The 57,435-nt window shown below is 68.0% G+C and carries 47 protein-coding genes and 5 pseudogenes; 22 read left to right on the top strand and 30 right to left on the bottom strand.

Translation table 11 applies throughout. The features are described 5' to 3' along the window. The first annotated feature begins 221 nt into the window (after positions 1–221). Complete coding sequence (locus ACH492_RS36620) at positions 222–1,952, top strand: DDE-type integrase/transposase/recombinase (RefSeq protein ID WP_398993224.1); 1,731 nt, start codon at positions 222–224, stop codon at positions 1,950–1,952. 377 nt (positions 1,953–2,329) lie between these two features. Here ACH492_RS36620 and ACH492_RS36615 read toward each other — a convergent pair whose 3' ends face one another. Next, the gene (locus tag ACH492_RS36615; protein ID WP_398993222.1) at positions 2,330–2,800 is read right to left on the bottom strand and encodes a MarR family winged helix-turn-helix transcriptional regulator; all 471 of its coding nucleotides are present in this window, start codon (positions 2,798–2,800) and stop codon (positions 2,330–2,332) included. Positions 2,801–2,954: 154 nt separating this feature from the next. Between ACH492_RS36615 and ACH492_RS36610 the strand changes: the two genes are divergently transcribed. The 5 genes from ACH492_RS36610 (at position 2,955) to ACH492_RS36590 (ending at position 8,768) form a co-directional block, all read left to right on the top strand. Further along, a complete protein-coding gene (locus ACH492_RS36610) occupies positions 2,955–4,454 on the top strand; it encodes an MFS transporter (protein WP_398993220.1) in 1,500 nt (499 codons plus the stop codon). 87 nt (positions 4,455–4,541) lie between these two features. Continuing rightward, positions 4,542–5,468: an NADP-dependent oxidoreductase gene (locus ACH492_RS36605; protein WP_398993218.1), complete on the top strand. Its 927-nt coding sequence runs from the start codon at positions 4,542–4,544 to the stop codon at positions 5,466–5,468. A 96-nt stretch (positions 5,469–5,564) separates the two neighbouring features. Then, positions 5,565–6,269 (top strand): type 1 glutamine amidotransferase domain-containing protein, encoded by a 705-nt coding sequence (locus ACH492_RS36600; RefSeq protein WP_398993216.1) that lies wholly within the window; start codon positions 5,565–5,567, stop codon positions 6,267–6,269. A gap of 80 nt (positions 6,270–6,349) precedes the next feature. Then, positions 6,350–7,669, top strand: a complete 1,320-nt coding sequence (locus ACH492_RS36595) for an aldehyde dehydrogenase family protein (protein ID WP_398993214.1) — start codon at positions 6,350–6,352, stop codon at positions 7,667–7,669. A gap of 49 nt (positions 7,670–7,718) precedes the next feature. Beyond that, complete coding sequence (locus ACH492_RS36590) at positions 7,719–8,768, top strand: NADP-dependent oxidoreductase (protein WP_398993212.1); 1,050 nt, start codon at positions 7,719–7,721, stop codon at positions 8,766–8,768. A gap of 255 nt (positions 8,769–9,023) precedes the next feature. On the opposite strand, the gene ACH492_RS36585 is transcribed toward ACH492_RS36590, so the two are convergent. The 4 genes from ACH492_RS36585 to ACH492_RS36570 form a co-directional block, all read right to left on the bottom strand. Further along, positions 9,024–9,488: a cyclic nucleotide-binding domain-containing protein gene (locus ACH492_RS36585; protein WP_398993210.1), complete on the bottom strand. Its 465-nt coding sequence runs from the start codon at positions 9,486–9,488 to the stop codon at positions 9,024–9,026. Between the two features lie 895 nt (positions 9,489–10,383). Then, the gene (locus ACH492_RS36580) at positions 10,384–10,899 is read right to left on the bottom strand and encodes a GNAT family N-acetyltransferase (RefSeq protein ID WP_398993208.1); all 516 of its coding nucleotides are present in this window, start codon (positions 10,897–10,899) and stop codon (positions 10,384–10,386) included. A 610-nt stretch (positions 10,900–11,509) separates the two neighbouring features. Beyond that, the gene (locus ACH492_RS36575) at positions 11,510–12,064 is read right to left on the bottom strand and encodes a hypothetical protein (RefSeq protein WP_398993206.1); all 555 of its coding nucleotides are present in this window, start codon (positions 12,062–12,064) and stop codon (positions 11,510–11,512) included. A gap of 365 nt (positions 12,065–12,429) precedes the next feature. Continuing rightward, positions 12,430–12,621 (bottom strand): hypothetical protein, encoded by a 192-nt coding sequence (locus ACH492_RS36570; RefSeq protein ID WP_398993205.1) that lies wholly within the window; start codon positions 12,619–12,621, stop codon positions 12,430–12,432. Positions 12,622–12,722: 101 nt separating this feature from the next. On the opposite strand from ACH492_RS36570, the gene ACH492_RS36565 reads away from it, so the two are divergent. Next, a complete protein-coding gene (locus tag ACH492_RS36565) occupies positions 12,723–13,340 on the top strand; it encodes a TOPRIM nucleotidyl transferase/hydrolase domain-containing protein (protein WP_398993203.1) in 618 nt (205 codons plus the stop codon). Positions 13,341–13,622: 282 nt separating this feature from the next. Here ACH492_RS36565 and ACH492_RS36560 read toward each other — a convergent pair. Next, positions 13,623–14,035, bottom strand: a pseudogene (locus ACH492_RS36560) (carbohydrate ABC transporter permease); the annotation flags it as partial. Here ACH492_RS36560 and ACH492_RS36555 point away from each other — a divergent pair. Both ACH492_RS36555 and ACH492_RS36550 read left to right on the top strand, forming a co-directional pair. Next, a pseudogene (locus ACH492_RS36555) lies at positions 13,995–14,087 on the top strand (hypothetical protein); the annotation flags it as partial. The pseudogenes ACH492_RS36560 and ACH492_RS36555 sit on opposite strands and share 41 nt — an antisense overlap. A 314-nt stretch (positions 14,088–14,401) precedes the next feature. After that, the gene (locus ACH492_RS36550; RefSeq protein WP_398993201.1) at positions 14,402–15,058 is read left to right on the top strand and encodes an ROK family protein; all 657 of its coding nucleotides are present in this window, start codon (positions 14,402–14,404) and stop codon (positions 15,056–15,058) included. Positions 15,059–15,140: 82 nt separating this feature from the next. Here ACH492_RS36550 and ACH492_RS36545 read toward each other — a convergent pair whose 3' ends face one another. Further along, complete coding sequence (locus ACH492_RS36545; RefSeq protein ID WP_398993199.1) at positions 15,141–16,586, bottom strand: hypothetical protein; 1,446 nt, start codon at positions 16,584–16,586, stop codon at positions 15,141–15,143. A 140-nt stretch (positions 16,587–16,726) separates the two neighbouring features. Between ACH492_RS36545 and ACH492_RS36540 the strand changes: the two genes are divergently transcribed. Beyond that, the gene (locus ACH492_RS36540) at positions 16,727–17,356 is read left to right on the top strand and encodes a hypothetical protein (protein WP_398993197.1); all 630 of its coding nucleotides are present in this window, start codon (positions 16,727–16,729) and stop codon (positions 17,354–17,356) included. Between the two features lie 152 nt (positions 17,357–17,508). Here ACH492_RS36540 and ACH492_RS36535 read toward each other — a convergent pair. The 6 genes and pseudogenes from ACH492_RS36535 to ACH492_RS36510 all read right to left on the bottom strand — a co-directional run. Then, positions 17,509–18,186 (bottom strand): annotated as a pseudogene (locus ACH492_RS36535) (sigma factor-like helix-turn-helix DNA-binding protein); the annotation flags it as partial. A gap of 29 nt (positions 18,187–18,215) precedes the next feature. After that, positions 18,216–19,145 carry an NAD-dependent epimerase/dehydratase family protein gene (locus tag ACH492_RS36530; protein ID WP_398993195.1) on the bottom strand — a complete coding sequence of 310 codons (930 nt, stop codon included), beginning with the start codon at positions 19,143–19,145 and terminating at the stop codon, positions 18,216–18,218. 256 nt (positions 19,146–19,401) lie between these two features. Continuing rightward, on the bottom strand, positions 19,402–20,196 hold the full coding sequence (locus ACH492_RS36525; protein WP_398993193.1) for a hypothetical protein: 795 nt from the start codon (positions 20,194–20,196) through the stop codon (positions 19,402–19,404). A 1,061-nt stretch (positions 20,197–21,257) separates the two neighbouring features. Continuing rightward, complete coding sequence (locus ACH492_RS36520; protein ID WP_398993191.1) at positions 21,258–21,962, bottom strand: peptidoglycan recognition family protein; 705 nt, start codon at positions 21,960–21,962, stop codon at positions 21,258–21,260. Positions 21,963–23,292: 1,330 nt separating this feature from the next. Next, positions 23,293–24,630 (bottom strand): cytochrome P450, encoded by a 1,338-nt coding sequence (locus ACH492_RS36515; RefSeq protein WP_398993189.1) that lies wholly within the window; start codon positions 24,628–24,630, stop codon positions 23,293–23,295. 273 nt (positions 24,631–24,903) lie between these two features. After that, positions 24,904–26,256 (bottom strand): cytochrome P450, encoded by a 1,353-nt coding sequence (locus tag ACH492_RS36510; protein WP_398993187.1) that lies wholly within the window; start codon positions 26,254–26,256, stop codon positions 24,904–24,906. Positions 26,257–27,297: 1,041 nt separating this feature from the next. Here ACH492_RS36510 and ACH492_RS36505 point away from each other — a divergent pair. Together ACH492_RS36505 and ACH492_RS36500 are read left to right on the top strand one after the other, a co-directional pair. After that, positions 27,298–27,912 (top strand): hypothetical protein, encoded by a 615-nt coding sequence (locus tag ACH492_RS36505; RefSeq protein WP_398993185.1) that lies wholly within the window; start codon positions 27,298–27,300, stop codon positions 27,910–27,912. Between the two features lie 260 nt (positions 27,913–28,172). Beyond that, positions 28,173–28,685, top strand: a complete 513-nt coding sequence (locus ACH492_RS36500) for a DUF4279 domain-containing protein (RefSeq protein WP_398993183.1) — start codon at positions 28,173–28,175, stop codon at positions 28,683–28,685. 289 nt (positions 28,686–28,974) lie between these two features. Here the strand turns inward: ACH492_RS36500 and ACH492_RS36495 are convergent, their stop codons facing one another. The 7 genes and pseudogenes from ACH492_RS36495 to ACH492_RS36465 form a co-directional block, all read right to left on the bottom strand. Then, a complete protein-coding gene (locus tag ACH492_RS36495) occupies positions 28,975–30,381 on the bottom strand; it encodes a cytochrome P450 (protein ID WP_398993181.1) in 1,407 nt (468 codons plus the stop codon). After that, a complete protein-coding gene (locus ACH492_RS36490) occupies positions 30,378–30,977 on the bottom strand; it encodes a GTP-binding protein (RefSeq protein ID WP_398993179.1) in 600 nt (199 codons plus the stop codon). The genes ACH492_RS36495 and ACH492_RS36490 overlap by 4 nt, the downstream gene beginning before the upstream one ends. Next, positions 30,955–31,317 (bottom strand): DUF742 domain-containing protein, encoded by a 363-nt coding sequence (locus ACH492_RS36485; RefSeq protein ID WP_398993178.1) that lies wholly within the window; start codon positions 31,315–31,317, stop codon positions 30,955–30,957. The genes ACH492_RS36490 and ACH492_RS36485 overlap by 23 nt, the downstream gene beginning before the upstream one ends. Further along, positions 31,314–31,748, bottom strand: a complete 435-nt coding sequence (locus tag ACH492_RS36480; RefSeq protein WP_398993176.1) for a roadblock/LC7 domain-containing protein — start codon at positions 31,746–31,748, stop codon at positions 31,314–31,316. Before ACH492_RS36480 ends, ACH492_RS36485 begins: the two co-directional genes overlap by 4 nt. Then, positions 31,745–33,133: an ATP-binding protein gene (locus ACH492_RS36475; RefSeq protein WP_398993174.1), complete on the bottom strand. Its 1,389-nt coding sequence runs from the start codon at positions 33,131–33,133 to the stop codon at positions 31,745–31,747. Before ACH492_RS36475 ends, ACH492_RS36480 begins: the two co-directional genes overlap by 4 nt. 490 nt (positions 33,134–33,623) lie before the next feature. Then, positions 33,624–33,937 (bottom strand): annotated as a pseudogene (locus tag ACH492_RS36470) (hypothetical protein); the annotation flags it as partial. Positions 33,938–34,169: 232 nt separating this feature from the next. Beyond that, on the bottom strand, positions 34,170–35,432 hold the full coding sequence (locus ACH492_RS36465; RefSeq protein WP_398993279.1) for an IS110 family transposase: 1,263 nt from the start codon (positions 35,430–35,432) through the stop codon (positions 34,170–34,172). Positions 35,433–35,925: 493 nt separating this feature from the next. On the opposite strand from ACH492_RS36465, the gene ACH492_RS36460 reads away from it, so the two are divergent. Next, positions 35,926–36,627, top strand: a complete 702-nt coding sequence (locus ACH492_RS36460; protein WP_398993173.1) for a type 1 glutamine amidotransferase domain-containing protein — start codon at positions 35,926–35,928, stop codon at positions 36,625–36,627. 34 nt (positions 36,628–36,661) lie between these two features. Here the strand turns inward: ACH492_RS36460 and ACH492_RS36455 are convergent, their stop codons facing one another. Then, positions 36,662–36,964, bottom strand: coding sequence for a hypothetical protein (locus ACH492_RS36455; RefSeq protein ID WP_398993171.1), 303 nt, complete (start codon positions 36,962–36,964; stop codon positions 36,662–36,664). A gap of 608 nt (positions 36,965–37,572) precedes the next feature. On the opposite strand from ACH492_RS36455, the gene ACH492_RS36450 reads away from it, so the two are divergent. The 5 genes from ACH492_RS36450 to ACH492_RS36430 are packed head-to-tail and all read left to right on the top strand — an operon-like array spanning position 37,573 to position 41,854. Further along, positions 37,573–39,042: an ATP-binding protein gene (locus tag ACH492_RS36450; RefSeq protein ID WP_398993169.1), complete on the top strand. Its 1,470-nt coding sequence runs from the start codon at positions 37,573–37,575 to the stop codon at positions 39,040–39,042. Between the two features lie 20 nt (positions 39,043–39,062). Further along, positions 39,063–39,452, top strand: coding sequence for a roadblock/LC7 domain-containing protein (locus ACH492_RS36445; RefSeq protein ID WP_398993277.1), 390 nt, complete (start codon positions 39,063–39,065; stop codon positions 39,450–39,452). Then, a complete protein-coding gene (locus tag ACH492_RS36440; RefSeq protein ID WP_398993167.1) occupies positions 39,449–39,805 on the top strand; it encodes a DUF742 domain-containing protein in 357 nt (118 codons plus the stop codon). Before ACH492_RS36445 ends, ACH492_RS36440 begins: the two co-directional genes overlap by 4 nt. Beyond that, on the top strand, positions 39,786–40,409 hold the full coding sequence (locus ACH492_RS36435) for a GTP-binding protein (RefSeq protein WP_398993165.1): 624 nt from the start codon (positions 39,786–39,788) through the stop codon (positions 40,407–40,409). The genes ACH492_RS36440 and ACH492_RS36435 overlap by 20 nt, the downstream gene beginning before the upstream one ends. Next, positions 40,406–41,854 (top strand): cytochrome P450, encoded by a 1,449-nt coding sequence (locus ACH492_RS36430; RefSeq protein ID WP_398993163.1) that lies wholly within the window; start codon positions 40,406–40,408, stop codon positions 41,852–41,854. The genes ACH492_RS36435 and ACH492_RS36430 overlap by 4 nt, the downstream gene beginning before the upstream one ends. A gap of 178 nt (positions 41,855–42,032) precedes the next feature. On the opposite strand, the gene ACH492_RS36425 is transcribed toward ACH492_RS36430, so the two are convergent. The 3 genes and pseudogenes from ACH492_RS36425 to fxsT form a co-directional block, all read right to left on the bottom strand. Next, positions 42,033–43,556 (bottom strand): hypothetical protein, encoded by a 1,524-nt coding sequence (locus tag ACH492_RS36425; protein ID WP_398993161.1) that lies wholly within the window; start codon positions 43,554–43,556, stop codon positions 42,033–42,035. A gap of 1,097 nt (positions 43,557–44,653) precedes the next feature. Then, positions 44,654–44,965: pseudogene (locus ACH492_RS36420) on the bottom strand (transposase family protein); the annotation flags it as partial. 76 nt (positions 44,966–45,041) lie between these two features. Next, positions 45,042–47,057: an FxSxx-COOH system tetratricopeptide repeat protein gene (gene fxsT, locus ACH492_RS36415; RefSeq protein ID WP_398993159.1), complete on the bottom strand. Its 2,016-nt coding sequence runs from the start codon at positions 47,055–47,057 to the stop codon at positions 45,042–45,044. A gap of 180 nt (positions 47,058–47,237) precedes the next feature. Here fxsT and ACH492_RS36410 point away from each other — a divergent pair, with 180 nt between their 5' ends. Next, a complete protein-coding gene (locus tag ACH492_RS36410; RefSeq protein ID WP_398993157.1) occupies positions 47,238–47,663 on the top strand; it encodes a GNAT family N-acetyltransferase in 426 nt (141 codons plus the stop codon). Positions 47,664–47,819: 156 nt separating this feature from the next. Here the strand turns inward: ACH492_RS36410 and ACH492_RS36405 are convergent, their stop codons facing one another. The 3 genes from ACH492_RS36405 to ACH492_RS36395 form a co-directional block, all read right to left on the bottom strand. Then, positions 47,820–50,627, bottom strand: coding sequence for a Pls/PosA family non-ribosomal peptide synthetase (locus tag ACH492_RS36405; RefSeq protein ID WP_398993155.1), 2,808 nt, complete (start codon positions 50,625–50,627; stop codon positions 47,820–47,822). Between the two features lie 772 nt (positions 50,628–51,399). Next, entirely contained in the window at positions 51,400–51,585 is a 186-nt protein-coding gene (locus ACH492_RS36400; protein ID WP_398993153.1) for a hypothetical protein, read from the bottom strand. After that, positions 51,582–52,244, bottom strand: a complete 663-nt coding sequence (locus tag ACH492_RS36395) for a class I SAM-dependent methyltransferase (protein WP_398993152.1) — start codon at positions 52,242–52,244, stop codon at positions 51,582–51,584. Before ACH492_RS36395 ends, ACH492_RS36400 begins: the two co-directional genes overlap by 4 nt. A gap of 92 nt (positions 52,245–52,336) precedes the next feature. Between ACH492_RS36395 and ACH492_RS36390 the strand changes: the two genes are divergently transcribed. Beyond that, positions 52,337–52,972, top strand: coding sequence for a TetR/AcrR family transcriptional regulator (locus ACH492_RS36390; RefSeq protein ID WP_398993150.1), 636 nt, complete (start codon positions 52,337–52,339; stop codon positions 52,970–52,972). 532 nt (positions 52,973–53,504) lie between these two features. Then, entirely contained in the window at positions 53,505–54,104 is a 600-nt protein-coding gene (locus ACH492_RS36385; protein WP_398993148.1) for a hypothetical protein, read from the top strand. A gap of 71 nt (positions 54,105–54,175) precedes the next feature. Here the strand turns inward: ACH492_RS36385 and ACH492_RS36380 are convergent, their stop codons facing one another. Continuing rightward, the gene (locus ACH492_RS36380) at positions 54,176–54,838 is read right to left on the bottom strand and encodes a hypothetical protein (protein ID WP_398993146.1); all 663 of its coding nucleotides are present in this window, start codon (positions 54,836–54,838) and stop codon (positions 54,176–54,178) included. Positions 54,839–55,292: 454 nt separating this feature from the next. Here ACH492_RS36380 and ACH492_RS36375 point away from each other — a divergent pair, with 454 nt between their 5' ends. Continuing rightward, positions 55,293–55,439, top strand: a complete 147-nt coding sequence (locus ACH492_RS36375; RefSeq protein WP_398993144.1) for a hypothetical protein — start codon at positions 55,293–55,295, stop codon at positions 55,437–55,439. Between the two features lie 5 nt (positions 55,440–55,444). On the opposite strand, the gene ACH492_RS36370 is transcribed toward ACH492_RS36375, so the two are convergent. Next, positions 55,445–55,990: a MarR family winged helix-turn-helix transcriptional regulator gene (locus ACH492_RS36370; RefSeq protein ID WP_398993142.1), complete on the bottom strand. Its 546-nt coding sequence runs from the start codon at positions 55,988–55,990 to the stop codon at positions 55,445–55,447. 860 nt (positions 55,991–56,850) lie between these two features. Continuing rightward, the coding region (locus ACH492_RS36365; RefSeq protein ID WP_398993140.1) for a lysophospholipid acyltransferase family protein at positions 56,851–57,435 on the bottom strand (585 nt) is incomplete at its 5' end.

Here is a 57,435-nt window from a genome sequence, read left to right as displayed (position 1 = left end):
GGGGCCCCCCGCGACGAAGTGGCCGCAGATGAACACGGTGTCGCGATGGGCCTTCGCCGGCCGGGCGATAGACGGCCGGGTGCTGACCTGCACTCCTTCACCTAGTTGATCAACACGGGCCGCCCCTGGGCGGGGATCGGAGGCGCCGGAAGTCTTGATCGTGTCCGCCCCAAGAGGAGGCGGACGCTGATCGAGATGCGAGGAGAGTCCGCGCATGGCATTTGAGCGAGGACGAGGACCGCCGCCGGGCGGAGAAGGCCCGGCAGGTCGGTCTGTTCCGCTATTCCCTGATCCAGGACCTGCTGGACAACAGCCTGACGATCCGCGAACGAGGCGGTCTCGCACGGGAGTTGGCGGAGAAGGAACACACCGATCCGTTCGGCCGGCAGGTGAAGGTGTCCAGGGGCACGATCGACCGGTGGACGCGGGACTACCGCGGCGGCGGGTTCGCCGCGCTGGTCCCCGAGCCGCGCAAGGTCGTTCCCCGGACGCCGCCAGAGGTGCTGGAGCTGGCGGCCGCGCTCAAGCGGGAGGACCCTGGCCGGACGGCCGCGCAGATCCAGCGGATCCTGCGGACCACGCAGGGCTGGTCGCCGACCGAGCGCACGCTCCAGCGGCACTTCGTGAACGCCGGCCTGACCGGCGCCAGCGGCGACAGGAGCGTCTTCGGCCGGTTCGAGGCCACCCGCGGCAACGAGTTGTGGACCGGGGACGCCCTGCACGGGCCGAAGATCGGCGGGCGCAAAACGTACTTGTTCGCGTTCATCGACGACCACTCCAGGGCGATCGTCGGGCACCGGTTCGGGTTCGCCGAGGACACCGTCCGCCTCGCCGCCGCACTGCGGCCGGCCCTGTCGGCCCGCGGGGTCCCCGAATCGATCTACGTCGACAACGGGAGTGCCTTCGTGGACACCTGGCTCTTGCGGGCCTGCGCGTCGCTGGCGATCCGGCTGACCCACTCCAAGCCGGGACGGCCGCAGGGACGCGGGAAAGTCGAACGCTTCTTCCGCACCGTCAGGGATCAGTTCCTGGTTGAACTCGACGAGGAACGCGTCGGCCAGATCGAGCACCTCACCGAGCTGAACAGGCTGTTCACCGCATGGGTGGAGACGGTCTATCACCGCACGGTGCACTCGGAGACTGGACAGCCGCCGATCGAACGGTGGCTGAGTTCGATTCCCAGGCCGCTGCCGCTTCCCTCCACGGCGGATCTGCGGGAGGCGTTCTTGTGGTCGGAGTTCCGCACCGTGACCAAGACCGCGACGGTCAGCTTGCACGGCAACTCCTACGGAGTCGACCCGTCGCTGGCCGGAGCCAGGATCGAGCTGGTCTTCGACCCGTTCGACCTGAGGGACATCGAGGTGAGGGCCTCCGGCAAGACAGTGGGCAAAGCCCTCCCGCACCACGTCGGCCGTCATGCCCACCCCAAGGCGAGCCCGGAGACTCCGGCCGAGTCGGCGCCGTCGACCGGGATCGACTACCTCAAAATCCTCGACGAGGCACACACCGCGAACACCGCCAAGGGCATCAACTACTCGTCCCTGATGAACGATTCACGGTCCGGCAGTGAAGCCGACCCGAGCCGCAGAGCTGTACTTCGACCCCGAACCCGACCTGTTCATGCTCACGCCCCGCGAGCTGGCCGACCGGGCCCTGACCCTGGCGGAGGTCTGCTGCCGCCGGGCCGAACAGGGCGCCGGCCCCCTCGACACTCCCGCCGTCCGCACCGCTTTGCGCGCGGTCCGTTTCGCCGTCCGGCTCGGCCGGCGGGCCGTGGCCGACGAATCAGCCGAACTGGCCGCTGCTCAGGCGGAGTTCTGCCCCTGCCCCAGGAGGATTCCTTGATCGACCGCGTCCAGGGCTACTACGGATTCACCCGCGTCACCACAACCCCGGCGTGCGACCGTCGTCGTCCCGCTGGATCTGGCCCCCACCGCGGCCGTCGTCCGTGACCACAGAATCCCGGCCCGGCTGCGCGAGGTGCTCAACGTCGCCTGCGAGCCTGCAGGGCTTGCTTGAGCCGTGTGCTCGGACAACGGGCCCGCACGGTTCTGAGAGGGGACCGCCGCAGCAATGCGGCGGTCCCACCCGACCAGGCCGCGAAGACGGTGCAGGACCGCCGCGTGCAGGCGAGAAGTCGATCTGGCCGTTGGCCATGAGTGGTTGAGGTGGGTCGTTGTCGGCGGTGGGCATGGCTGGTTCTCCGACCCGCCGATCCGCCGATGACTCCAGTGATGGGCTTCGGCGAGGCGTGGACGGCTCATCGTCGGCACTGTGGGTGGGCGACGGAATCGGGTGCCTGGCGTCCGGGGTCGGCGCCCGCCCGCGATCAGGCCGTCTCGTCGGGGTGCAGCCGCCCCAGCAGCTCGTAGAGGCTGCGGCGGCCCTCGTCGTCGAGGCGGGCGAAGGCTCCCGACGTGGCCCGCATATCGGCGCGGATCCGACGGACCGCCTCCCTGCCCTCCTCCGTGGCGACCACGTTCTTGACCCGCCGGTCGGCTGGGTCGAGCTGCCGGGAGACCAGTCCATGGGCCTCCAGCCGGTCAACGAGCCCCGTGATGTTGGAGGCGTCACAGGAGAGCAACCCGGCGAGGGCGCGCATGGGCACGGGTTGCCGCAGCTGGATGAGCATCTTGGCCTGCGTCATGGTGAGCCCCTGTACCGCGGCCGCCGCGGTGAGGTCCCGGTAGTAGCCGGCGGCGGCGCGCGCCAAGCGCTCCAGGAGCTCGACGTAGGTGGGGTCGCTGCCCTGCGGGGCTGGGGTCGCGGAGGCCGGATGCGCGGCGGGGGTGCGGGACATGCCTTCCAGTCTAGGTGAGAACTCAAAGTTTGACATCCTCAACCATTGACCCCTACCTTCGAATCTCGTTGCTTGAGTGCATCAAGCATCTACTCGTTGAGCTGAGCCCTCGTCGGGCTCCGGCCCCACGCCCCTTGCCCGGAGAGAGCAACCCGTGTCCCAAACTCTTGCCCCGCAGCCCGGCCGACACCGACGTGAGATCGCAGTCGTCCTCGTCCTGAGCCTCGCCGCGATGGTCGTGTCGATGATGCAGACGCTGGTGGTCCCGATCCTCGGCCTGATCGGGAGCAGCCTCGGCAGCAGTGCTGCCGAGGTCAGCTGGGTCACGACCGCGACCCTGCTCTCCGCAGCCGTCTTCACTCCCCTGCTCGGCCGTTTCGGGGACCAGCACGGGAAGAAGCCGACCCTGATCGGCGTGCTGGTGGTGATGATCGCCGGCTCGATCCTGGCCGCCACCACCGACTCGCTCCTCTGGCTGATCGTGGGCCGAGTGCTTCAGGGCGCCGCCACAGCGATCTTCCCCCTCGCGCTGTCGGTGCTCCGCGAGGAGGTCCCCGCCCACCGTCTGCCCGGAGCGATGTCACTGGTCAGCGGCACCCTCGCCTTCGGCAGCGGCTTCGCGCTGGTCAGCACCGGCCTACTGACCCGCGGTGAGGACGCCGATTACCACCGTGTCTTCTGGCTGGCCGCCGGGCTGGCTCTGGTCACGCTCCTCGCCGTCGTCCTCCTCGTACCGGCAAGCCGCGGCAAGACCGGAGGGCGCACCGACATCCTCGGCGCGCTCACCCTCGGACTCTTCCTGGTCCTGCTGCTGCTGCCGATCTCCCAGGGGCACGAGTGGAGCTGGACGTCCGCCCGCACCCTGGGCAGCTTCGCCGGAGCGGTCGTCATGGCCGGTGTCTGGGCCTTCACGGAGAGCCGCGTGCGCGAACCGATGGTCGACATGAAGATGTTCCTCCACCGCCCGGTGCTCTTCAGCAACCTCGCGGGCCTCTTCGTCGGATTCGGGATGTTCTCCCAGTTCCTCGGGATCTCCTACCTGGCGCAGGTCCCGCAGGACATCGCGGGCTACGGCTTCGGCGCCTCCGTTCTCCGCGCCTCCGTCGAGTACCTGCTGCCCAGTACTATCGCGTCCCTCGTCGCTTCCCAGTTCGGTGGCGTGCTGATCCGCAGGATCGGCCCCCGTCTCACCCTCGCCCTGAGCGCGGTGACCGGCATCGCCGGCTTCGCGTGGCTGGCCGCCGCACACTCCTCGACCCCCTCGGTCATCGGCGCCGGAATGGCTGTCGGAACAGCCATCAGCCTCGGCTACGCCGCGATGCCCGCACTGATCGTCGCGGGGGTGCCGCCCCACCAGACCGGCGTCGCCAACGGCATCAACTCCATCTCCCGATCCGTCGGAAGCTCGATCGGCAGCGCACTGATAACGACGCTGCTCGCCTCCAGGACCATCGAGCACCTTCCGGCCGGAGTGCCCCCGCTGCCCGCCGAGAGCCAGTTCACCCTGAGCTTCACCATCGCCGGTGTCGCCTTCGCCTTCGTCCTGGCCATTGCGCTGGTCGGCCTGAAGCGGCAGCGGCAGGCGCCCCGTGCGGAACACCGGCCCGCCGCCGAGACGGCCCCCGAGCCGGCTGCCGCCACCGCGGCTGTCTGACGACCCACCCGATCTGCACCACTGCGATCTGCACCACTGCGATCTGCACCACCGCACGACCGCACCACCGCACCAAGGAGCACCACCATGAAGGCCATCACCTACCGCACCTACGGCGGCCCGGACGTCCTGGAATACGGCGACGTCCCGAACCCGAAGCTCGGCGCGGACGCCGTACTGGTCCGCGTGAAGGCCGCCTCCGTCAACCCTGTCGACTGGAAGATCCAGGCCGGATACCTGGACGGCGTCATGGACACCGTCTTCCCCGTCATCCCCGGCTGGGACGTGGCCGGCGTGGTCGAGGAGGCCGGCGTCGGGGTGACCGAGTTCGCCCGGGGCGACGAAGTGATCGGCTACGTCCGTGAGGACTTCGTCTCCCGCGGCACCTTCGCCGAATACGTCGCCGCCCCGATCCGTACGCTCGCCCGCAAGCCCGCCAACCTCACCTTCGAGGAGGCCGCCGGCATCCCGCTGGCAGGTCTCACCGCCTACCAGTCGCTGACCCGCGACCTGAACGTGGCCAGGGGCGACACCGTGCTGGTGCATGCCGCGGCCGGTGGTGTCGGCTCCCTGGCCGTACAGATCGCCCGAGCGCTCGGCGCCCGCGTCATCGGCACCGCCCGCGAGCACAACCACAACTACCTGCGCGGGCTCGGCGCCGAGCCGGTCGCCTACGGCGAGGGCCTCACCGACCGCGTCAACGCCCTGGCGCCGCATGGTGTCGACGCCGTCCTCGACCTCATCGGCGGCGAGGCCCTGAAGATCTCCCCCGGGCTGCTCGCCGAGGGCGGCCGACTGGCCTCCGTAGCGGACGGAGCCGTGCTCGGCCTCGGAGGCCGGTATGTCTTCGTCCGCCCCGACACCCAGGACCTCGAGGCACTCACCGTCCTCGCGGAGCGTGGGCAGCTGAGCGTGGAAGTGGCCGCCACGTTCCCGCTCGAGCAGGCCGCCGACGCACAGCGGCGCAACAGGGAAGGCCACACCCGCGGAAAGGTGATCGTCACCGTCGCCTGAGCCACCCACCCGCGCGCCACCACCGGCACACCCCCTGCCAGACGAGAAGACACCCCCACCAGCACGCGCCCCGAGCGCACTTTGAAGGAGACAGTTGTGACCGCAGTTCTGTTCGTCGTCACCGGCGCCGACCACTGGACGCTCGCCGACGGCACCCTGCACCCCACCGGCTACTGGGCGGAGGAACTCGCCACACCACACCGACTGTTCCGCGAGGCCGGTTTCGACGTCACCATCGCCACGCCCGGCGGCGTGGCTCCGACCGTCGACGCCGTCAGCCTCGCCGCCGAGTCCACCGGCGGCAAAGAGCAGGCCGACGCCATCGCCGCGTACCTGGCTTCCATCCGCGCCGACCTGGAGAACCCGGTCAAGCTCGAGGAAGTCGACCTCGACGCGTACGCCGCCGTCCTCTACCCCGGTGGCCACGGCCCCATGGAGGACCTCGCCGTCGACGCCGGCTCCGGTCGCCTGCTCACCGCTGCGCTGGACTCCGGCAAGCCGCTCGCCGTGCTGTGCCACGCCCCCGCGGCCCTGCTCGCCGCCCGGCGCGAGGACGGCAGCTGGCCGTTCACGGGTTACCGCCTGACCGGCTTCACCAATGACGAGGAGACCGCGGCCGGATTCGCCGACAAGGCCACGTGGCTGCTCCAGGACCGCCTGGTGGAACTCGGTGCCGACTTCGACGCCGCCTCCCCGTTCACCGCGCACGTCGTGGCGGACCGCAATCTGCACACCGGCCAGAACCCCGCCTCCTCCGAGCGGCTCGCCCGGAACATCATCGACACCCTGAACCGCGGCTGATCCCCTTGCCCGACGCCGGCGCCCGGGCCTGCCCCGCGGCGCGGCGCCCCCCGTCCACCTACCGCACCTGTGAGGGAACCATGAACAACTCTGCGCCCGAGCAACCCGCCGAGCTCGTCGCCCGGCTGCGTGCCACCTTCCGCGCCGGTACCACCAAGGCCGTGGCCTGGCGTACTCGGCAGCTGCACCGGATGCGTACCCTGCTCACCGAGCAGGGGGAGACATTCGCCGCGGCGCTCCACGCCGACCTGGGGAAGAGCTCCACCGAGGCTTACCGCACGGAGATCGACTTCGTCATACGCGAGATCGACCACACCCTGGAGCATCTCGACGGGTGGCTGCGCATCGAACAGGCCCCGGTGCCCGCGTTCATTGGGGAGGCGAGTGCCTGGACGCAGTACGACCCGCTGGGCGTCGTGCTGGTCATCGCCCCCTGGAACTACCCGGCGCAGCTGCTGCTGGCCCCGGTGGCCGGTGCCCTGGCCGCGGGCAACGCGGTCGTCGCCAAGCCCAGCGAACTGGCCCCCGCCACGTCCGCCGCCCTGGCACGCCTCCTGCCGCAGTACCTCGACACCGACGCGGTCGCCGTGGTCGAAGGCGGGGTCCCGGAGACCACCGCCCTGCTCGAGCAGCGCTTCGACCACATCCTCTACACCGGCAACGGCACCGTCGGCCGCATCGTGATGGCCGCGGCCGCCCGGCACCTCACCCCCGTCACCCTCGAACTCGGCGGCAAGTCCCCGGCGTTCGTGGACCGGGGCACCGACCTGGACACCGTCGCCGCCCGCCTTGCGGCCGGGAAGTTCCTCAACGCCGGACAGACCTGCGTCGCACCCGACTACGTCCTCACCGACCGTGAGACCGCACGCGCTCTGGAGGGAGCACTGGCCAAGGCTGTGGAGGGCCTGTACGGACCGGATGCCTCCGCCTCCCCGGAGTACGGCCGTATCGTCAACGAACGCCACTTCGACCGGCTGACCGCCCTCCTCGCCTCCGGCCGCCAGGTCACCGGCGGCGCGCACGACCGCGAGACGAAGTACATCGCGCCGACCGTCCTGGCCGAGGTTTCTCCGGACGCTCCCGTCATGCAGGAGGAGATCTTCGGCCCGATCCTTCCGATCGTCGAGGTGGCCGGGCTCGACGAGGCCATCGGCTTCATCAACGATCGCGACAAGCCGCTGGCCCTCTACGCGTTCACCAACTCCGACACCACCCGGGAGCGGCTCGCGGCCGAAACCTCCTCGGGCGGCCTCGGGTTCGGCCTGCCGCTGGCCCATCTCACCATCTCCGACCTGCCGTTCGGGGGCGTCGGTGAGAGCGGCATGGGCAACTACCACGGCCGCTACTCCCTCGAGACCTTCAGCCACCGTAAAGCCGTCCTCGCCAAGCCCCTCAGCTGATCCAGCCCCCACCCGTGGCGCGAGCACGGAGGAAAGAGACATCCCCATCATGAACGCCCTTCCCACCACCAGCCGTGAATGGCACCTGGTCGCCCGCCCGAACGGTGTGCCCCGGCCGCAGGACTTCGCCCTGCGCGAGGCGCCTCTCGCAGCGCCCGTCTCCGGTCAGATCCTCGTACGCAACCTGCACCTGTCGGTCGACCCGTACATGCGCGGCCGGATGAACGACGTGAAGTCCTACGTCCCTCCTTTCCAGCTGGACCAGCCGATGGACGGGGGTGCGGTCGGCGTCGTCGTCGCCGTGGGAGATGACTCCCCCGCCAGGACCATCGCAGTGGGTGATCACGTCCTGCATGGGCTCGGCTGGCGGGAGTACGCGCTCCTCGACGCGGCGGACGCCGTGAAGGTCGACGCCGGGAACGCTCCGCTGAGCACGTACCTCGGTGTCCTCGGCATGCCCGGACTGACTGCCTATGCGGGCCTACTGCGCGTGGCGGAGTTCCACGAGGGCGACACCGTCTTCGTCTCCGGCGCGGCCGGCGCGGTCGGCAGCCAGGTCGGGCAGATCGCCCGGCTCAAGGGCGCCAAGCGGGTCATCGGCAGCGCGGGCTCGGACGAGAAAGTCCACCTGCTCCTCAAGGAGTACGGTTTCGACGCCGCCTTCAACTACAAGAAGGCGCCGGTGGCCGAGCAACTCGGAGCCGCGGCCCCGGACGGCATCGACGTCTACTTCGACAACGTCGGCGGCGACCACCTCGAGGCGGCGATCGGCGCCCTCAACGTGCACGGCCGCGCAGCGCTGTGCGGGGCCATCGCCCAGTACAACGCGACGGCGCCGGCCCCCGGCCCGCGCAACCTCGCGCTCGCCATCGGCAAGCGCCTCACCCTGCGCGGCCTGCTGGTCTCCGACCACAACGACCTGCAACAGCAGTTCGTGCAGGAGGTCGGCGGCTGGATCCGCGACGGGAAGCTCCACTACGAGGAGACCGTCGTGGAAGGCATCGAGAACAACGTCGAGGCATTCCTCGGCATACTCCGCGGCGACAACACCGGCAAGATGATCGTCACGCTTCCGGCACAGGCCGCAGTCGGCAACTGACGATCGTGGGCGGACCGCACGCCGCAGTCCGCCCTCCTCTCAGCCCCGTGGCCCCGGCATCCTGCTGCCGGGCCCACGGTGACCTCTGCCGGGGGCAACGAAACGGACGTCGAGCGCCTGTCCAACCCCGCTGCGGAAGGCGCACGCCAAGCCATGTGCTTCGTACTGCCCCTCCCACACGGAGGGCGCCTGCCCCACGCCGCGATCAACTCGCTCACCGCGATCGCTTCCCCGCCGCAAGATCTCCACCGCCTCCTATTGAGTCAGGCCACTGCCGTGAGGCGCGTACAGATCGAGCAGGCGGATCCGGGCGGCATGTAGCCGATGAGCGAGCACCCTGCCGACCCACTGTCCGATTGCGGAGCCGAGGGCCGGGTCGGCATCCATCATCATCCGCACCGTTGACGCGTTGAACTCCTGGGCACGTACGAGTGTCATGGCCTCGGCACCGAGCTGCCAGAGATATGGGGGGAACAGCCAGGACCAGCCCACGAGTTCACCGAATCCCAGGTTCTCGATGACCACCGGGCGCCGGCCCGGAACATCGATGTCGAGCGTGACAGTGCCGGACTGGATGATCCAGAAGCGGTCGGCGAGGCGGCCTTCCTCGAAGATGCGGGTCCCCTCAGGCAATTTGACCTCCCGGGCGATACCCAGCAGCCGGGCACGGTGCTCGGAGGACAGAACGGCGGTCATACGGGTGGGGGAGGGTGTGCTCATTGCTGGGTCTCCGTTTCGAGTGCGCGGCTTCCCCTGGTGATGACCGGTGAGCCGTCCGGCCCATGCTCGCCGGTTCTCCGTCGAAGCCGCCGTCTGTGCTCGGCGTCAATCACCCGATCGGCGCCGGGGAAAGGCCGGGCGGCCCTGACTGCGGCCCTCAGGCCCAGTTCCGCCGCGTCCCGTTTCCGAGAGGACCTCGGGTGAACAGCCGCAACGGCCGCCCAGCCGGAGCCTGGCGGTGGCACCGGGATAGCGCCCCGCGTCCTGGTGCCAGCGGCCCACGTGCAGCCCGCCTTCGTGTACGACGGCCTTGTACGGGAGCATGTCGCCCACCTCCGCCGCCACCCGCACCCTTCGTCACGCACGATGGAGGGATCTCGCATCGAGTCGTCCTTGGGGCCGTAGGCGACGAGTACGGTGCAATCCATCGTGTTCACTTCTTTATCCAGTGTGCCCCGCCGACTGCCGTCGCCATAGAGTTGGCCGCCCCGGACTGGGCGGCGCGCGAGGCCCGGTTCGCCGTTCCCCTGAGTCTGGTCCACGCCTGTGAGTGGCAACCACGGTCCCCGCGGCGGACCCGGCACAGGAGAGCCAGCACAACTGGGCGCGACGCATCCTGGGCGAGGCGGCGCACGCCGTCAGCGGCAGGTACCCCGCGCTGGCGCCGCTGAGCCCACGGGATCCGATCACCAGCAACCCGGCCTGCCCGGCATGGACATCCTCCCGGGGCAGAACCCTCTGATCTCAGGTGTCCGTCAAAGCGGATCAAGCCCACATGGAGGGTGACACGCTCTGTGCATACTGGCCGCCCAACAAGACGGCCGCGTAGTTGTTGCCCAGTTGGCCAGCGGGACTGCCCCGGATGGAGGCCGGTTCGAACCACCCCCGGTCTCTGCTACAGCGGGATGTGGATGTCGAGGACGGGCCCTGTCACGCGGGTGGGCGGCGCATCCAGACTCTCCAGGACGTGGAGCATTGGTGCGTTGACCGCGGCGACCGACGCGGTCAGGGTGTGGTGGCCGGCCCGGCGGGCCACATCGGCCGCGTGCGCGGCCAGCGCGGTGCCCAGTCCCTTGGACTGCCATGCGTCCTCGATCAGCACGCCGAGTTCGCCGACCCCTTGCTGATCGGTGCGCATGACGTTGGTCATGGCGATGATGCGGTCCGTGTGCTGGGTGGTGGTGGTGACCAAGGTGGTGCCGCGCTCCGGGTCGGACAGCATCTTCCATCCGGTCCGAGACAGCTCGGGTTTGCCCGCGTGATAGCGCAGGGCGCGGCTGCCCGGCGAGCAACGGTGGTGCAGCGCCTGGATGGGTCCGAGGTCGGCGTGGGTCAGCTCCCGGGTCCGGGTGGCAGTGCCGTCGGTCAGCGTGATCGCGTGTGTAGTGCTGCGAGGCCCGGAGTCGGGCATCGGCGGTCTCCTCAGATTGCGAGCCTGACTGACGTGCGCGGCCCCTGCGGGGCGCGTGTCCGTCACTGGCACAGGAGCAGTCTTTTGCCGCTCCCCCGCTGACTCAAGGAGGGTTCAGGCCATATCGATCACGTTATGCGCATCACTGGTCACGGAGTGGAGTTGAGTCAGCCGGTCCCGCTCCAGCCACGACTCGTAGCCACGTGTCGATCCACCGTCGCCGCCCAGTACCAGCCGGAAAAGTGACGATCCCCGTGTGACCGGCGGAACGGGCACACTGGCTGTACGTGCTCGAACTTCTCGGTCGCACACGATCGCAGTGAGCGACGCTGGCGTCTGCCCTAGCCATCGACGAAGGCCACCTCGAAGCACGGTTCACCAGCCCTTGAACCGAAGCGCATCGCCTCCGTTGCCACAGCCACCCCCAGAACCCAGCCCTCGGGCCAGATTCACTGACGCGGAGCGTCTTCGGGTGCCGGAATCCCTGTCAAGGGCTCGATTGGATGACAGGGGATAGGGGCACCCCGTACACGGTCGGAGGCGAGCAGCTCGATGTCGACGAGTTCGGGAATCAGTGGCTGGCTACCGCTGGCCCCACTCGGCGCACGGATCAGCGAGGGGGCGAGTCGATGTTCGTCTCCAAATCTGTGAGCAGCTTCTCCATGAGCTGATCCAGCTTCCCCTCGGCCCGCAATATCGCGCGGATCCGCCATGGGCGAGGCTGGAAGGCGGTCGCTGCCTCCTTGCTGAGCTCTTGAAGGCGTACGAGCTTCGCAGCCACCGGCCACGACGAGATCCAGAGCATTCGGGCAGCAGTTACGTACATCAGGGCGGCCTCCCACTCCCACCCGCGGCGGAAGCAGTTGATGTAGGAGTCGGCGTCGTCTATCAGCGACGCGCTTGTTTCCTCGATACGCGCAAGCCAGCGGTCCCGCTCCCCCCGCAGCGTGGCCTGAGCAGCCTCGGACGCCCCCGGCGAAAAGTGAAAGCCGCGCAGACGCGCGCAGCCGATCTCAAGGATGCAAACGGACTGGAAGAACTTTTCCCGTGCCTGATGGACCTCCTGGATCCGGCGATTGCGAGCCTCCAGCCGCGGTGATATGAACCAACCAACAAATAAGGATGTGCCCGCAGCGATGAGGATGGTGCTGATCCACTCCGGCATGCGGCAATTCTGTCGGTAGTCACCTCCCGCCGGAAGGAAGGCCGCCAGCGGCACCCGATCTCCATCGTTTCCCCCGGAGGGGGAACACCGCAGGGCAGCCCCAGACTGTTGGATGTCCCCCGTGTTGTGCGTCCGGTGGGTTTCTCGTCGGTTGGTTTGCCGACGTTGTGAATCCTGCCGCTGACGGCGCTCGTCGTCGCTGGCCCTGAGAACCGGATGTGGGGTGGTCCTACCGACACCCTCCGGGTGGGAACGGGTCTCTCTGCGGCGAGCACGGAACAGCAGCGTTGCTGCGCGCAGGACTGCCCCGGAGACCTGTAAGGGCCTCGAGCTCATCACTGAGGAGCCCCAGATCCGCCGATCGCCTACCGATCGGGCCTAGGAAAGGCACGGTCCCGCTCGTCCCGCTCGGCCTTCTCCAGGGCCGCGATGGCCGAGCCCTGCGCCGCCGACCTGCGGCGGCCTGTGACCGCTATGACGGCGACCACCACGAGCAGAGGCGTGACCAGGGAAACGACACAAACGACAGCAACGAACAACAACCCAAGCGCTTCCATGGAGCCCCCCACTCTCCGGGAAGCGTACGCGGCCTGGGCCCGATCGACGCGCTGGCAGAAATTCCCTACCGTGGCGGCCGCCAAGGGCGGAGACTCGTCTCATGGCTGACTTGGGGTCGTTCCGGGAGGCGGTCGCCGCGTGGGCGGCCGGTGGCCCCGGCGACCCCGCGCGCGAGCTGGCCGCGCGGCTGCCCGTCCGGGCAGCCGTCCTGCTCGAAGGGCCGAGCGACGTCGCAGCGGTCAGCGCGCTGGCCGCGCGTCGCGACCGGAACCTGGAGGCCGAAGGAGTCTGCGTCCTGCCGATGGGCGGTGCGATGAGCGTCGGGCGCTTTGCCCGCCTCGTCGGGCCACCCGGCCTGGGCCTGCGCCTCACGGGACTGTGCGACGAGGCGGAACGTCGCTACTACGCCCGCGGCTTGGAGCGGGCTAGTGCAGCACAGCAAGGCTTCTTCGTCTGCGCGGCGGATCTGGAAGACGAGCTCATCCGCGCGCTGGGCGTGACACGGGTGGAGGAGCTCGTCCGGGAGGAGGGCGACCTGCGCGCCCTGCAGACCTTTCTGCGCCAGCCCGCACAGAGAGGCCGCACACCACAGCAGCAGTTGCGGCGCTTCCTCGGCACGAAGAAAGGGCGCAAGATCCGCTACGGCCGCGTCCTCGTCGATGCCCTCGACCTCGACCGCATACCCGCTCCACTCGAAGGCCTGCTCACCAGCCTCTGACCGCTGGGCGACGTCAATCTCGGCAGATGAACTCGCGCGAGCGCGGGGATCTTCTTGAACACGTGTAGCAGCCGGGAGGCCTGTGAGGCTTGGTGACCCGGGTCAAGCTGCTCGACGGCCAGGGCGTCCCGAACAGCCCGCGGCGGTGGTCGGGCCGAACTCCACGGCGGGGACGGCAAGACGTTGGCCAGCACCAGGGAGAGCGGCAGGAAGAAGGCTGCCGTGACGGTCAGGGCGACCAACGGCCGGATCCAGGGGGCGCGTTCGCCGCGGATCACAGACTCACCTTCGGCGCTGCAGCACGCGCAGCGCTACGGCGGAGGCCGTGGCCACGGCGATCAGCATCGGGACGGCCATGGCTGAGGCCTCTCCGGTGCGGTTGGCGGTGAAGCCGGTCTGGATGATGGAGAACGCAACCGTGGCGGTGGTGCCCGTCCCGGGCCCGCCTTTGGTGATCACCTGGATGTGGTCGTACGTCTTGAATCCGGTGATCAGCAGCATCACGGTGTTGATGGTCAGGGCGGGGGCAGCATCGGCCAAGTGACCTTGCGGAAGCGCAGCCAGGGACCGGCGCCGTCGATGCCGGCGGCCTCGTGCAGCTCGTGCGGCACGACCTGGAGTCCGGCCAGGTAGACGACGGCGCAGAAGCCGAGCATCTGCCAGCTGATCACGAACCCCACGGAGTACAGGGCCAGATCGGCCGCCACCCTGACCGAGCTGGTCAAGGCGACCGGCCTGGCCCGTGCCACGGTGGAGAACGCTCTGGCCGGACTATTGAGTCAGGGCTGGGTCGCCGAGGTCGCGGCCCCGGCGGACGGCATCCGAAGCCCCGGCAGGCCGGCAAAGCGCTATCCCTTCCGCGCCGAGGCAGGCTGCGTCCTGGGCTTCGGCGTCGGCGTGCACAAGGTGCTGGCCGTGGTCACCGATCTGCGGGGCGAGGTGCTGGGCGTACGGCGCACCGCTGTGACCCCTGAGCTGCCGTCCGGGGAACGGCTCGCCGCAGCCCGGGCGTTGGGCCATCGCGCGCTGCGTCGGGTTGACCGCCGACGACGTACGGGGCCGTGGGCGTGGGAACCACCGGGATCGTCGACGCCTCCGGGCAGGTGGCCATCAGCGGACGGTTCCCCGACTGGGTCGGCGCGGATCTCGTGGCCGCGCTCATCGAGCCCTTCGACGCGCCCGTGCACGCGGGGAACGACGCCCGGCTCGCCGCCCTCGCCGAGCACTGGCGAGGGGTGGCCGCCGAGGCGCGCAACGTGGTCTACGTGCACGCCGGCCGGCGGATCGCGGCCGCGCTGCTCATCGACGGTCGGCCGTACGCGGGTGAGCACGGAGCCGCCGGCGAGATCGGCGTACTGGCCAGCTCTCGCTGGGACGCCGCCCCCGGTCGGCTGCTGGAGCGCTGGGGCGATGCGAAGGCGCTGTTCAGCGCCGTCCGCGGGAGGAGTTGGAGGCTCTTGCGGCACTGGAGAAGTTCGCCGACGAACTGGTGCAGGGTGTCGCCGCCCTGGTGCTGGTCACCCGTAACTGGTGGCCGTCGGCGGGGGCCTGTCGCAGGCCATAACCTCCTCACCGAGCCGCTTCGCCGGCGGCTGTCCGACCTGTGCCTGTTCCCGGTGCCGGTGCCGGCGTCGACGCTGGGCGACGAGGCGGTGGCCCTGGGCGGAGTGCGGCTGGCGCTGGACGCCGTGGAGAGGGCGCTGTTCGAGGTGGGGTGAGCCGGTGGCCCTGCGAACGGGGCCCAACCGCCTACCAGGCGGTCATGAGCAGCAGTGCCCAGCTGTCACTTGCCGCATGGCGTTAATCCTTCGGGCCCTCGCCTGGAGGGTGGAAGTGGATGCCTCCGGAAATGTCGCGCGCCTGGATAACGGGGCCCTGGATCTGCGCGTGGCCCGAGATGGTGTTGGTGGCGGTGGCGGCGTCGAGATGTGGCGCGGGCTGCCGGACCACACGGAGCTGGAAGTCGGCCAGGCCGTCCCGGCCCGGCAGGGTCTCGACCGCTGACGTACCGAGGAGCCGGTGCGCGGCTCGCTCAACGGCCGCGGCCAGTCCGCCTTCCTCACGGGCGCGGGAGCAGATGTCTTCCAGTTCCTGCCGAACGGCGGCGAGCCGTTCCTGCGTGCCGCGCAGCAGGACCAGTGCCTGATCCTGCTTGCGGTGTCTCTCCTCGGCTCGGGCGCGATGCCGGTTCCGGCGCTCGTCGAGGAGGTTCAGCGCCGCTGCGATCGGATCGGGGGCCGACAAGTCCCAGGCCAACCGGACGCCGAGTGTCTCTTTCATCATGGAAAGGACCTTGTGTATCTCTCGGTGCAGGCCCATCCACTCGCGCTTTTCCTCCGCGGCACGCACGTGGCCAAGTACGGCTAACAGGCACCGGAGCGCTTCCTCGACCGTTCCCGAGGAGGGCAGTTCGCTGATGTGCGTACGCCATCTCGCGACCACGGTGGGGTCCAGGTCGGCGACTCGTTGGAGGTGCTGGTCCAGCCCCGCGTACTGGGCCCGCAATCGGTCGTCCAGATAAGTGGAGAGCGGCTCGCCGAGGGCCGATCGGAATCGTTCGTGTTCATGCCCGTCGTAGTCGTCGCGTGGGGGCGGCAGGATGCCGGGGCGCATTCCGGCTTCGTACTCCAGGCTCCTTGCCGTACGGCCGAGTCCTTCGGACTCCGCGTACAACTCGGCCGTGCGCTTGGTGTAGCCCAGGTTCTCGGCGATCTGCTTGCACAGGCGGTACAGGGAGAGCGTCGAGTCCGGCCGCAGGCTCAGCAGGAGAGCGGTCCGCTCGGAGAAGCTGAGCATGAGGACGGCGGGCAGGTCCGATTCGGGGACGCCGAAGTAGGTGGCGCACCGGGAGGTCGCCTCGGTCCACGCGATGTGGTGCTCCTCCGGGGCAAAGGGAGCCTCGGCATAGGAGTGGCCGTCGATCCGCGTGCCGGGGGCGGAATGCAGGTCCACGGATTTGATGAGGGCCCAGGCCATGGCGTCGTGGCCCGGCCCGAGCGGAAACACGTTCAGGTCGTGCATCTGGGCGACGTCCCGCAGGAAGTGGCCGGACATAGTCGTGAAGGTGGAGATCGGTGACTTCGCCGTGGCCGGTTGCGGGCAGAGGACGGCGATCAGGTGCCCGGTGACGTCGTGAATGCTCGTCCATTGGTCGGTCAGTTCCCACTGCAGTTTTTCCGCGTCCGCGCTGCGGGCCAGGATCACCATCAGGCCGGTGAAGTCAGCTTCCTGCGCCGCCCTGACCACGTGAGGAAGAAGGGCGGATACCGAGGCTGGGGCCAACCACATGAATCCTCCGCGAGCTCGGGATCGGGGAACCCACCTCCAGAAGCTACCCGGTCGGCCTGCTGCACGACGGTTGCGAGGTTGTCGCCCTGAGCGGCGGCATGGGAGGGACGCCGTCGTCGCACGCCGTCGAGCTGTGGGCGTCGTTCGTCTCCGATCCGACGGCCCGCACGTGGTACCGGGCGCACAACGCGAGCATCGTCTCTGCCTACCTCGACCATCGCGACCTGGCGGGCAGCGAGAGCCGTCCGGAGCGCTTCTTCCTCAACGTGGTCCTCCTCCGCGTCCTCTACGCCCACGCCATGGTCACCGCGCCGCGTCTGGCGATCGGACGGCTCGCCCCTCTGGGGCCCCTACTCGGCGATCCCCGACTCGGGATGACGGGGATCTTCCTGTCCCTCTCGAGGGTCCTTCCCGCCCGGTATCCCCTCGGCGACGAGGTCGCGGCCTATGTCGCCGCCGAGCACAACCTCGGTCAGATGCTGGACTACGGCCTCATCGCGCCCCGGCTGCAACATCTCTACGAATGGTCAGCCAAGGAGCTTGACCAGCCGGCGCTCCTTCAGTGCATTCGCGACGGAAGCCCGACGTACGCATGGCCCTATGCCGATCGCGACGTATGGCATCCCGCGCACCCGGCTCGCACCATTCGAGCGATCAGGCGCGCCTTGCCTGCGCCGGACAACGCAACTTCCGTGGCTGCCCGTTCGTCTGACGTCCCGGACCGGTGACATCGCAGACACCGGAGTCGAGCATCAGGCGGTCGGGGTCTCGGGGGCGCAAATGGGCGGCGGAGGCCGCCTGACCACGACGCTCCCCTCCCGTCCCTGCCGCTTGTCGTTGAGCTGCTTGTAGAGGTCTGGAGCGCAGTCGGCTCTTTCGGTCAATCCGTGGGCCGGCGAGCCTGGTTCAGCTCCCGCATGACCGCCCAGGCGTCCGCCACCGGACCGACGTGTCCGAGCTTGTCGGGGTTGATCACCGAGCGGATCGTCTGGATCCGCCCGTCGAGTACGTCAAGCGTCAAGGTGTTGAGCATCTTGCCGTCCCGATCGCGGAGGATCGCGCCCGGCTGGCCGTTCACCTCGTGTGGCTCCAACGTCACCTCGATCCGGACGAGCCGGGGGAAGATCGAGGCAAGCACCCGGGCCACCTTGTCGGGGCCGATGATGACCCTGGCCCACTGCGGGGCCTTGCCGCCGCCGTCCCCGACCATCTGAACGTCAGCGGCGAGCAGCTCCCGCAGGCCGTCGACGTCGCCTTCCCGGAGCGCGTCGAAGAACCACGCCGCCAGCTCCTCCCGCTCCCGGCGGTCCGCCTCGAACCGAGGGTGCCCTGCGTCCATGTGGCGCCGGGCCCGCACCGCGAGCTGGCGGCACGCCGCCTCCGAGCGCCCCACCGCCGACGCGACCTCGGGAAAGCCGAACCCGAAAACCTCCCGCAGCACGAAGACCGCCCGCTCGAGCGGGCTGAGACGCTCCAGCAGCAACAGGGCCGCCATCGACAACGAGTCCGCCAATTCCGCCGACCGCGCCGGATCCTCATAGGGGTCGGTCAGCAGCGGCCGCAGCTCCTCGAACTGCTCGGTCCGGGTCACGCCAGCTCTTCCTTGAAGCCCTGGCGCCACGAGGGGTAGCGCAGCTCCCAGCCGAGCTCCCGCTTGGCCTTGGCGTTGGAGAAGCCGCGCCCCTCGGTCATCATCGTCACCACCAACTCCCCGGCCAGCAGCCGGGCCAGCCACTTGGGGACCCGCATCGGTGGCTTGGCGCCCGCACACGCAGCCAGATGAGGCAGCCACTCGCCGGCCGGGGCAGGCTCGTCGTCGACGATGTTGAACACGCCCTTCGCCTGCTGCTCCACGGCCAGGACGGTGGCGCTCGCCGCGTCGTCGAGATGCACCCATGACATGTAGCCGGTGCCGCCCCCGACGAGCGGGAACATCCGCTTGCGCACGAGCTCGACCTGGTCGTCGGTGGCACCCGGCCCGTAGAAGCCGCCGTAGCGCAGGGCCGCGCCGCCCGCCTTGACGACCGCGTCCTCGAGGTGGGCGATCGCCTCCGCCGCCGTGCGGAACTTCCCCGTCTCCTGGGGCAGCGGGTCCTCCTCGGTCTTCACCCATCCACCCTCGCGGATGCCGTTCCAGATGCCGGCGCTCTGCGCGACGACGTGGGAGACGCCGGTCGCCTCGGCGGCGGCCAGCAGGTGGTCCGTCCCCTCGGAGCGCAGCTGATTGGTGGTGGCGAAGAAGCGGTCGAAGTGCCGCATGTCGGGCTTGCCGGCGTGCGCCGCGGAAATTGCGGTCATCTGGTTCACGATCGCGTCCGGCCGGGCCGCCGCCACCGCTTCACCGACCGACGCCGCATCCAGCCCGTCCATCACGACCCCATTTGCGCCCAGCTGCGCCAGCAAGCCCAGCTTGGCCGCACTCGTCGTCGTAGCCGTCACCTGGTGGCCACGGGCCACGAGCTGCGGCACAAGCCGCCGCCCCATGACCCCTGTCCCGCCTGCCACGAACACCCGCATGACCATCACCTTCCTGATTCCAGAGTCTCTCTCTGAGATCTGAGACGAGACAGCCCGGCCGTCTGTGACATGCGGAAGATGGCATTCACCGGTCCCAAGCGGGGAAGCCGACCGGGAGCGCACGCCATTTGCAGCCGCTATCCGCCCATGGCGAATCGCGTCGATCACCTGCACCGATGACTCCGGTCGCGCGGCATCGCCCATCGCATCGCCCGCAAGGGCGGCTACCGACGGACTCACCAAGCGAAACAACTTCTCAGTTTTCCAACAGATCGTTCGACCTGCCGTTGCAGTAGTCCCACGTGCACACCCCGGGCCAGTACTCGGTGCGCGAGGTGTTGTAGAGGTCGGCGGCCAGGTCGGCGACCTGGGACTGAGTCATGCCCGGGGCCTTGCGGAGGACCTGAGGGGAGTCGACGACTGCGATGGCGGCCACCGTGCTGTAGTCGGCCCAGACACAGATCGGGATCCGCATCGTCGCGACGGAACCCCTTCGTGCCTTCACCTCCCATATGCTCGTGAGTTCGGTGTTCTGGCACTCCATCAGGGCACCCTCGAAGCCCGTGGGGTCGAACTCTTTGCGGGGGCCGATCAGCTTGCCCCTGAACGACTGGTCGCCGTCCTTGATGGACTGGAAGAGGTTGTCGAGCGCCTCGTCCGGGTCGTCGATCGTGCCCCAGTAACCGTCGACAGACAGTGTCTTCCGTTGGCTGCGGCCCTGGTCGTCCTTGTAGTGGTACCGGTATTGGGCCTTCACCATGGCCGGCTCTTTGACGCCGATCTGCTCCGGCTCGCTCGGAGGGCCTTCGGTGACCCCCTGCATGCAGTCCGCGTCGGACGGCGCCCCGTCGCACTGCCTGGTGGACATGTCCTGCAGCTGCTCCTTGTGCTTCCTGTAAGGGCCGACCGACCCGGCCGGGGTCAGCATGTGCCCCTTCGTATCCCGGCCTACGCCGGGGAGCGCCAGGACGTACACGGCGCCTCCGGTCAGGGCGAGCGCCACCACGACGCCCGCCACGGCCAGACCTATCTTCTTCGGGTTGCCACGCATGACCCTTCCCTCCCTGCTGGTTCATGCGTTCCGACCACCGGACGAGACGGAAGGTTGCGCTCCGGCACCCGCGGACCTGAGGACCTGGCGGGCGGGGGTGGCCCGCTGCGGCTTGGTCGCGGCAGTCGGAGAGCCTGCTCCGCCGAGCCCTCCAGAGCCGTGTCGGGCTGCCCGGAGGTGCCCGGCTCAGGTGCGGTCTTGTGGGGCTGGTAATAGCGGGCCACGCGGGCGCGATTGCCCACAGCGGGCGGGTGAGCACCAGTGGCGGCGGGCCGCCAGTGGTGAAGTCCGAGTCGCCGACATCCCCACCCCGCGGGACGGACACCGCGTCAGATCGCAGTTCTGACGCCGCGCGACACTGCTGCGCCGATCCCGGACGTCCGCTGGGGCAGGACGGGATGTTCTTGACGAAGCCGATTCCACAGAACGCCCTGGCGAACGATCTACCGCTTCGCCCGTCGTAGGTCGCCGGCGTCATCAACCTCATGCGCGACCGGCTCCGCCGGGCAGTACGTCTCAGCAGCGGCAAGACCCCGCAGGCCGCAGCCGTCATCATGGACTCACAGTGTGAAGACCGCCGAGACCGTCGGCAAGGACAGCTGCGGCTACGGCGCCGCGAAGAAAATCGACGGCCGCAAGCACCACATAGACCACATATTTTGACACCCGCGGCCTGGTTCTGCTCGTCATCGTCACGCCGGTCAATGTCACCGACCGGGGCGCCTGCGAAGTCCTCTTCCGGCTCCACCTCCTGCACCCCGAAATCGTCACCGTCCGGGCCGATTCCGCCTACGCGGGCACCCTCATGATCTGGGTGAAGACACAACTCGACTCACGATCAAGACGGTTCGACGACCACCGAACACCAGCGGCTTCGTCGACGTCCCCGCCGTTGGGTCGTAGAGAGGTCGCTGTCCTGGATCACGCGGGCCCGCCGTCACCGCCGCAACCACGAGATGGTGACTCACCGTCTCACCCGCAAGCCGGCCCGACAGCCGGTACGCCCGCCAGTCATCCCAGCCTCGATGCCCGTCGCCCCCTGACCACGAACAACGCCATCGCTAGTCGAAGTAGCCGTTCCCGATGTACGGGTACAGAGAGCCAGGGCACTGGGTGGGGGGATCCCGGTCGACGTCTTTGTGCCCCTTCACATGGCGGCCTTCCACGCGCGCGCCGGCCTGGTCGTAGCGCCGCACCCACTCCATGACCGCCTTGGTCTCCCGCAGCATCACGTCGGTCGGCTTCGGATCGCCGCTGCCGATCAGACCGCAGATCGCATAGTAGCGCTCGTTTGCGTACCGACTGCCGTTCGCTCCCGGCTGGGAGGCGAGCCCACGCCCCACGAAGGTGTACCCGTGGTGGCAGATCAGGTAGTTGTAGGCGATGTCCCAGTACCGCTCGCCCCCGGTGATCGGGGACGGGTGCATGTGCCGATGCTGGATCAGGCGCACCTGGTAGTAGCAGTCGTCGAGCGGGGCCGGGGTGCGACCGGGACTGTGCTCCTCGCGCATCTCCTTCCCGCCCCCGGCGTAGTGCAGGACGATGCCGCCCCACTCCGGCCAGAAGTTGACGGTGTCGGTCTGCGTGGGCGCCGCAGCACGCCACTCTCTGCGGGAGATGAATCTCGGAGCCGGTGCCGCCTTCGGAGCGGCTTCCCTGTCCTTCCCGTCTGGCCCGACGAGGCGCTGCTGTCCCACCTGCTCGATGCGCTGTGCCCACTCCCGCTCGGTTGACGGCCACTCCCGGTGCTCCGGGTACGTCAGCATCCTGCCCCCTCATAGTTGCAACCTGTGGTGTTTCAGCCTGGGTGAACGCGAGACAGCCTGCTGAGGCTGACCAAACGACACAAGGGCTTTGGGCTGTCCCGGACACGACGCCACTGTCCGAGCTGGTCAACGCGTTGTCCGGGACACCACGCGGTCCGCGCCACCTGCGTGACGGAGCATCTCTCTGGGGAACAGCGCGCCTTCGGACTAGCGGAGTGCGGCTGCTGCCCGCACCATCTGTTCTCTCGCGGCTACGAGCTTGAAGTCGATGATTGGGACGAGCGGTTCGATGACGCTGCTGAGCCTTCCGGCAGACCTCGTCCAGAGTCTCGGTGCCCCCGCCGGCCGCTCGGCACATCCCGAGGGTTCGTAAGCACATACATCTGCGGGGCCAGGCTGCCGATCAGCGGACTGAGCTTCAGGATCGCCTCGACGTGCGTCAGGGTCGCGGGTTGGAGTTGACGTGCATGTCGCCGGTCTTCGCGAGCCATCGCGGGGCGCCGGTAGGCGTTGCGGACGTCCCTGCGTGCGTTGATCTGCTTCTCGATGCTCCGCAGTCGTGGGTCGTTCGGACGCTGCCCCAGGACGGACGTCATGTCCACGCCGTCCGGCGACATCCCCGACCAGCAACGACACATCCGTCCCTCCTCGATAGGGGCGCCGAGTGTACCGGCCGGTGCTGTCGACGGGGGCATGGCTCCCAGCGCCGCGCTCGACCGGGCGCTCGGAGAGCTGGGTCCGAGGACGGCCGAGTACATCCAGCATGTTGCGGACGAAGTGATCGATGTCTTCTCCCCTGACGGCGAGACGGACGTCATTTTGCGGTTCGCGCGGGATTTTCCGCAGCTGGTCATGAGAGGGCTGCTCGGCATGGACGAGCGGTACGCCGCCGGCGTCGGCCAGAGCGTCCCCAGCCTGATCGGCGCAACACGCTACTCCCCTTATGTCAGCGAGAACGATGTCAACGAGGACGATCGAGCGTTCCGCCAGCTCAACGCATCTTTCAGACTGGAGGCCCTCCTGATCCAGCTCGTGGAAGAGAAGCAGAAGACCCCCGGCCGGGATCTCGTCTCCTGGATGCGTCACCACGGCCGGGACCTCACCCTCGAGGTGACGAGCCCATCTTCACCACGGCTCCCCCGCCGCGACGTCCCACCAGCCAGGCCGCCCGCGTCGTCGGCAGCTGGCGCTCCGTTCTGCGACCGCCCCGTACGAAGTAGCAGACGCCCGCGAGCGGATGTTCACGAGGGCCGCGGCCCCGACGGCATGACGCTGGGCCCCCCACGTCTGCCGTCGACGAGGCAGAGATGGTGGAGGACCGCCTCCGGCGTCAGGCGTCGCGCGCCTGGACGATCATCGGGACGCGGTCGGGGTGAGCCATCGATGCGAACGCCTCGCGTGGCGTGCGGCCGGGTACGGGGCGCAGCTTCCAGCGTCCCAGGATGGTGGCCAGCGCGATGGTGGCCTCTGTCCAGGCGAAGGAGTCCCCGATGCACCTTCGGTTGCCCGCGCCGAAGGGCATGACAGCCTCCCTCGGGAGGTTGGCCCGCCGCTCCGGCAGCCACCGGTCAGGGTCGAAGCCGTCCGGCTCGGCGTAGAGCGTCGGGTCGCGGTGCATGGCGTAGAGACTGAAGGCGACCTCGACGCCAGCGGGGATGTGGAATCCGCCGAGCTCGACCGGCTCGATGGTGCGGCGCATCAGCAGCACCACCCCGTGCAGCCGGATGACCTCATCCAGCACGCGCTGGATACTGGCCAGTCGGGGCACATCTTCGAAGGCAACGGGGCGGTCGCCCACAACCTCGTCGACCTCGGCCACCAGTTGCTTCTCGACCTCAGGATGTTCGGCGAGATGGTGCAAGGCCCAGCTGAGCGTGGAGGCCGTGGTCTCCGTGCCGGCAAACAGGATCGTGACCAGCTCGTCCCGGATCTCTTCGTCGGTGAGGGCCTCACCCGTGTCCGCGTCCCGCGCGGCGAGCAGTACGGACAGCAGGTCCGCCCGGTCGGTCTGCCCCGACTCGCGTGTGGTGGCGACCACCTGGTCGATGACCTGGCGCATGCTCGCGACGGCCCGGTCGAAGGATCGCCAGATCGGCAGCTTGTCGAGAACCTTCGGCGATGCCGCCCGCACCAGCATGTTCTTCAGAATGATCGGCAGATCCCGGCGAACCGCCTCCACGGCCGGCCGCCCGATGTCCGCAGAGAACAGCGTCGCCGCCAGCGTCTCGATGGCGAACTCGCCCATGACCTGGTCCACGGCGATGCGCTGCCCGGCCGTCCAGGAGTCGGCCAGCGCGCGGGCCCGCTCGCTCATCACCTCGGCGTATCCGGCGATGCGCGCCTTGTGGAACATGGGCTGTATCAGGCGGCGGTGCCGGCGGTGGACTTCGCCGCCGGCCGTCGCGAGCCCGTTGCCGACCAGCGGGCGGACGCGGTCGAAGAGCCGCCCCTTCTCGAAGTGTCGGCCTTGCGTCACCATGACGTCGCTGATCAGGGAGGCGCTGGTGGCCACGTAGATCGGCATCGTGCCGATGTCGACCTGGACCAGCTCGCCCGTCTTCCGAAGGGAGCGGACGAAGGAGAGCGGGTCGCTCTGAAGCCTCAAGACGTGCCCGAGGAGCGGTATGGCGCCCGGGGCGCGGGGAATCGCCGCCAACTCAGCTGACACGGGAATCCTTTCGCGAGGCGGTGCTCTGCGCCAGGCCCCGCGTGGAGGGGGGATCCGGCCTGCACGGTGTGGTCTGCGAAGTGCTGCTGCTGTGGTCGGGGAGGACTGCCCGACTGATCAACTACGGCGCATCGTACCCACGGTTCACCCTCGTTCCAATGGGGCAACTGCACAGCACGGCAGCGCGAAGGGGCGCCCGCACCTGGGACAACAGGGTTCTCGTCGGAGCGGACGGCCCTCCCTCGGCCTCACCAGAAACGACCCGGCGACCTGCTACCGCCAGAACATCAACGAACTCCACCAGCGGCGGTCTGAGGCGGGTAGCGGGTCAGGCTCCGCGATCGGGGTGGAAACGGGAGCTGTGTCAGGTAGCGGCTGCGACTTCGGCGGTGCGGCCGCTGCGACAGGCTGCTCGGTGCCGCTCGACGACTGCGGCTTGAAGCGTACGGGCAGGGAGTAGACGCGCTCGGACAGCCAAGCGGCGCTCGTCTGCAACTCGGAGGCTGGCACTGAGAGTTCGAGGCCGGGGAGCAGCGACAGCAGAGTGTCGATGCCCGTGTCCGCAATGGCACGGCCGATGTCCTGGCCGGGGCACTCGTGCGGGCCAGAGCTGAAAGAGAGGTGGGACCGGTTGCCGTGCACGGGGGCGGACAGGTCGGCCCGGATGTCGGGGTCGACGTTGCCAGCGGCCAGGCCGAGCAGCAGCATGTCGCCGACCCTGATCTGTTTACCAGCCAGCTTGGTGTCGCCCGTGGCCCACCGGCCCGGGATCACCGAGAGGGGCGGGGCGTCCCACAGCACCTGCTCCAGTGCGTCGGGCAGTGTCATCTGGCCGCCGGACAGGCTCGCTCGGAAGCGACGGTCGGTCAGCAAGAGGCGAAGGGTGTTCGCGATCAGGTTGACCGTGGTCTCATTCGCGGCGACAAGGATCAGCCGCAGATGTTCGACGACCTCGTCCTCGTTGAGGTCGGACTTATGACCTATCAGCTGGGATGTCAGGTCGCGCCCGGGCTTCTCCGATTTGCGCTTCACCAGCTGGCGCAGCGTCTCGGTGACGTATTCGTTGCTGGCCAGGGCCGTTTCGGAGCCCTTCATAAGGTCCAGGGTGGCCTCGACCAGACGTGGGCCGCCCTCCTCGGGCATTCCCATGAGCTGGGTCATCACCAGCATCGGCAGGCGCTCGGCGTAGTCCCGGATCAGGTCGGCCTGCCCGGTCGCCTCGAAGGTCGCGACCAACTGCTTGGTGTAGCGGGTGACATAGCGTCGCACGCCTTGGCGATTGAACTGCCCCAGGCTCTCGGTGACCGCCGCGCGGAGACGGGCGTGCTCGTCACCGTCGGCGAAGACGCACAGCGGCTGCCATCCCACCATCGGGATCAACGGGGAGTCGGCCGCCACCTTCCCCTGCACAAACGGCGTCCAGAGGCGCGAGTCGCGGGAGAACCGCGACGGCGTCCGCATGACCTCGAGGTTCTCCCGGTGCCCGAGGACCAGCCACGCGGGATGGTCACCGTGCAGCAGCACAGGCGCGACGGCACCGTGTTGCTGGCGCAGCTGCTCGTACAGACCCCGTGGGTTGGCCTCCGCCTCGGGCCCGTACAGCCGGTGTATCCCCTCGGGACTCATGCCGTGCGCGGGACAGCCAGGGGGCGGTGCCACTGCGGAGCTGTCGGGAGATGCTGCTGGGCGCGGGGTGGTCACAAAGCCTCCGAAGCCATGGTCAAGGAGGAGCGGCCACCGTCGTGGAGGAGACTCCCGGTAGGGCGCTCACAAATGTCTCTACTCGCGCCGGACCACGGGCCGCAGACCCTGCAGCGGTCACACAAGATCCGGAGCCGAACGCAGCATATCCCCGCCTCGCCTCCACCCGACAAGCCGTCAGGCCAGCAGCGGCAAGATGTGAACTCAGCTGACTGCAAACCAAGTTGCGTCAGCAAACTCGCCACCGGGACTGCCCGTGGCCCTCGCCAAGGGCGTGCGCCGCTGGCGGGCGGGTCTCCTACTCGGGATGGCTCACGCCACGGCCATGCCCGTTTTCGAATGACTGACGAGCTGCCCGAGTTGCGGCGAAACGAGGATGGCGTCCTGCTGATGGCGATATCTGAATCTGAATCTGAATCTCCCCACCCGGTGCTCGGCCTGGCCCCAGAGCTGCTCGGCTTGATTCCCCAGGCAGACCCGCGCTGGCCTGGGGAGGGAGCCAGCCGGAATACGCAGGAAGTCTGTCGTCACGTCATGAACCTGCCGATCAGCGGTGGTATGACGCTCTGTCGACCTCGGTAAACCGCACGCTTACCGCTACAGCGGTTTTGGCGATCTGAGGAAGCACCGCCAGAACAAGATCAGGTGCCCGCATCTGTGGTTGCCTGTTCCGGCGTATTCCGGCTGACCCCCTCCGTAGGGGGTGTTGTCCTGTCGTGGTCTGGCGTGGCGGCATCACGCACGTGCTGTGGCTCGGTAAACACGTGGCGTGGCTGCTCCTGTCCTTGTCGTGCCGTGCTGGTTGTCTGGTTCTGGCCGTGTCGCGATGGGCGCTTTTGAGGCGGGTGGCGTCAGCGTCGCCCAGACCAGATGTCTCAGTGCTGTCGTGCAGTGGCGGGACGAGGGCCGGAGGTGAGTGGCGTGGGAGAGGGTGGGCCAGGTTCGCGTTCCAGGTGGTTCAGTGCTGTGCATTTGTGGATCGCGACACTCACAGGCCTGGTTGCCCTGGGTATCTCGCTGTACAACTTCGCGGTACTGCAGGGGGCGCCGAAAGTCGACATCGCACTTCCCCGCCGTGTGACGATCGAGCCGCGTGCGCCGGGTAATGCAGTCCACTTCTTTCTGCAGCCGACGCTGTCGATTCGCCGCAAGACTGAAAGTGTCGAGGTCATCACTGATGCGCAGCTCAGGCTGCTGCCGGCCGGTGCGACCGCTCCTCGGCCCGAGTTCTATTGGCTCGATTCCGGCAACTTTGTCTACGACTTCGAAGCCAACAACGACCATTGGGAAAAGAGCAGCGACCCCACCCCGATCCTGGTCAGTCAAGAAAGGCCCAGCCTTTCGACATTCAACTTCAATGCAGACAAATGGAATTTTCAGCCTGGTCGGTACGAAGGATTGCTGATCCTGCACCGGTCCGGCGGTGCTCCCATGACGGCGAGGTTCTGTCTTCTCGTTTCGGCTGACGACGTGAAGACATTCAAGGAGAGTGCGGAACGTGACGCCTTCGTGTTTCGCAATGATATCCTCGGCACCTCGGTCGCCACTCGGAACTCTGACTGCTACATCTCAGTCCATTGACGCCACTTGGTGGGGAGTGCTGCAGGGAGCGGAGCCTGGGGGCCCAGCCGGAGTACACCCGGAACAGGCAACCGCAGTAAATGCGGCACCTCATCTCATTTCCAGCGGAGCATCACACCTCGCCTGTCTCCGACGAAGAAGGCCGGTCGTGCCTCACTTCGCCCAGGCGGCCGAACATCCGGTGCAGCGTTAGCTGCTGCTCGCGTCAACTACTGAACTTGAACTTGTGATGTCGGTGGGTCGGGCCCCTCGGAGCCGCATTGGAGAACTCGCTGGTCCTGCGACGGGTGGTCTGCCATGGTGATCGCGTGCCAGATGAATTGACGACGCAGCCACCGATGCCGGATGCGAAGTGGTCGGCTGGGTCGTTGCGGATCACGAGTCGGACGATCAGCGCGGAGGAGATCTCAGAGGCGTTGGGGCTCGATCCACATGACAGGTTCGAGCAGGGCAGTCTGGCCATCCCATGCAATCCGGACAGCTTCCGGCGGGAGTCCAGCGTGTGGATCCTCACAAGCGGCCTGGGCAGTGACCGCTGGCCTGACGAGCACGCTGCGTCGCTGATCAAGCTGCTGGAGGGACGCCGCGAGGCACTGGGTCGGCTGGCCGCCGATTGCGAGGTGGAATTGTGCCTCGGCTTCGGCAGCGAGAACGGTCAGGGCGGATGTGTTCTGCCCGCTGACCTGTTGAAGGAGGTCGGCCTGCTCGGGATCGATGTGGTGTTGGACCTGTATCCGCCGACGCCCGACGACGTGTCCTCCACGGCGGAATGAACGCCTCTGGTGTCACCCGTCATCATTGCGGCGACGGTTGCGGGCGGCGCGAGCCTGTCGCGTCGGGCCCGGGTGTTGCCGCCGAAGACAAGCCCTTCATGGGGGCTGGGACCGAGCAGAGCCGCGAAGAGTGGAGACACAGTGGTCCGCCGCGGTCGCTGGTCTCCCCGCCATGCGTGACGGAGTCGCCCCCTGCTGGGCGTCTGATGCGCACTGCTGGTCGTCCGTCTTGTTCGCCACAGCCCAGGGTCGGCCATCACCTGATCGCGCACATGGGCGGGGTGGGTCGTCACCCATGCCACCACCTTGCCAAGAAGCCCCACCAGCGATGCCGGGCCACGTTCGCGGATCCTGGTTCCCTCGCCGCGGATGTCGGCGCTGGAGGGATCGACGACGAAAGGACCGGGTTCGCGTTTCCTTCGCTGCCCCCTCCCGAAGTCCGGTCGGCGGGGCTGATCGGCGGGAAGCGGACGGGCAGGGCGGTCAGAGCCCGGTGGAAGGGGCCCTGCCGCCACTCCAACTCCTCGACAGGAGCTGCCAGTTCAATGTCAGGGAGCCGGTCGAGGAGCTTCTCCAAGGCGACCTCGGCGATCAACCGGGCGGGGGTTTTCGCCGGACAGGTGTGCGGGCCCGCGCTCCATGCGAGGTGCGCGCGGTTGCCGGCCCGGCGGTCGCCGGCGAGGCCTGGGTCGGTGTTCGCGGCAGCCAGGCTGATCAGAATGGGTTCACCCTCGCACACGAGGGTTCCGTCGAGCTCCAGGTCGACGAGTGGATAGTGGATGGCGTAGTTCGCCAACGGCGGGTCCGTCCACAGCACCTCGTCGATGGCGTCCTCGACGGGCATGCTGCCGCCCGCGAGATCACCGGCAAACCGGTCGTCGGACAGCAACAGCCGTAGCCCATTGCAGATCAGGTTCTGCTGGGGCTCGGTGCCGGCGCCCATCAGGAGCACCAGCTGATGCATCATCTCCTCGTCGGTGAGCTGCGCAGGATGGGCCATCAGCCAGGACGTCACGTCCTGCCCCGGGTGTCTGCGCTTGAGTGCGACCAGTTCGGCGACCCCCTCGGTCAGCAACGTGTTCGCCTTCTCAGAGTCGGCGTTGGCGTCGAAGATCCCGGACATGCCCTCCATCAGCTTGTCCCCGGTGTCGGGCGGGCAGCCGAACAGTTGGTTGAAGACCAGCAGTGGCAGGACTGCACCGTACTCGTTGAGCAGATCCGCGCGCCCCCTGGGCCCGATTCGGTCGATGAGGGTGTCGGCGCTGTGCTCGACGTAGCCCCTGAGCGCGTTGGGGTCGAGGCGGCCGAGGCTGTTGGTGATGGCCCCGCGCAGTCGGCTGTGCTCCTCCCCGTCGGTCCACAGGGCGTTCGGACGGTACATCATCATCGGCACGACCGGGCTGTCCGCCGGTACCGTCCCGTCGGCGAGAGCCTGCCAGCGGCGCGGGTCCTTGGAGAAGCGCTCCGGACTGCGCAGCACCTCCAGAGCGGTCTCATAGCCGGTGACCAGCCAGGCGCGTACACCGGGTGATATCTCCACGGGCGCGACGGAACCGTAGGCGCGCAGCCGGGTGTACGAGGCCATGGGGTCGGCGGCGAACCCTGGGCCGTACAGCCGCTCGGCCGTACGCGCCCCGGAGTGCGCGGGGCAGCCGGGAGGAGGTACCGCGTCGCGCGTGGGCCGGGGCGTCGTCATCGTTGCTCCTGAGGGGTGCGGGTCTGGAGGTACTCGATGAGGGAGATCAATGCACTGGCGGAAGACGTGGCTTCCCGTGCGTCGCAGGTGACCAAGGGGGTTTCCGGGAGCAGGTCGAGAGCCTCGCGGATCTCCGCCTCGGGGAAGACCGGCGCGCCGTCGAACTGGTTGACGGCGACCGCGTACGGCATGCCGTGCTCTTCCAGCAGACCCATGATGTCGAAGGACTGGTCGAGCCTTCGCGTGTCCGTCAGCACCAGTGCGCCGAGCGCTCCGACAAGCATGTCCTTCCACAGCCGGGTGAAGCGCTTCTGGCCGGGGGCACCGAAGAGGTACAGCACCAGGGACTCACTGAGCGTGAGGCGGCCGAAGTCCATGGCCACGGTTGTCGTGGTCTTGTCGGGGATCCCCGCAAGGTCGTCGACGAGTTCACCGGCTTGCGTCATCGATTCTTCGGTGCGCAGCGGCCGGATCTCGGAGAGGGTGCCAACGAACGTGGTCTTGCCGACGGCGAAGTGGCCGACAACGAGGATCTTGACCGCAGTCGTGACCGTGTCCGCGACGTAGACCGGGTCAGAAACGGGAGCGGAGCCCATCCAGAACCTCCTGCAGGAGTTGGGCGTCGGGCAGTTGTGCCTTGGGGACGGGAGGCCGGACGGTGATATGGCCGCTGTCGATGAGGTCGCTGAGCAGAACCTTGGTGACGCTCATCGCGAGAGAGAGGTGTCCGGCCACTTCGGCGACCGACAGCGCTCCTCCCCGGCACAGTTCCGTGACGCGCCGCTTCTCGGGGCTCAGGCCGTTCACGGGACGGTTGTTCACAGCCGTCACCAGCGTCACCAGGTCCAGTGTGTTGCGCGTCGGATGGGCACGGCCTTCCGTGACGACGTACGGCCGTACGAGTCCTCTGTCACGCCGGGAGCGTGGCGGGGTCATGCCGTACCGGAGTCGTCTGACCCGCGGGGTACGGAGTTCCGCCGCGGCGGACTGGTCAGCTCCTTGCCCAGCCGGTCGACCAGCTTGTGCATGCTGTAGGTGACGGCTTCCATGTCGACGTCCTGGCCGGCGGAGACCGCAAGATAGGCTCCCGCGCCGGCGGCCACCAGGAAGACATACCCGTCGACGAACTCGACCAGCGTCTGCTGCCACGGCGAGGTCTCCTGTCCGCAGAACTCGGCGGTACTACGGCTGATCGACTGCAGTCCGGACAACGCCGCCGCTTGCCGTTCGGCCTCGTCGCGCTCGATGCCCTGGGAGTGGGCGCGGAGCATGCCGTCCGCGGAGAGCAGGATCGCGTGGCGGGCTTCCGGAACCTTCAGGCCCTCGTCGAGCATCCATCCGAGTTCGTTGGTCATATGGCCGGTCATTCCTGAGTGTTCCCTTCGCTGTCGGGGGAGGCGTCGCGGCCGGAGCGGGTGCCGCGGGCGAACGCGCTCATGCGGGAGGCGGACTCGGCGGCGGGGCGGACGAGCGCGGGATCGGAGAGCGCCGGGGCCGTCGGCTCGCCGGCCGCCGTGTGCTGCGGCGTGTGTCGTCGCCGCTTGGGCAGGCCTCCCTCGGTGGACGATGGTGCTGTCTCCACTTGGGGCAAGGGGGAGGATTCGGCGGAGGGTTGGGGGTGGCCAGGTGCCTCGGCGGAACCCGGTTGCGCTGCCGCGTCGCCGACGGCTTCGGCCTCGGGCGCCGCCGCGGAGGCCGACTCGGCGGCGGGCAGCGGCTGGGCTCCCTGCAAGGGGATCGGCGGGCCCATGAAACGCACCCGGTTGAGGAGCGCGTTGGGGAGAAAGAGCACGGCCCGCACGCCTCCGTACGGGGACTGGGAGTCGACAGAGACGCTGAATCCGTACCGGGCAGCGAGTACGCCGATGACGGCGAAGCCGAACTGCGGCGAGTCACCGAGCCGGTTGATGTCGATGTCCTCCCGGCCGGACAGGCGCCGCGCGGCTTCCTCGGTCTCGCGCGCCTCCATTCCGACGCCTGCGTCGTCGACGACGATGCTGACGCCGTTGTGGGCGGGCCGGATGCCGACTTCGACAGTGGTGTTGGGCCGGGAGTGCCGCGCCGCGTTGTCCAGCAGCTCGGCAACCGCGAGGACTACCGGCTCAACGGCTCGGCTCACCACGTCCATGTCGACCTGGGAGTGCAACTTGACGCGTCGGTAGTCCCGGATCCTCGACGTCGCACCGCGTACGACGTCGAGCAGCGGTGACGCGGCCCGCTGCCGTCCGGGCCACGAGCCGCAGAGCACGGCGATGGCCTGTGCCCTCCGGCCGAACTGCGAGTTGGCGTGGTCGATCTCCAGGAGGTTCTGGAGCACATCCGGGTCGTCGTGCCGGTCCTGCATGTCCGAGATCGACAGCTGCTGCTCGTTGGCCAGGGCTTGCAGGGCGCGCATAGCCGCCTTCAGTGTTGCCTTCGCCGACTTGTCCGCCCGGGACTGCGCGACCTCGGCGGCCCCGGTGAACTGCTCGACGATCTTCTGCAGGCTCTTTCCGTACGGTGTTCCGGCGAGCTCGGCGTCGAGCGGTCCGGGCACGGGTGCCGTACCGCGGGATGCCTCGACCAGAGCAGGGAGCCGAACCTCGGCGAGGTGCCGGGCCTCCTCCTCACGGGTGAGCAGGTCGGCCTCGAGGCTCGTCTGTCGACGGCGCAGGGTAGCGGTGATCCGGTGCTCGCGTACCAGCAGCAACAGTCCGGCGAGAGTGACCGCGGCAAGGCACCAGAACACCGCCTCCGGTATGTGTTGTGTCATCAGGTCCTCATAAAGGGGGATGGCGGCAGGCCCGGAGGAGGCGGGACGGGCAGAATCCGGCTCTGAGGACCCATCGGATTTCGATCGGCCGGGGCCGGACGCGGAACCGTGGCTTTGGTGATGCCAGGGATCACCCATGTCCATCAGGGGCGCTGGAGTGCCTGATCATCCTCGGTCCGAGGGGAGGCTTCAAGCGCGTCACGGGAACAAATGGAGTTCAACAAGGCGCTACCTCCTGGTAGCTATCCGTTACGTCCGGTATGACGGCAACTTGGGCGGCTCCGCAGCAAGTCCGAGCCCCCATTACGTTTTTCGCGGTCCTGCAATAGGGCCGCTGGCCTCCGGGCCCGGCATGACTGTGCCCCCCTGTCGAAGGCATTACCTGGGGGTGGTGTCACCGGGCCCGGGAGGTGCCGTCGGAGACGCTGATCCAAAACCGCCCCCCGCCGTCCTCGTCCAGCGCAAACTGCTGGCCACGAGGATCGAGGAACTGCTGGAGGGCCACATCGAAGTCGATCTCCTCCGCCGCATGGAAGCGGAAGATCGCCGCCACTCGGCGGCCGGCCAGACCCGCAGTTCCGGGCACTCGGCGTCAGCCGGGCGGGACAGCACTTCCTCCGCCCGGGGCGCCGGCAGCACGGCACCGCCTTCCGAGTACTGGCACCTCCAGCCACTCTCACCGACGAGATCGAGGACCGCCTGCCAGTCCTCCATCGTGGTATCCGGGACACGCGCCTCTGGCAGCGAACCCATCAGGTCAGGGTCGGAGAAGTACGCGACGTCATCCCACAACAGCTCAGACACTCCGCCATGCTGCCCGGCGTCCCCTCCCAACGCAGCCCGCTTTCCTTGACGAGCCCCATAGGGGCACCCCCGGGCCCAGGTCCGGGGCGACCGGCACCGTCTCAGGACGCCGACGTGCCTGCCGGTCCCCGCCAAGTGGCCATGGGCATGCCATCATGGCCGCATGCGTGTGCTGATTCCGGTCCCCGACCACGATTTCGACGTTACCGAGACATCCCACGCGCGTAACTCGTCAAGCGGCTGCAGCAAGGTCCGCCGCGGACTGGTTGGGGAATGCCTTCAGCTCGTCATAGGGCTGGTGGTGCTGGAGGCAGTGGAAGAGCATCCCCATGAAGCGGTTGAAGAGGTTGCGCTGGGCGGCGACATGGCGGTCGCCTGCCACTTTGCGACGGTCATAGTGGGCTCTGGCGCCGGGGGACGCGGTCAGGGAGGCGAAGGCCCAGACGTAGCCGACGGCAGCCAGTCGCTGGTTCTTGACCCGGCGGGCCATCACCGTGCAGCTTTTGCCGCTTGCCCTGGTAACTGGTGCACTGCCGGCGTAGGCCTTCATCGATCCGGCGGTGGTGAAACGGGATCGGTCGTCGCCGATCTCGGCCAGGACCCGGGCCCCGGTTAAGGAGCCCAGGCCCGGAAAGCTGGAGATGACCGGGGCGTCAGGGTGCTGTTCGAAGGCCTCCCTGGTGGCAGCTTCCAGCTCGTCGGCGTTGGTGCAGGCGGCCTCCAGCTGACGCAGCAGGGCCGCGGTCTGTCGACCGAAGGCCTCCTCAACCTGAGGTGGTTGGTGGAGGTACTCGCGGCGGAGGACCTCGTGGAGCCGGTCGGCCTCGGCTTCGATGCCGCGCAGGCGTCCAGCCTGCCTGAGCAGAGACTGGAGACGTCGGCGCGTGAGACGGGCCGCCGCTGTCGGCGTTGAGGCAGCGGCCAGGATGGTCCGGGCCTCGGGCGAGCAGATGCCCTCGCGTTTGTCGGCGAAGGCGGCCAGGATCGCCGGGTAGAACTCGCGCAGCTGAGATCGGAGCTTGTTGTGAGCCTGGCCCTGGTCCCAGACCGCGTCCTGCTGGGCCCGCGCCAGTACCGCGATCGCCTGTGCCAGCTCGGAATCCTGCGGGAGGGGACGGTGGGCGGCCATGTCGGTCCGCAGAATGTTCGCCAGGGCAGCGGCGTCGATGGCGTCCGACTTCTTCCTCGCGACCGAGTGCCGATCTCGGTAGCGGGCCACCGCCAGCGGATTGATCGCGAACACCGGGCGTCCCGTCGCGCGCAGACAGGCGACCAGCAAGCCCCGGGAGGTCTCAATGGCGACCGGGATCGGATGTTCCTTGCTGTCACCGTGCTCGGTCAGCAGGGCTGTGAGCTGTGTGAATCCGGCAGCATCGTCGCTGATTCGCAGCTTGGCGAGCCGTGTCCCGCCGGCGTCGACGAGCGCGACATCGTGGTGGTCTTCTGCCCAGTCCACCCCGCAGAACACTGGCACCGGTAATCCTGCGATCTCCATCATGTTCTCCCTCGTACTCTGGTGTTCCGGCAGGCCAGAGCCTGTGCAGGTTGCGCGTGCTCCCTAATGGAAGTGCTCAAGGCACAACATCCCACCAGCCGTTCGCAACCCCAGCGAACTGCACGGTCCTTCGTCTTCGCGAGAGCTCCCAGGCTCGCGATGCGATGAAAGGTGTTCCGTGCGGTTGGCTCAGGCCACGACCATCGAAGCCCCCGGTTCGTACCGCCTGGTGAGGTGTTCTGAACTGGGTCTTCTGAGACCCGTTGTGAGGCCTTTATGCCCTCGTGAGGTGCTGTTGTGCTCGCGAAGCTCAGAGGCTGGAACGGTTCCGGCCGGGGCCAGATCGCTCTCAGTAGAGGACTTCCTGCCCAGGTGGCGGATGAGATCTTCGTCTGGCCGGAACCGCTGCTGAAGCGAGCCCCGCGGTCTGTCGAAAGAGCTCTCACTCCGGATTCGGATAGCGATGACTCGCTTCGCTGCCCATTAGGTGGCGGTGCCCTGGCGCCTGCTCACCGATGCGGGGCACCAGGTCGTCTTCTCCACCGAACGCGCCGGCACACTGCCTGCTGCCGATCCGCGGCTGCTGACCGGCGTACTCTTCGGGCAACTCGGAGCCGAGCCCGACGCCAGGCGCTGCTACCAAGACCTGACGCAGAGCAAGGAGTTCGCCAGGACGGCGGCCTGGGCCGACCTCGAGATGTCGGACTTCGACGGTCTGATCCTGCCCGGCGGGCACGCACCCGGGATGCGGCAGTACCTCGGCTCGGAGGTTCTGCGGCAGCAGGTCGCCGCCTTCTGGGCGCTGGACCGGCCGGTCGCCGCGATCTGCCACGGCGTTCTGGTGCTGGCACGGACGATCGACACCGCGAGCGGTCGAAGCGTCCTTGCGGACCGACGTACGACATGCCTGCCCAAGTACATGGAACGCTCGGCGTATCTGATCTCGGCCTGGCGGCTGGGGCGTTACTACCGTACCTACCCCGCCTACGTCGAGGACGAGGTCAGGACGGCGCTCAGCGCGCCGGCCGCGTCGTTCCAGCGCGGCCCGAGAGTGCTGACCGCCCGCGGGACAGTTTCCGACGACACCCATGCGTTCGTCGTCCAGGACCGTAACTATCTGTCGGCGCGCTGGCCCGGAGATGCCTACCTGTTCGGTCGGCGGTTCATCGAGCTCCTCGATGCCGCGGCCGCATAGGCCGGACAGCGAGAGGGTTGCGCCGGCCGGGTGGTCAGTGGGCGGCGGAGGCCGCCTGCAGGGTCCGGATCACCTCGGTGTCATCGATCTGCTCGAAGTCGTGGTACTCCAGTGAGAATTCGTGTCCTGAGCTGGCTCTTCTGTCATCCACGATCAACACGCCGTCCGGGCCGAGACGTTCGGCAACGTACTCGGGCACGTCGTCCCGGACCGCATCCGCGTCCCAGCGGGCCCCGTTCAGCAGGTGCTGCAGCCCCGCCGGATCACGATGGCCGGCGTACTCCGCCAGCTGCCAGCCGTTCTTCCGCGATTTCCGGCGCCAGCAGCCCCCGGACATAGTCCCGCACCCGCCAGCGCAGATCCGCCCGCCCGAACCGGCCGGCCACCCGCGCGAACACCGACTCCAACTCCCCAGCCCAGTCTTCGATTTCAGCCATCCCCCTCCATGACCGGTCAACGAGAAAACCCAGCTCACGACACGAATTCTCACTGGAGTACCGGCCGGACCGGCCCCCAGAGCTGGCAGTCCCCGACGCGTACGTCCCGCGGAAGCAGGCGGACGCCTGAGCCGCGCGCCATGACGAGCGCACTGCTGGGCGTGGTCGATTCCATTCACCTGACAGTGTGTGTATTGACCGTAATCGATCAAATATGGGCATAGGTCGGCCAACGGAGGTTCTCGTTCCGGCACAGTCACATGGCGAACCCGAACTGACTATGCTCCCCCGCGTGTTGCGCTGCTCTCACAGCGAGTCACAGAGTGCTGTGTTACGCGCGGACGGAGCCTGGCCGCAGGGAGACGTGACCACACGTGCGATCTCGGGGACCCATCCGGGGGCACCCATCGGAACACTTGTGCTCGGCTGAGCCGGAGTCCCGACCGATCTTGCCGGCGCACCGCATCACCCTCAGTCCACTAACTTCAGATTGTTTAGGGACCCCTCGATGGTTCGTGCAGGTTCATCCCTCAGAGCCCTGCCACGTGCAGTGGCTCCAGCATGGCTAATCCCCGGTGTTCTGGCCGGGGCCTGCGGTATAGCGCTGTTCATTGTCCCGGCACAGATACGCCCACCGGTTGCCTGGTGCGGCCTCGTGGCAGTCGTCCTGACGGCCATCACTTCGGCTGAGACGGCGCGCCGGGCGCGCTCGGCAGAGGCGGCCCGCCATGCCCAGGCGACCGCTGGTGTGCAGCAGTACTACACGCAACGCGAAGCGGCGTTATTCGGGCGCTTGTCCGATCAGCGGGCCACCACCGTATGGCTCGCCGAAGAGCTCCTGCCCGCGGCAGTCGCCCGTCTCCAGAAGGGTGAGCCCGCGTCGGAGATCCTGCAGTCCGTTATGTTCGGGGAACATCTCGACAGCGAGTTCGCCGAAGCACTCCGGGCAGCTCTGCGGACGCTCCTGGAAGCCGTGGAGGCCGAGGAGCACACACGGGACTCCTCACAGAGGGCGTTGGTGGCGATCGCCCGTCGGGTCCAGGCCATCGTGCATCAACTCGCCAAGAACCTCCACGACATGCAGATCCTGCACGGCACGGATGTCGTAGTCTCCCACGGCCTGCAGAACGTCGACCATCGCAATGCCCTGATCGGGCGCCTTGCGGCCAGCATCGCTGTGCTGGGTAACGCCCGGCCCGGGCGTCAGTGGTCGAAGGCCATCCCTCTCTACGACATCGTGCGGGGGGCCATGTCACGCATCGTGGACTATCCACGGGTGAAGCTGCAGTCGGTGACTGAGGTGGCCGTGATCGGTCAAGGAGCCGAGCCGCTGATCCACCTGCTCGCCGAGCTGCTCGACAACGCCACGACCTTTTCACCGCCACACACCCCGGTCGAGGTGACCGCGAGCGAGGTGCCTTCCGGTATTGCGATCGAGATCGAGGATCGTGGGGTTGGCCTCACCGAAGAGGTCCGGCAGCGCATTGACCGCGTCATGGCTCAGGCATCATCCGGCATGGATCTGGCCAACCTGGGCGAGGCGACGCAGCTCGGCCTGCCCGTGGTCAGCAGGCTGGCCCGCGAGAACGGCCTCGACGTCGACTTGCGCACTTCGGCGTACGGAGGCGTCCGGGCCGTGGTGCTCGTCCCGCGGCGCCTGATCACCACAGTTCAACAGCCTGCCCCGAAGCACACGGGCGCACCGACCGTGCCAAGGCCGACAACGACGCGCGATGCTGCAGCGGATTCCGTCGAGGTCAAACAGGCCGCCAACGGACTGCCGCAGCGGCAACGGCAGTCGCCCGTCCCGACACCGGTCGTCCGTACGACTCCCCGTCCCACGGCTGCTCCGACTCCCTCCCCAGGAACAGCCGGCACAGCCCGGCGGCCGGGCCTTATCTGGGAAGCGTTCAGCGGCGAAAGACCGGGCACAGACCCTTCCAGCCAAACCAGCGAGCCATCAGATAAGGATGAGTAACCGTGCCGCAACTGCCCAACATGGACTGGATGCTCAACGAGCTCGCTGCCAGCGTCCCGTATGTACGACACGTGATCGTATTGTCCTCGGACGGCCTGTGCATCGGTCAAGCGAACACGGAGACCGACACCGCTGACGCGATCGCCGCTGCCTGCTCGGGCATGCAGAGCCTGTCGAAGGCCATCGCGCAGAAGTTCCCTCACGGAGACGGCTCGACGCGCATGGTCGGGATCGAAGTCGACGGCGGATACTTCTCCCTGATGGCGGCCGGACCAGGGGCCTACCTCGCGGTGCTGGCCGATGAGGAAGTGGACGCAGGGTTGCTGGGCGACCGCATGCGTACCCTGGTGGTCCGCATCGGCCAGCACATGACCAGCCCGCCTCGTGATGACATCGGGCAGGCGATGTGACGTTGGAGAACCAGGGCGCATGGGATGAGGGCAGTCCCGTTCCGCTGTATGTCATCTCCGGTGGCCCGGGTCCCACAGCCAAGACCTTCGACCTGGTCACCCTCATCGCATCGAGGTCCGCACCCGAACCCGGTATGCAGCCCGAGCAGGCGGCCATCCTCACCATGTGTCACTACCCGCTCTCGGTCGCCGAGATCTCCGCATATCTCAGCCTGCCGTTCAGCGTCGTCACGGTGCTGCTCTCCACGCTCGTCGGTGACAAGCGAGTTGAGGCCATTGCTCCCGTCCCTGTCGCGGCGGTCCCCGAATTTGACCTTCTGGAGGCGGTGATCCATGGACTACGCAAGCTCTGACGCACCCGCCGCCGGCCCCCGCAGCTCGGACGTGCTGCTGCCGCACGGCGCCAGGGGCGTCAAGGTCGTGATTGTCGGCGGCTTCGGGGTCGGCAAGACGACCATGGTCGGGGCGGTGAGCGAGATCTCGCCCTTGACCACCGAAGAATCTATGACTCAGGCCGGCGTCGGGATCGACCACAATCCCGGGACCAAAGGCAAGAACACCACAACCGTTGCGATGGACTTCGGTCGCATCAGCATCAACGAGCAGCTGATCCTCTATCTCTTCGGAACGCCGGGACAGGAGCGCTTCTGGTTCTTGTGGAACGGCATTTTCGAAGGCGCGCTCGGCGCCGTGGTCCTCGTCGACACCCGGAGGATCGAAGTCTGTTTCGAGATCATCACCCGTCTGGAAGACCGCCGCGTCCCCTTCGTCGTGGCCATCAACACGTTCCCCGAGGCCCCGAAGCACCCGATACCCGCCCTGCGCACTGCTCTGGCCCTCAAGGAATCGGTGCCCATCATCACCTGTGACGCACGCGACCGGTCCTCCAGCCGCGACGCCCTGCTCTCACTGATGGGCTACCTGCGCACCCTCGCCGCCGCTCAGGAGTCCGCATGACCGTCCCACCCACTGACCACACCACCACCACAGAATCAGGGCTCACCCCGCCCCCGGGCTGCCCGGCCCACACCGCCGCAGGAGCCGACGGAGTGACCCGGCTCTATGGCCCCGCTGCCGAAACCGACCCCATGGGCCTGTACGAGAAGTTGCGTGCCGCTCACGGTCCCGTGGCGCCCGTCCTGCTCGACGGGAACGTACGTGCCTGGCTCGTTCTGGGGTACCTCGAGAACCGTGATGTGGCCAGCCGCTCCACCCAGTTCTCCCGTGACTCCCGCATCTGGCACGGCTGGAAGAGTGGTGAGATCGACCCCACCACCTCGCCGCTGGTCCCGATGATCGGATGGCGTCCCGACTGCGTATCCGCTGACGGCGAAGAGCACCAGCGCCTGCGCGGCGCGGTCACGACCGGCCTCAACCAGTTCGATCAACGCGGAATCCGCCGCCACATCACCCGCTTCGCGCACCAACTGGTCGACGAATTCTGCGAAAAAGGCAAGGCGGAGCTGGTCGGTCAGTTCACCGAACACCTGCCCATGCTCGTTCTCACCCACCTCCTCGGAATGCCGGACGAGTACGGTCCCAAGCTCGTGCATGCCTGCCGGGACCTGATCAAGGGTTCCGAAACGGCGCTCGCCAGCAACGCTTATTTGCTGGAGACCCTCGAGCAGCTCGTCATCGCCAAGCGCGCCTTGCCCGGGCAGGACATCGCATCCGTACTGATGGCCCACCCGGCCAACCTCAGCGACGAGGAGGTGCAGCACCACCTGCGCCTCATCCTGCTCGCAGGCTATGAGACAACCGCCAATCTCATGGCCAACGTGCTACGCATGGTGGTCACTGACCCGCGGTTCCGCGGATCGCTGGCCGGGGGCCAGATGACCTTGCCGGAAGCAGTGGAGCAGGTGCTCTGGGACGAGCCACCGCTGATGGTGTGCCCAGGCCGCTGGGCCACCGGTGACACCTCCCTCGGAGGGCAGGAGATCAAGGCGGGAGACATGCTCCTGCTGGGCCTGGCCGCCGGGAACGTTGATCAGGCGGTCCGCCCGGATCCCTCGACTCGCGTCCACCACAACCGCGCGCACCTGTCCTTCAGCGCCGGCGCCCACGAGTGCCCCGGCCAGGACATCGGCCGCGTCATCGCCGACACCGGCATCGACATCCTGCTTACTCGGCTTCCCGACATCAGCCCGGCGATCCCCGAGGAAGAGCTCAGCTGGCGCTCCTCCACCTGGACCCGCCATCTGACTGCGCTGCCCGTGAAGTTCACTTCCCGCACTTCGGAAGCCCATGATGTGCTGGCACCGCTGCCCGCCCCGCCCGCGCCAAGCAGCGTTATGTCGGCGGCACACCAATGGCCAGTATCCGAGCCCGAGTTGATGCGCCGACCCGAACCCCGCGCCTCGTGGCGGGCGCGGCTGATGCGGTTCCTGCGGAGGCGGTAGGGCTCGCAGGTCTCGCTGGACCGAGCCAGAGCCGAGGGGGCTGCCGGAGAGCCTGGGCCGGCAGCCCTCACAGCAGAGCGGCACCAACCGAGCGCTCAAACGGTCTGGCGCAGCGTGCACGGTTTGCTCACTCAAGGCCAAGAAACCGCCAGGTTCGCTCATCCTGAGCCGGGGCGGTTCAGCCGTCCAACCAGTCGCCGCCAACTTTCGCCGGCGCGTAGCCCTGGCTGTTCCACGGGAAGTGCGGGTGTGCGCACCCGAACATGTAGGCGAGCAGCGCGGTGTCTTCCTTCCAGGTCGGCGGCCGGTGCAGGATATGGAAGAGGTCAGCGCCGACAGCTCCGGAGTCGATCTGGACGGCACGCGCGCCCGCCCCGCCCTCGAGCGATGCGGTGACGGCAGCGAGGTAGGTACGGCGCAGGATCTCCCAGGTGCTGTTAACGTCGCCGTGCCATTCGCCGTGGAGGCCTTCGAAGGCGGCGAGTTCGGTGTGGAGCAGCTGCCACGCCTTGGGGTACTCGGTGCTGCAGCGGGCCGAGAGCAGGGTCGCGCGTGCGCCCAGGCTTTCCACTGTGGGTCGGGGGCCGGTGCGTAAGGTGACGCCGCCGGACACCAGGCCGACACAGGCGTTGGGCTGGATACCACACAAGGGGCAGTCCTCGATTGGGGGCAGGCCGTTGGTGATGCCGTCGTACCACAGAGCGTGACGACCAGTCAGCCCCATCCAAACCATGGTGGTTCCCATGAGCCACGTATTCCACATCAGGCCGTGGGATTCCGGCATGCACCCGTATTTGACCAGAGCAATGGCGCACACCGCGTACAGGGTCTTCTCGTGGCTGGACATGGAGGACAGCCAGAAGTTGTCGATTTCCCCGGTGACGGCGTCAGCTCTGACGTCGACCATGTCATTCAGTACGCGACACAGGACGAGCGAGGCCAGGTTCTCTTCCTGCCAGAGTTCGCCGTCGGGGGCGGTGTGCCAGAACAGGCAGTCCAGCAACTGGAGCAGGGCGTAGGTGGGCTTGTCGAACGGGGAGGACTGCGGAAGGGTAACGGTGCCCGCAGTGTGCCGTGTGAGCCAGTGCTCGTCCACGGACCGCTTGTAGGCGGCGTAGAGCCCGGAGACGAGGGCGCGAACCCCGTTGGTGCTAAAGCGTTCGGCGAGGCCCTCCTTGACGACTTGAGTAACCTCTGCGACATCGATGGCTGTCACGGCGCGTTTGTATTCGTGAAAAACCAGGATGTCGTCCTCGTACCGGAACCGGAGGCCGAAGTCCACGTCTGAGTCGTTCATCTTCCTGGTCCATACCCAGCCGCCGGTCAGGACGCTGTCGAGTTCCTGCCGATAGGGCCACGTCTTGACAGTGAGCGGGCGTCCGTCGCTTCTGCGCCAGTCGTAGTCCTGCAGCTGGCGTGGGGGCGGCGCCGGGAGCCGGGAGCAGAAGGTGCATGTGCACGGGGCCGCCTCGTCCGGGGTGGGGAGCGCGGTCTGTGCCCGTTCGCGCCATGCGCCTTCCAGCATCTGGCAGGCCAGCATGCACATCCGAACCTCGGTTTCCACGCCGGGGAACGCCTTCCGGACGACGTTGAGGCACTTGTCCAACTCACGTAGGCGTGCTCCGCCGTGTCCGTCAGGCTCGGGGAACTCCTTCGGTGCGCGGTTCAGGGCTCCTTCCACCGACAACGCTGCGGTGTTCACTTGGCGCCTTCGGGCGTCGGCCACGCTGAGGCGCGCGATGCCCTCTTCTTCGCGGCGCTTATACTTTGTGGTGCACGGCCTGATGTTTGCCTTGATCGTGCCTTTGAGCTTGCCGCTGGTCTCGCTTCGCCTCATCATTGGGGCCCCCGGTTATACGAGGCTGCCATATCTTCCGCGGCGGGAAGGCTGCCGGTTTTCATCTCTGCACCGTGAATCGGCGCCCCTTTATCCTTGAACATTGCCGTCCTCCAATCAGCCCCCTACAGCGGTGGAGGGGATCGGTGGTAGTTCTGATTCGGTTAATGGGCGTCGTGATGCAGCCGTCGGCCAGTCTGGACAAGCCAGCGGGGCCCATTGTGGTGAAGGCAGACCCCAGCGAGGACTCGGAGCCTGTGCGGCGGATTATGAGTTGGTGTTTCCCGTCGTGGCCGGACTGCGCGCCAAGACCTCTGGCCGATGGGTACGCTGTTGGTCAGAATGGTTTTGGTGGGGCGATGAATGCTGGTGGTGCACGGCACCAGGCGCGGGACCTTAGGGCAGTTTGCGTGGGAGGCGACCACTGCGGGCGGTGAGGTGGAACTGGGTCGGCGAGGTCGATGTCTCCTGGAGCGCCACCTTGCAACGGCATCGACGCCTCCCCTGGCAGCGGTTCCTGTCCCAAGCGCACTGCACGCGTTGTCCCAACCTTCCTGACGTATTTTCAGGCCCGAAGGCGCAGTGGCTCGTTACCTTTGATCCCCCCAAGTGCTACTGGTTTCAATCGAAGATAGTAGCGCTATGGGCCCCTGCGAGAGGAACGGAATCGGCCAGCGGAACCCGGTTGTCCGGATGCGATTTGGCCGCAAGACCACCTTGGGACATGTCCGGAACGGCCTTGCCTGTACGGCCACACCCGACATCGCGCCCCTTGTTCCCAGCTGGTCCACGCCTAATCGGCGCCAAACGCAACGGCTTGAATCCTTTCTTCCTTGGGTGTCAGAGGATTTCGTTCGACGCTGGATTTGTGGTCACCGCGGATGTCGGACCCACAAGGTGTCGTTTCTTATGGACGGTCGGTGGTTCGTTGCGTCTGGCCGACTGACTTCCAATGGCCGCTAGCCGGGCAACGCGGGCGAGGCCCATGCCAGGCGGCCGAACGGGTCGGTCAGGACCTGGACGTTCATGCCGTGCCGCTTGTGTGTCCCGGAGTAGTACGGGGTGTCGGCAGCGATCCGGTCGATCGGCAGCAGTGTCCCGTCGAGGATGACGAAGGCCAGTCGGCTCGCGGCCCGGACCGCCTCGGCCAGGCTGGGCGCGAAAGCGGACAGGACCTCTATTGCCTCGCGGACGTAGCGGTAGACGGTCGCGATCCCGATGCCGAACCCGGAGGCAAGCTGGGCGTAGGTGTCCCCGCAGCGCAGATGGGCCAGGAACCCGTCTACCAGGAGCTTCGCCAGTTCGTACAGTCCGCCAACCGCCAGTCCCCACCGTCAGGTTGGCAAGGGCTCAACGTAGACGGTTGACCAGAGCGAATGCATCCTCGGTCTTGGGGTGGGTCTTGCCTAGTTGGGTGTGCAGGATCTGTGCACCCCGACGCGCGAGGTCCGCTGCGGTCGGGTCGTTCAGCGGGTGCAGGGCTCGGGCCTTGAGCAGCAGGGCGTACCCGATGTACAGGTGGTCCGGCGCGTAACTGGCCTCGCGGATCCGCAGCGCCCGCGAGATCAGCGCCACCGCCGTGGCGTAGTCGCCGAGGTCAAGGTGGACGGTCGCCAGTGCTATCAGGTCGAAGCTCACGTACGGGTCGTCCGGCCCGTACGCCGTCTCGTCGATCTGTAGCGCTCGCTCGGCCAGTGGCTGCGCCGCCCCGTGTTCACCGAGAAGGCACAGTATCCGCGCAAGCGTGGCCAGGTCCGTCGCGATGGCGGGACTATCCGCCGACAGGCAGGACTCGTGCAGGCGCAGCGCGCGTTCCGCCAGCGGGCGTGCCCTCTCCGGCGCGTCGAGGTCCCGGTGGATCTGCGCCAGGGTGATCAGGTCGAAGCCGACCTCCGCATCCCGGCCCTCGAGCGACTCGTCAATCGCGAGGGCACGTTCACACAGGGGCAGCGCCACCGAGCAATCCCCGATCTGGAGGAGGAACACCGACGCCAGCCTCAGCAGCACCGCCGTCTCCGCAGCGCACTCGGCCGGTGGATCGTCCTTGGCCACCGCAATCACGTGCGGGAGCAGCTCCTGCCACCGCGGCCGCGCATCCGGGTCACCGTGGATGTCGTGCGGCACGGCCGCGAGCAGCGCACGGCACAGCTGGACCCGAACGTCAGTGTGCACCTCGTCCGGCATCGCTGCCCGGACGGCGGCCTGAACCAGCCGGTGCAGCACCAGGGACGCGTTCCCGCGCCTCGCGAGACCCAGACCAGCCAGGGCGCCGACCGTCGTGTCCCACGCCAGCGGGTCGGCTGCGGCTACGTTCAGCATTTCGGGGCTGCCCGTGAACAGGTCCAGTGGGATCGGCTCCGGCGCCAGCAGAGCACACAGCTCCAGCAGCCGCACCGCCTGGGGCTGGTCCGTCTCCAGCCTTCGCACACTGAGCTGCCACAGGGTCGCGACCACCGCCGGCCGGTCGGTCAGCTCGCCCCGCGCGATCATGTCCTCCAGCCGCGACATCAGCAGAGTCAAGTACTCCTCGGGCGCCGTGTGGTTGTAGCCCATGTACCCGGCCGCCTGCTCCAACGCCAGCGGCAAGTCCCCCAGTTGCTCGGCGATCCGGTCCGCCACCGCCGCAGTCATGTCGGGCACCCGCCGGACCAGCAGCTCCACCGACTCTCGCCTGGTGAACACATCCAGGTCGATGACGCCGGCTCTGCTCGACCAGCCACTCACCCTGGTCGTGACGATGACATGGCCGTTGCTCGCCAGGCCACCCGACGGCAGCGCGTGCGTGAGCGTGCCCGGTTTCTCCCCGTTGTCGAAAATAATCAGCCAGGGCCTGCGGTCCAGCAACTTGCCGTACACCCGTGGGATGACCTGGTCGGAGCTCACCTCCGCCAGCCCCAGCTCCCTGGCCAGCGATACGAACTGCGACGCCACCAGGTCGGGGTGCTCGGCGTCCACGAACGCGACGAACCGGTACTTCGACAGGTAGCGGTAGGCGTACTCGACCGCGAGCTGGGTCTTGCCGACGCCACCCAGCCCGTGCACGACCAGCATCGCGACGTCGTTCACCGAGGTGAGGCGCTGCCGCAACTCCCGCAGTGTCGCGTCGCGGCCGGTGAAGTTGGTGTTGCGCGGCGGCAGCCGGTACGCCACGGGCGCGAGCGGGTCCTGCGCACGGTCGCGGCGCGGCGCCTGCCACAGCCCGATAAGCGACATTGGTATCAGGATGAGGAGCACCACCCACGGGTGGACACGCACAAGGTCGAGCGGCCCCGGCCAGCGGCTCTGGCCAGACGCCGCGTTGAAGGCAAGACTGCCGACGAACAGCACGAGCAAACCGGCCACCGCGCTGGCCAGCGTTCGCCACATGGCTCCCTCTTCGGTATGACGGCGACCGCGACGATCAACAGCCAGCGTGATCTTATCCCAGGAGCCGCACCGCCCGAGGAATCGACCACGGTCAGCGGACCGGCAGCACCGGATACGCCGCTGACCAAAGAGACAGAACCTAATACTCCTTGAAGGGTGCCCTCACAGACTGCTGGGTCGATGTCACCAACGCCGGCGGGGCAGCCGGGTTTCCCTTCCCGCCGAATCGACGCCGGTCACGCCGTACCAGCGGTCGAAGCCCTCATGCAGCGTCTCGCTCCGGAAACTTCCCGCCTCGTCATGGCGTTCGTCGATGAAGAGCTGACGGGCTGGCTGAACATACGCCGTAACACCTCCGCGCTCATCGCGCACTGGGGAACGCTGCGTCACGTCCAGACGCATCCGCGGTGCAGTGGACGCGGAATCGGCTCGGCGCTCATGACCGCGGCACGCCAGATCGCTCGCCAGGACATGGATCTCGAACAACTCCACTTGGCCGCACGTGGTGGTATGGGGTTGGAGGACTTCTACGGAAGGCTGGGGGTGGAAGGAGGTCGGCCGCTGGCCGGGCGCCCTTCGCTTCGCTCCCGGAGAGGATCGCGATGAGGTCCTCATGGTCCTGCAGGAGCTGTAGTACGAAGCCATTGACAGTGTCGGGCGGCATCGGAGCCGGATGTCCACGGCGAAGCCCGACTGTCCGGCCATGCGGTCACCGCCCACACAGTCGAAGCACGGGCACTGGCCTACGGGACGATAGGTTCTTCACCCGCTGACGACGCCGGTCTCCGTGGCCGGGTTGCCGGCCCACCGTGCGCGCTCAGTGACCTCCTCACCCTTCATCAGGAAGGTGTCCGCGGCGAGTTGTGCCTGGTCGCCGATCGTGGTGCCGTAGTGGACGAACGCGTTCACGCCGAGGGTCACGCCCGCGCCGATCGCGGCGTGGTCGGACTTGAAGGCGCCGTCCTCCTGCGAGTGGCATTGGATGACCGTCCCGGCGTTTAGGGTGCAGCCGTCCCCGATGCTGGTGAGGGTCCGCTCGGTGATGGAGCAGCCGTCGTCGAAGACCCGGCGGCCGATCCGCACGCCCAGCAGCCGCCAGACCATGGTTTTGAACGGAGTGCCGTTGAACGCCTGCATGTATTGGTGCGACGTCAGTTTCCAGAAGCGTTCATGCGCCCAGAAGTCAGGCTCGTAGATCGAGCAGTACAGCGGCTTCACCGGGTGGATCCGTGTGACGGCCCGTTCGACCAGCGTGAAGTAGACGATGGTGAAGATCCAGGTGAGCAGGCCGGCCAGTGCGAAGGCCAGCAGACCGATGGTCTGGTAGAGCTCGACGGCGGCCATGGCGATGAGGGCGAGTACGAAGAAGTGGAACCATCGCGCCAGCAGGTGCAGGCTCGCGGTGACCGCGTTGTGCTTGTTCTTGGCAGCGAGGCGGCGGCGCAGCTCGTCGCCGTGGGCCAGGTGGTCGAACTGAGTGTCGCGCAGCACCGTGCGCGGGATCTCGAAGCTGGGTGAGCCGAGCAGTCCCACGCCTTCACGCACCGGCCCGTCGATGGGGACCATGACCTTCGTCGCGAGCAGGCAGTTGTCGCCGGTCCGGCCGCGTGAGGGGTAGGCGATGCGGTTGCCGAGGAAGTTGTTCGGCCCGATCGAGGTCGGGGAGAAGCGGAAGGACGAGCTGGAGAAGTCGGCGTTGATGATCGACAGCCCGTCGGCGACCATCGTCCCGCTGCCGACCGTGCTGAGGTAGGGGGTGTCGTGCTTGACGAGCGTGCCGAAGTTCGACCCGGTCTGCTCGACATGGCTCAGGTCGTATCCCAGGCACCGCAGGTAGTGCACGATCGCGGAGCTGTCCCCGAAGAGCGTGGTGAAGAACTTGATGTTGGTCAGCCGCGTGATCGCCCGCTGGATACCGTAGTGGAAGCCGTACAGCCGGTAGGTCCTGCCCGGTGTGATCGCCAGGCTGAGCAACCGCGGCACCGTGCTCACCACCAGCAGGCCCGCCAATATGCCGCCGAAGAAGGCCACCAGGGAAGCGACAAGTGCCTCGAGGTAGAACGCGGGGCTCGTGATGGCAGGCGTCTGTGGGCTGAACACTGCGTTCAGCTGCGGCGCCACGGTGAACACCAGGCTCACACCCGCCAGCGTCAGCGGCAGGTACACGAGCAGCATGGCAAGCAGCTGCGACAGGCTGTAGAAGGCCCCGCGAAGGGTGCCGCACGCGGCGGGCTCGACGGCCCGGAAATCGGTCGTCGTCGGCTGCGCCGGCGTACCGTGCCACGACTCTCCGGCCGGAACCACCTGCCCCGAGTGCAGGGAGGAGGCGTGGCCCAGCTGGGCGCCGTCGCCCATCGATGTCCCGATGTCGACGACGGCCTGCTCGCTGACGGTCACGTCCGCGCCGAGGGTGACCGGCCCCGTCTCGATCCAGCCGTCGTCCGCACGGTAGCAGGACATCAGCACATCCTTGCGGACGACCGTACCGTCACCGATGGACAGGAGGTCGGTGCAGACAGGCGCGGTGCGGGAAAGGATGGTGACGCCTTTTCCGATGTGCGCGCCAAGCGCTCTGAGGTACAGCACGTACAGCGGTGAACCGGTGAACAGACGCACCGGGCTTGTACGAATGAGGGTCTTGACGCACCAGAAGCGAAGGTAGGCAAGGCTCCAGACGGGGATCCTGCGCGCGGTGAAGCGGCCGATGAGCATCCACTTGGCCGCAACGGGCAGCGCGCAGACGCCGAGGAAGAGCGCCGCACTGAACATCACCGCCCGCAGGTAGACCCCGGCCGTCCCCGAGCCTTCCAGGATCCACTCGTAGCCGAGGACGGCAATCGTGGCGCCGAGAGAGGAGAAGACGAGAAAGATCAGCAGCTGGGCCGTCCCGCACAGCACGTACCGCCAGGTACCGGACTGCGGCGCGCCGGATGCGCCGGACCGGGCATCGCCGCCCGGCTTCGGCTGGGAGGGCTCTGACGCCGCATGCGGGGGTGCCGGGGAGCGGACAGCGGCGGGAGCATCCGTGAACGAGGCGGCCAGGCTCTCGATCGTGGGGTTCCCGTAGATGTCCTTCATCGACACCGTCGGCAGGTCATCCCGTTTCCTGACCCTGGCGCAGAAATGGGCCATCACCATGGAGTCGGCGCCCAGGTCGGTGAAGAAGTCACTGTCCACCGGCACCTGCTCGGTACGCAGGACACCAGCCAGCACGTCCCCCAGCAGGCTCTCGGTGTCGACCGCCGGCGCATCCGTCGGCGACGCCCCGGCGGACGGGACGTCCTCCTGCGCCGGGGCGGAGGCGCCGGCCCCGAAAGCTGCAGCCAGGCTCCGGATCGTCGAATGCTGGTAGATGTCCTTCATCGACACCGTCGGCAGATCATCCCGCTTACGCACTCGCGCACAGAACTGAGCCATCACCAACGAATCAGCACCCAGATCCGCGAAGAAATTGTTGTCCACCGGCACCCGCTCAGTACGCAGAACACCGGCCAGAACCTCGGCCAGGAGCGCTTCGGTGCCGACCGCTCCACTGTTCTTGCCCGCGGCCCTCGTGATGTCGGAATACATGTGCCCGTCGCCTCCAGTCAGTTCGTCCACTTTCAGATGACTGCCGAAACCGTTCCGCCCTGTCGCACGCGTAGGGAAGTAACACCAGCTCTCGAACGAGGCGCGCTGTCCGGCGCCGAACGTTTTCCGCCAAGTAGGCCCGATCGGGCGATCTGTGTCCTGCCACTGGAACTCGTGACTTGACAGGGCAACCTGGGCGGTGGCTCCGCCTCTGGTCAGGCTTTTCGAGCACCGCCGCGGGCCCTCCACGCCAAGCGTCGGTAAGTGACGGCCCGCAATGACAGACAGGCCGGACCACGGCCGGGTCCGCGCCTCTGAACGGCGCAAGGTGTCGAGCAAGGCCAGGCTGCGCCCCAGGGAGATCAGGACCGCTCGACGGATCAAAACGCGCCCGAGCGCCGGTGGGTCGGCCTGTAGCGTGAGCAGCTGCAGGAGTCAGGTGCGGAGATCCAGAGTGAAGGGTGCGAGATCGAGACCCATCGATCGTCTGGTCGTCGACGCACAGAGAGGACAGTCGTCCGAGGCTGGCGCCGCGGACGGCTTGGCCCGGAGCTGAGTCGTATCCCATATTTTCAGGCTCCGGAGAAATGCCGGTTTCAACCATCCGGCAGGTGTCCGAACCACCCCCGCCGACCGGCGGGGTACCTCCTGCCATGTGGCCGGTGTGGATATCGCGGGCAAGACCCGCATCTGCCGTGCGGGCCGCCACTCAGAGGAGTCTCTCCAACTCCATGCCCTCGGTAGCGTGGGCCGACCCATCGGGGCACTCTCGTCACTCGTTCCACCGCGTGATCCAGCGTCGGCCGAGCATCACGGCGACGCCGTGCAGGCCCAGACCGAGCGCCGCGATAACGAGCCCCACCTTTGTGCCGAGCCAGAGATGAAGGGCGATGCCGCCGAGGACCAGAGGTATGACAGCGGCGCGCAGGAGGCGCTCACCGCGCCGCCCGCGGCTCATACGGCGACGCCGGGCTTGGTGGCGCTGACGTAGTGGATCCAGGGATGGAGGTCGCCGACAGCCACGTTCCCGAAACCTGCCTGCCGTACGAGGGGCTCGATAAGCCGGACCGGGTTGTGCTCCATCTCCGGGCCGGTGAGGGCACCGACCAGGTGGCGTCCGATCCGGTTGGCCGGTGGGCGGAAGTCGGCGACGAGGAGCCGCCCTCCGGGGCGTAGCACCCGGTACATCTCGCCGATGGCCGTTGCTCGGATGGCGGGCGGCAGGTGGTGGATCATCAGGCTGGTCGTGACCACGTCGTACGAGGCGTCCTCCGCCGTCAGCGCTTCGGCGACACCGGTGGCGTAGGTGCAGTTGGCCGGCCCGCCGGCGCGGCGCGCGCGGTCGAGCATCGCGCTGGAAGCATCCACGCCCAGGGCCGTGCCGCCAGGGGCGACCGCGGCAGCGAGAGGGCGGGTCAGGTGACCGGTGCCGCAGCCGACATCGAGGGCGCGGTCCCCGGGCCGGGCTCCGCTGAGTTCGGCGAGGCGATTGAAGACGTGATGGCGCCGACCACCGAAGAACAGCGCGCCGAACAGGTCGTAGCCACGCCCATGGCCGAGCGTGAGGCCCGGGGTCTCCGGGCTCGGGTTGCCGTGCAGGAGTCGTCCCAGTCCCATGCCACACCTCTCCTTACTTAGTCATGACTAAGAACGGCATTTAACTTAGCCGCGACTAAGTTATGACGCAAGGCCATGACTACGATGAGTACGTGCCCGAGACTCCCCCGCCCTCCGCCCCCGCCAAGACCCGACGCACCCGCCTGAGCGCTGCGGACCGGCGTGCGTCGATCGTGGCGGCCGCCACCGAGGTGTTCGCCGAGTCCGGTTACCAGCGGGGCAAGGTATCGCAGGTCGCGGCCCGCATAGGGGTCACCGAGCCTGTGGTGTTCCACAACTTCGGCTCCAAGGCGACGCTGTACGCGGCGGTCGTGGAGCACGCGGCGCAGCGCATGGGCGAGATGCTGACGGCGGTGACTGCATCGGGCGGCCCGGCGCGCAAGACACTCACGCAGCTGCTCGGCCCCGGCCATCTGGACGAGCTGCACGCGAGCGGTTCGCTGGGAGTGATCTTCGCCGACGCGATGACCCTGACCGCCGAGCCCGACGTCGAACAGGCGGTGAGCCGCGGCATGCAGCAGCTCGCCGACGCACTGGCCGAACTCGTGGCGCAGGGACAGCGTGAAGGTGACGTACGAACCGACATCGCCCCCGACGCCGCCGCCTGGTGGCTCCTCTCGCTGATGGCATCCCACCGATTCCGCAGCACGGTGATGCCGGACCGAGAGCTCCTGGAGGCGCAGCTCGGCTCGCTGACCCTGCGGCTGCTGACCGAGCCCGACGCCTGACCCCAGCCACTGGAGACACCAGCCGGACCACTTCGGCCCCGACAGTCACACCAGAGAAACTTCACCATCGGGCAGCCAGCCCTCCCAGTAACCGCTCACCAGGTCCAACATCTCGACCGGTTCGACCTTCACCCCCTCGCCCCGGGCCTCGGGGAGCGTCCACCAGCGGGCACCCACGGGCCGTCGTGGAAGGCTCCCAGTCCACGGGAGGCGAGGTGCAGGGGCACAGCGGAATCTGGCACAGTGCAGGGGCCCGCGGGACAGGGCTCCGGCCGCGGGCAACCACATTCCTCTTCTCCCGCTGCCCGGTCGGCCCATGCGGACCGGTGTGCCGACCTGCTGACGGCTCACCCTGAGCCCAACCCCGCGGAGCCGTCGCGTGGCGCCGGCGGGGCCATACGACGGGACGGCCGCCCGGGTCGGCGCGCCACCCCGCGGGACCCGGATCATCCGCCCCGGCCAGGTGCTGACGACCACCTGGCGGGGAAGTCATGATGTGTCGACCCCTGACCTCCTGAACGGACGGCTGCGTGTGAGCACTCCCCCGACCGAACTTCCCACCGGACGGACGCCAGGGCGTACCTGGACGGTGCGGCTGACCGGCCACGCCGACCGGACAGCCACCGTCTCCTGCTCCACGGGCGCCTGCACCCTGCCACCGCGGTCGCGGGACGTCGCCGGACTGCGCCGCTTCGCCGCCCTGCACGCCGCCTCCCACGCCAAGGCCGCCAGGGTGCGGGAGAGGGCCTCCTGCCAGTGCTGGGCACAGAGTTGCGCCGCACACGAAGGCATGCGCGTTCACTGCTCCGGCAGCACCGTACTGGTTCTGCGGCACGATCCGGCCGTCGCACGCGTGTGGCACCTCGCCGAAGTGTGCGCCGCCTGCGCGAAAGTCATGACCCACACCCGCGTCGTGGGCCTGCCCGCACCCACCGCCCGGCCGGCCACAGCGGCACCGGAGCGCAGTGAGCGGGCCGGGCAGAACGTTCCGGCACCCGCCGCACCGGCTGCAGTGGCGGTCGGGTTCTCCTCCCCCACCCCCACCGGCGCGGACGAGGCTCCGCGCCGTTCTCCGGGGCAGGCCAGACACGGCCAGCGACGCGGCACTCCGCGCGGCGGTCAACGCCGCTGACACCCCGAAGGGCCCAGCAGTGACGTCACTTCTGGGCCCTGTCGCTGGTGCGCGAGTTGAACGAGCCGCGGTCAGGAGGCTGCCGCGGTGGCTTTCTCGGCAGGCTCGGACACGGCGGATGCCGCCTCAGCCTTGGCCGTGTAGTAGACGGTCGATCCCTGCTTGACCCGGTCGACGCGGCTGCGGGCCACCAGACGCTCGGTGGTGGTGCGCACGAGGTTGTCGTTGACGTTCCGGCCGGGGTTGGCGTCGGCGAGGGCCTTCGCGATCTCGCGTGCAGTGCGCGGTTCGCTCTGGCTGCTGAGGTGGGCGTGGATCAGTTCGGTCAGCGCCGGACCCTGGTCCGCACCTGTATTGGCTGCCTTCGCCCGGCCTGTGGTGGCCGCGGTCTCCTTCGCGGCCACCGTCGTCGCCTTCTTGGTCGCCCCCTTCTTCGCGCCAGCCTTCTTCGCCGGCGCTACTGTGTCGGCGGTGTTCTTCGCGGCAGCCTTCTTCGCAACTGCAGCGGTCTTCTTCGTGGCGCGGCGGGGTGCGGGCACCGCGCGGGTGGTGTCGCCCAGGGCGGCGCTCACGCTCTCCAGCAGGGCGTGATCGGTCTCCAGGGTGGCGAGTTGGGCCTGCAGGGTTTCGATCTCCGCACGGATGCGGTCCTGCTCGGCGGTGTTCGCGGCGAGGTCGGCGGCAACCTTGCCGGCGTACGCGGCCTTGAGGGTGGTGTTCTCCTGCACGGTCATGTGAGGGCTCCCTTGGAGTGCGCGGGTGTTGGGTGGGGACTTTAGATCACCTGTCTGTGCAGGTGTGAGGATTCGGCAACCCATCACCCCTGCAGACACGTTGTGCGTGTGTGGGCGCGGTGGTGCCACCCGGATGTGTACAGCCGTGCACCGGCCGACGCTCCCACGCCTACGACACAGACTCCCTCGATCAGCTTGCAGTTGGGGTACTTCACTGGCCTCGCCACCGACGGCGGCCTCCTGCGCGGCGCGGGCCATGCAATGGCACACGAGCGGGCCGGGCCCTTCCAGATGGTTGCTCGTCGGCCGAGGCGTAGTTCTGGCGACGCCATCGCCCGGAGTCTCATCTATGCGGCCGCGCCCCCAGGTTGGATCTGACCGGCGTCCAGGTCCCTGCGCGCCGGTACACAAAGTCCCTGGGAACAAACCACTTCGGTCCATAGTTCCGCAGGGCATGACAACAGTCACGCAGGTCGTGAAGACGATGCCGGCAGTCCTGCGCTACACCGCCTTCTCCGGCGATCCCGAGGGAGGCAACCCTCTCGGCGGCAAGGTCGTGGCCGGCACACCGCGCGACTCGCTGTCGCCGCCCCGCCGGTGAGGACTTCAGTCCTCCGGCACGCTCGCATCGGGGGTGGTGGACCTGGGGCGGCGTTTGCGGGGGGCGGCGGAGCGAGGCGGCCGGGTGCGCATGTGGTCGCGTACGCGGGTCATGATGTCGCCGAGGTGGTGCAGGTCTTCGCCGGAGAGCGGATCGAACAGCAGGCGGCGGGCGAGCTGGGCGTGACCGGGCAGCACGCGACGGACGAGGGCCAAGCCGTCGTCGGTGAGGGTGACGGCGGTCGCGCGGTCATCGTCGGGGTCGGGGCCACGGGTGATTAGTCCGGCCTTCTCCAGCAGCCCAGCCTGGTAGGTCAGGCCGCTGCGGCTGTAGATGACGCCGTCCGCCAGCTGGGTCATGGTCAACGGGCCGGGGGCGTCGGCGAGACGGGCCAGTAGCCCGAACTGGACGTAACTGATGCCACCCTCGGCGCGCAGCTGCTGTTCGAGCTGGTACTGGAGCAGGCTGACGGCCTCCAGCAGCACGAAGTAGGTGTTCAGCTGCGCGGGGTCGAGCGGCTTGACGTCGGCGTCAGGGCGGATCTCGGACATCCGCCCGACGGGGCGTCATCGAGTGTCGAGGCTTTCGGGTGGTGCCGCAGCGCCACCTCGGCAACCGACGCGTCGCGCCAGGACCCGAGAAGGGACACCAGCCGCGCCTCCGGCACAGCCGCTGCCTCGGCACAAAAACGTGCGCACCCTCCAGGCCTTACCAGGTGCACTACGAGGCGCTCAAGCCCTCCCGCGCCGGCTCTCTCGCCACCCGGTCAAGCGTCATCGTTGGGCGGCTCTGCCTCGATCTGCTCAGCGCACCGGCCTGGTTTCTCCACTGGGCAGCCAGACACCTGAAGTGACATATATCACAACCGAGTTGGGCGAAGGAGAGCACCCCGAACCACCTCCCGCCTCACCCGGCGCCCCGTCCCTCAAACGAGTGAGCCTGACGTTGAGCCCGTTAGGGCCAGGTCTAATCGGAAGCGACCTGCCCGTCAGCGCCGTATGCGCCAGGTGCTGTACAGCCCGGCGACGGCCGCGGTGATCACGGAGAAGCCGGCGTCCCCGATGGCGCGGTACACCCCCGGCGCACACGGCCAGCAGGGCAACCAGGACCACCACGTCAAGTACTTGGTCCCGCGTGGGCTCAGGCGGCACCGCTGGTCCCGGGGAGGAGGCGGGCAGTTCGGGCTCGGGCGTCTGGGAGGTGGTGTCGATGTCAGCCATGCCTCCAGCAGACCGCCGCACAACCCCGGGGACCTACTGATCCGTACGGCCCCGCATAGACCCGGACGCCGCAGGTCACCGGCCTATGTGAACCGGCGCAACGCTGAACGGCCCAAGGCGTTCAGGAACGTTCGACCCATTCCGCGGACGTTCAGACACCAGACCCCGCGCAGCCAAGGGGCGGCGGAACCTCAGCCCAGCCGCCCCTTCGCCTGTCCGGCCTTCACGTCGGCCGCGTACCGATCCACGTACTCCTGGCCCGACAGCCCCAGGATTGCGTATGTGATCTCGTCGGTGACGGCCCGCAGCACCGTCTTCTGGTGCTCCATCCCCGCGAAGCGCGAGAAGTCCAGCGGTTCCCCGAAACGGATCGCGACCGGCCGGGTCCTCGGCAGGACACCTCCCGGAGGCCAGATCTCGAACGTCCCCACCATTGCGCACGGAATCACCGGCACCTGCGCGGCCAGCGCCATCACCGCGACCCCGACCTTGCCCTTGTACAGCCGGCCGTCGGGGGAGCGCGTGCCCTCCGGGTAGATCGCGAGCAGCTCTCCCTTCGCCAGTACTTCCAGCCCCTCCCGGATCGCCGCCTGCCCCGCGGTCCTGCCCGACCTGTCGACCGAAATCTGCCCGGCACTGCGGAGAACGAACGTGGTCAGGCGGCCCGTGAGGCCCGGTGCCGTGAAGTACTCCGCTTTGGCCAGGAACGTGATGCGCCGTTTCAGGACCGCGGGCATGAGGAGGGGGTCCGCGAACGACAGGTGATTCCCGGCGAC

The sequence above is a fragment of the Streptomyces sp. NPDC019443 genome (genome assembly GCF_044389785.1).
GTDB lineage: Bacteria > Actinomycetota > Actinomycetes > Streptomycetales > Streptomycetaceae > Streptomyces.
Note: the sequence above shows the minus strand (reverse complement) of the source record. Positions and strands in the feature narration are given on the sequence as shown.

Excerpts from the sequence above, each read along its gene's own strand:
- ACH492_RS36615 (WP_398993222.1), bottom strand. The coding sequence starts at position 2,800 with ATGTCCCGCACCCCCGCCGCGCATCCGGCCTCCGCGACCCCAGCCCCG.
- ACH492_RS36605 (WP_398993218.1), top strand. The coding sequence starts at position 4,542 with ATGAAGGCCATCACCTACCGCACCTACGGCGGCCCGGACGTCCTGGAA.
- ACH492_RS36595 (WP_398993214.1), top strand. The coding sequence starts at position 6,350 with ATGAACAACTCTGCGCCCGAGCAACCCGCCGAGCTCGTCGCCCGGCTG.
- ACH492_RS36590 (WP_398993212.1), top strand. The coding sequence starts at position 7,719 with ATGAACGCCCTTCCCACCACCAGCCGTGAATGGCACCTGGTCGCCCGC.
- ACH492_RS36585 (WP_398993210.1), bottom strand. The coding sequence starts at position 9,488 with ATGAGCACACCCTCCCCCACCCGTATGACCGCCGTTCTGTCCTCCGAG.
- ACH492_RS36580 (WP_398993208.1), bottom strand. The coding sequence starts at position 10,899 with ATGCCCGACTCCGGGCCTCGCAGCACTACACACGCGATCACGCTGACC.
- ACH492_RS36575 (WP_398993206.1), bottom strand. The coding sequence starts at position 12,064 with ATGCCGGAGTGGATCAGCACCATCCTCATCGCTGCGGGCACATCCTTA.
- ACH492_RS36570 (WP_398993205.1), bottom strand. The coding sequence starts at position 12,621 with ATGGAAGCGCTTGGGTTGTTGTTCGTTGCTGTCGTTTGTGTCGTTTCC.
- ACH492_RS36565 (WP_398993203.1), top strand. The coding sequence starts at position 12,723 with ATGGCTGACTTGGGGTCGTTCCGGGAGGCGGTCGCCGCGTGGGCGGCC.
- ACH492_RS36540 (WP_398993197.1), top strand. The coding sequence starts at position 16,727 with ATGGGAGGGACGCCGTCGTCGCACGCCGTCGAGCTGTGGGCGTCGTTC.
- ACH492_RS36530 (WP_398993195.1), bottom strand. The coding sequence starts at position 19,145 with ATGCGGGTGTTCGTGGCAGGCGGGACAGGGGTCATGGGGCGGCGGCTT.
- ACH492_RS36525 (WP_398993193.1), bottom strand. The coding sequence starts at position 20,196 with ATGCGTGGCAACCCGAAGAAGATAGGTCTGGCCGTGGCGGGCGTCGTG.
- ACH492_RS36520 (WP_398993191.1), bottom strand. The coding sequence starts at position 21,962 with ATGCTGACGTACCCGGAGCACCGGGAGTGGCCGTCAACCGAGCGGGAG.
- ACH492_RS36510 (WP_398993187.1), bottom strand. The coding sequence starts at position 26,256 with ATGAGTCCCGAGGGGATACACCGGCTGTACGGGCCCGAGGCGGAGGCC.
- ACH492_RS36495 (WP_398993181.1), bottom strand. The coding sequence starts at position 30,381 with ATGACGACGCCCCGGCCCACGCGCGACGCGGTACCTCCTCCCGGCTGC.
- ACH492_RS36490 (WP_398993179.1), bottom strand. The coding sequence starts at position 30,977 with ATGGGCTCCGCTCCCGTTTCTGACCCGGTCTACGTCGCGGACACGGTC.
- ACH492_RS36485 (WP_398993178.1), bottom strand. The coding sequence starts at position 31,317 with ATGACCCCGCCACGCTCCCGGCGTGACAGAGGACTCGTACGGCCGTAC.
- ACH492_RS36480 (WP_398993176.1), bottom strand. The coding sequence starts at position 31,748 with ATGACCGGCCATATGACCAACGAACTCGGATGGATGCTCGACGAGGGC.
- ACH492_RS36475 (WP_398993174.1), bottom strand. The coding sequence starts at position 33,133 with ATGACACAACACATACCGGAGGCGGTGTTCTGGTGCCTTGCCGCGGTC.
- ACH492_RS36465 (WP_398993279.1), bottom strand. The coding sequence starts at position 35,432 with ATGGAGATCGCAGGATTACCGGTGCCAGTGTTCTGCGGGGTGGACTGG.
- ACH492_RS36455 (WP_398993171.1), bottom strand. The coding sequence starts at position 36,964 with ATGTCCGGGGGCTGCTGGCGCCGGAAATCGCGGAAGAACGGCTGGCAG.
- ACH492_RS36450 (WP_398993169.1), top strand. The coding sequence starts at position 37,573 with ATGGTTCGTGCAGGTTCATCCCTCAGAGCCCTGCCACGTGCAGTGGCT.
- ACH492_RS36445 (WP_398993277.1), top strand. The coding sequence starts at position 39,063 with ATGGACTGGATGCTCAACGAGCTCGCTGCCAGCGTCCCGTATGTACGA.
- ACH492_RS36435 (WP_398993165.1), top strand. The coding sequence starts at position 39,786 with ATGGACTACGCAAGCTCTGACGCACCCGCCGCCGGCCCCCGCAGCTCG.
- ACH492_RS36430 (WP_398993163.1), top strand. The coding sequence starts at position 40,406 with ATGACCGTCCCACCCACTGACCACACCACCACCACAGAATCAGGGCTC.
- fxsT (WP_398993159.1), bottom strand. The coding sequence starts at position 47,057 with ATGTGGCGAACGCTGGCCAGCGCGGTGGCCGGTTTGCTCGTGCTGTTC.
- ACH492_RS36410 (WP_398993157.1), top strand. The coding sequence starts at position 47,238 with ATGTCACCAACGCCGGCGGGGCAGCCGGGTTTCCCTTCCCGCCGAATC.
- ACH492_RS36405 (WP_398993155.1), bottom strand. The coding sequence starts at position 50,627 with ATGTATTCCGACATCACGAGGGCCGCGGGCAAGAACAGTGGAGCGGTC.
- ACH492_RS36400 (WP_398993153.1), bottom strand. The coding sequence starts at position 51,585 with ATGAGCCGCGGGCGGCGCGGTGAGCGCCTCCTGCGCGCCGCTGTCATA.
- ACH492_RS36395 (WP_398993152.1), bottom strand. The coding sequence starts at position 52,244 with ATGGGACTGGGACGACTCCTGCACGGCAACCCGAGCCCGGAGACCCCG.
- ACH492_RS36380 (WP_398993146.1), bottom strand. The coding sequence starts at position 54,838 with ATGACCGTGCAGGAGAACACCACCCTCAAGGCCGCGTACGCCGGCAAG.
- ACH492_RS36375 (WP_398993144.1), top strand. The coding sequence starts at position 55,293 with ATGACAACAGTCACGCAGGTCGTGAAGACGATGCCGGCAGTCCTGCGC.
- ACH492_RS36370 (WP_398993142.1), bottom strand. The coding sequence starts at position 55,990 with ATGTCCGAGATCCGCCCTGACGCCGACGTCAAGCCGCTCGACCCCGCG.